We start from the raw sequence: 57,494 nt of genomic DNA, 5'->3' as shown, positions 1-57,494 counted from the left end.
ATATGACGATCGCGATGAGCAGGTTCGCCGTCTCGTAGTCGAGTATGCTGTTGCCGACGGCGGCCGTGAACAGGACAAATGCGAATTCACCGCCCTGCGGCAAGGTCACAGCAATGCGGAGCGCGTCCGAATTCGGCGAGCCGGTGGCGCGCGCCAGTGCCCAGAGAAAGATGCCCTTGATGGTCATCACCGCGACGACACCGACCGCGACGAGCGGCCACTTGTCCGCCACAAGATGGATGTCAAGCGACATGCCCACGGCCACGAAGAACAGACCCATCAGCAGGGAGCGGAAGGGCTCGATATCCGCTTCCAGCGTGTGCCGGAAACTCGATTCGGCCATGAGCACCCCGGCCAGAAACGCACCAAGCGCCATGGACAGCCCGGCGAAATGCATGATGCCGGCGCTGCCGAGCGCGACCAGAAGCGCGGCGGTGAGCATGACCTCCCGCGCCCGGCTCGCGGCAAGAAGCAGAAAAATGGGCGAGACAAGGTATCGGCCGGCAATGATCACGGCGGCGACCGCCCCCAGAACGATGGAAATTTCCCTTGCGATTTCACTGTAGGTGGAAGGCCCCTCGCCCGGCGCGAGGATGGCGACCATCGCCAGCAAAGGCACGATGGAGATATCCTGCAAGAGCAGGATACCGAAGGCGCGCTGGCCGTAGGGCGACGACAATTGGCCACGCTCCTGCAAGATCTGCAAGGCGAACGCGGTGGAAGACAGTGCAAGACCGAAACCGGCTACAAGCGCGGTGGAATGTGCCAGGCCGAGAAGCCGGGTGAAGGCGAAAAGCGTGATCCCCGTCATGAGGACCTGGGCCGTTCCGAGACCGAAGATGTCCCGTTTCATGCTCCAGAGTTTTTTTGCTTCAAGTTCCAGGCCGATGACGAAGAGGAGCAGAACAACGCCAAGCTCCGCCACATCAAGCACTTCCTCCCCGGAGCCCAACAACTTCAGGCCATGGGGGCCTATGACCGCTCCGGCGGCCAGATACCCGACCACGGACCCCAGGCCCAGCCGTTTGGCGATCGGAACGGCAACCACGGTTGCCGCCAGAAAAACGATCGACTCAGCAAAAAACGGGGGCGCTTCTTCCGCGGCCATTCTCTCTCCTCTGCAAACCGTCCGGATTGCCTCTCGCCGAACATCTCACTGAAAGAGTGGCTCAATTCGCGGCAGCAAACAATACAACCTTTTGCATTTACATCCATCCGCTCGACGGCCGTGTTTGAAGAACGCCGGTCAGCCTGTCGGGCTGCTCCGGCGTTTCCCGCAAGTAGAGCGATGCAATGGAGGGACAAAGGGCATCGGAGGGTGCGGCCGCCACCCGAGTACCCACCGTATCCGGCATTCGAGCGAAAAAGCGCGTGGCATGCGCCGCTCCGGTTCAGATCAGGTCGAGCCCACTCAAAAAAGCTTCCAGAGCGTCAGGCGACCGATAGACATGACCGGTCAGCCCGGCTTCAACCGCCCCGGCCACGTTTTTGGCGCTGTCGTCGACAAACGCACTTTCCTCGGGCGCGAAGCCGTACTTCGTGCAGACAAGCCTGAAGATCAGCGGATCCGGTTTGCGGGTCTTGAATTCCGCGGAAACATGGGCCTTTTCGCCAAAGACCTCGACCACCTCCGGCGCGCAGTCCGGGAGGGCGGCCTTCAGCATCATGCCGTTGTTGGTCAGCATGGCGACTGCGGCGTGGTTCTTGAGTCTCCGGACCGTGTCGAAGACCCGGGGTCTGGAGCGCATCGACTTCCGGCGGACATCCGCCCAGGTTTCGAAATCGATCGGATGACCGAGCAACCGGCCAAATTGGGCGAGATAGCCTTCGGCCGTATCCGGAGTACCCGCTTCCGCCTCATTTTCATGAGGTCCGCCGAAAACGGCTTCGTGGATTTCAGCGGCGGAGCGCCCCGTCAGGTCTTCGAGTAGGTGAAGACGGGTGCTCCGGTCGAAATCGTAGAGCACCCCGTCCATGTCGAAGATGGCGAACCTGATGTGCGGCATGAGGCCCCGTTGCGAAGTCAGCCTTGTCTCACGATCACACGGCCGTACCGCCAATCGTCATGGCGTTGATGCGCATGGAGGGCTGGCCGACGCCGACCGGAACGCCCTGCCCCTGTTTACCACAGGTGCCCATGCCCGGGTCGAGCTTCATGTCGTTGCCGATCATGGTGACGCGGGTCAGCGCGTCCGGCCCGTTGCCGATCAGCATGGCGCCCTTGACCGGCGCGCCGACCTTGCCGTTTTCGACCCGGTAGGCCTCCGTGCAGGAAAACACGAACTTGCCGGAAGTGATATCGACCTGGCCACCGCCGAAGGACACGGCATATATGCCGTCCTTCACGGACCTCAGGATTTCTTCCGGGTCCTTGTCGCCCGCCATCATGACGGTGTTGGTCATGCGCGGCATCGGAATATGGGCATAGGACTGACGGCGGCCGTTGCCCGTCGGTTCCATGCCCATCAGACGCGCGTTCTGCCGATCCTGCATGTAGCCTTTCAGGATGCCGTCCTCGATCAGGACGGTCCGGCTCGCAGGCGTACCTTCGTCGTCGACGGTCAACGAACCGCGGCGGTCCGGGATGGTGCCGTCGTCGACAATCGTCACGCCGGGCGACGCGACCCGCTCGCCCATCAGTCCGGCGAAGGCGGAGGTCTTCTTGCGGTTGAAATCGCCTTCCAGTCCGTGGCCGACCGCCTCGTGCAGGAGAATGCCGGGCCAGCCGGGACCGAGAACCACGTCGAAAGAGCCCGCCGGGGCGGGAACCGCCTCCAGATTGACCAGCGCCTGGCGCAGTGCCTCGTCGACCCCGCCCTGCCAGTTTTCCGGCGTGATGAAACGCTCGAAACCTTCCCGGCCTCCGCAGCCGAAGGAGCCGCTTTCCTGACGCTCGTCATTGCCGGCGACCACGGAAATGCTCATCCGTACCATCGGCCGGATATCGCGCACCAGATGTCCGTCCGCGCGCAGAATCTCGACCACCTGCCAGGACCCGGCCAGCGAGGCGGAAACCTGACGCACGCGGGGGTCCTTTGCCCGCGCGTAGGCATCGATTTCCTGAAGCAGCTTGACCTTGTCCTCGAAACTCGGGCCGCCTAGCGGGTTCGCGTCCGTATAGAGATGACGGTTGGTGCGTGCGGGAGCCGCCGCATAGCTGCCGGAATAGCCCTTCTTGACCGCGCTCACCGCTTCCGCCGCGCGTTTCAGCGCGCCTTCCGAAATGTCGCCCGCGTGGGCATAGCCTGCCGCCTCGCCGGCGACCGCGCGCAGACCGAAGCCTTGCGCCGTGTCGTAATTCGCGCCTTTCAGGCGGCCGTTGTCGAAGACAAGCCCCTCGGTCTGCCGGTATTCGACAAACAATTCGCCATCGTCGGCGCCGGACAAGGCATCCTGGGTGATCCGCTTGGCGGCCTCCAGTCCGAGACCGGACGATTCGATAAGGTCAGTGGTGGAATGGGTCATCTCGAAGTCCTGATTGTGCCCGTGCGGGTTGTCCGCTTCAGGGTCTGTGACTGCGCCAGGTCCGTTGCGGCGATTGTCCGATTATCCCCAACATAGGCCTTTTGAGCCACAAATCACCCCAAAACGTCGACATTCCACTTGCGATATTTTTAACTTGAGTTAGAAACTCATATTTATATTGCGACGCGAAAACCTCCTCCGGCCCGGGCGTATGTTCGGGTTCAGAGGCCTGGCCTCAGGGACCAACAAGATCCTCCCGTTCCGGAGGACACGCGGAGCACGAAATGCCCTCAACAAAAGATCATAACCCGAACTTTTCTAGCGGCTTGCCAGGTTTTCATTCCCTGGCCGCCGCCCGGGGCGAAGGGTTGCATCCCCTGCTTGCGGCGGCATTGGCCAAGACCGGTTCTGTCGCGGGTCCTCCGCTGCCGAGCGAACAGAGCGACGACAACTTCGTGAGGCTCGATTTCGGACGGGGAAGGCCTCCCGTCAAGGACGACACCGTGCAATCGGGATGAAAACGGTTCTCGTTGCGATGCATCTGGTTGCCTGCCAGCCGGACCTCCTCATCTGCCGGGACATGTCCGTCGACTCCAAACGCTGGGCGGACGTTGAAATGTGCCGCCGGGACCGGAACAGCGAAATGGAACGGGTGAAGCGGGGCCTGCCGGACTGGGCAGTCGTGATGGCACGCTGCCGCTACCTCATCGGCCGCGACGCCCGGTCGACGCCCGTATTCTGAGGAACGGATCCCCGGGCGTTGGCAAAGCTGTGACTTGCCCAAGCTTACCGATCTGCCGTAAAAGACAGGAACAAAGATTTCTCTTTCCCGATCCGGCGACAATGAACCGATACGAAAACCCGCGCATCCCGAACGAAGCCCGTGTCCGTTACCTCGATGGAGACTATCAGGTCGAAGCACCAGGAACCTTCGTGCGCTGCGCCGTGACAGGCGCCGCCATTCCGTTGGACGAACTGAAATACTGGTCCGTCGAACGTCAGGAAGCCTATGCCGATGCCAATGCATCCATGAAGCGCCACCTGGAAACATCCGGTCAGTAAAGCCGGAGCGGTTTCAGCCTGAGAATTTGCGCAGGCGCAGTTTTTCGCGGATCAGCCCCATAAGGCGGTCCTCGTCATCGATCTCCATGCGGATATCCAAGACCGATGTGCTGGAGGCGATCCAGTGAAACAGCTCGCCGTTCGAGGTCACCAGCCGTGTCATGTCCTTTGAGGTCGTGACCAGGTGCAGACCGTCTTCTTCCGCCTCGGTCAACAGCGCGCGAACTTCGGCTTCCGAGTAGGGATGATGATCCGCGAACGCGCGGGTGCGTCTCACGTCGTATCCAAGCCCCTCCAACGAGGCAAAAAACTTTTGCGGACGCCCGATCCCCGCGAAGGCGAAGAGCTTGCGTCCCTCGAGGTCCTCGTTCGGCTGCGGACGGGCGTGCGCGTGCAGGATCGGCAGCGCCCTGCGGCTGGCCAGATGGACCGCGCCATCCGCCGCCTTGCCGTCTCCAACCAGGACAAGGCAATCCGCTTTGAGGATCTGTGTTCGGACCGGAGCTCTCAATGGTCCGGCGGGAACGCACAGGCCGTTGCCGAAACCGGCCGCGCAATCCACGAGGGCGAGGCTCAAGTCCTTGGCAAGGGCCGGATTCTGAAAGCCGTCATCCATCAACAGAACGTCTATCGGCTGCTTTTCCGCAAGATCCGCGCCCGAAGGCCGGTTCGCGGAGACGACGGTCGGCCCGAACTGGGCCAGCATCAGCGCCTCGTCGCCGACATCGGCAGCGCCATGCACATCCGGGTCGACCAGCAGCGGCCCTTTTTCCCGGCCGCCGTAGCCGCGCAGCAGAAACCCGGGCTTGTGCCCTTCTTCCTCCAGCCTGTGCGCGAGTTCGATCGCGAACGGCGTCTTGCCGGTTCCGCCAACCACGAAATTGCCGATACAGATGACCGGCAGGGTGCTTCTGGCTTTCGGCCGGGACAGCATGCGCCGTCCGGAGATCGAGCCGTAGAGCCAGGCGAAGGGCGCAAGTACAACCGCTGCCGGCGTCAGCCCCGGCTTCCACCAGAAATCAGGCGCTTTGCTCATGCACCGTCTCCGCCACCGGTTCGCGCTCCGTGTCCTTCAGATAAGGTTGCAGCAGATCGAGCGTTTTCTCCAGTGCGCCGCGGCCGGCATCGACAAGGTCCCTGGCCGCCGCTGCCTGCGTTTGGGCCTTTTCGGGATGCTTCAGCAGGTCGAGAACACGTTCGGCAAGGTCGGCGGGCTCCGACACTCTGACCGCCGCACCATTGTTCCAGAAGTCCTTGTAGACCGCCCTGGCGTTGGCCACCTTCGGACCGGTGACGAGCGCCGACCCTGTCAACGCCGCCTCGACCGGATTGTGGCCGCCGACGTCGGTGAAGGAGCCGCCAAGGAAGGCGACCGGCGCCAGACGGTAGAAAAGTCCCATCTCTCCGAGTGTGTCGCCAAGGTAGATCTGGGTTTCGGGTCCGATCTCCTCCCTCAGGCTGCGGCAGGAAACGGTCATCCCCTCCGCGGTCGCCAGCGCCATAATGTCGTCCGCCCGGCTGGGGTGGCGCGGCGCGAGAAATAGCACGAGGTCGGGGAGTTCCTTTCGAAGCTGCCTGAAAGCCGAAAGCACGATTTCGTCTTCGCCCGGGTGGGTCAGCGCCGCCAGCCAAACCGGCCGGTCTCCGATCGCGGCCTTGAGCGACGTCAGGTCCGTCGTGTTTACGGGCGGTTCGGCGGCATCGAACTTAAGGTTGCCCGGCATCGCCACGTTTCGGCAGCCCAGCGCCTCAAACCGGCGGGCGTCCGCGGCACTTTGGGCCAGCACCATGTCCAGGCACCGGAAGACATAGGCCGCCACACTCGGCAGCCGCGACCAGTTGGCCCTGGACTTGTCGGACAAGCGTCCGTTGACCAGGAGAAACGGCGCCGGGCGCCCGCGCATTTCGTCAAATAGGCACGGCCAGATCTCCGACTCGACCACCATCGCCAGATCCGGCGACCAGTGGTCGAGAAATCGGGCGACCGGGCCGGGCGCATCGTAGGGAATAAACTGATGGATCGCCCCGTCGGGCAACCGGCGTTCCGCGAGTTCCGCGGAGGTGACGGTGACCGTGGTCAGCAACACGGTGGCGCCGGTGCCGGTGAGCGCCTCGATCAGAGGCAGAACCGATGTGGTCTCGCCGACGCTCGCGGCATGGATCCAGACCAGACGGCCCGGGGGACGAGGCATGCCCGGCCTGCCGAACCGTTCGCCCTTGCGCTGCCGCACCTCCTTGCCGGACCGGCAGCGCAGATGAAACAGCAGGTGGAAAAGTGGTGTCAGCCCCGCGGCAAGGGCCTTGTAAAGCCTTATTGAAACGGGGTGCCGCTCAGCCATCCGACCTGCCGACCAGTTCGTAGGCCCGCTTCGTCGCCGCGTTCAAACCGTCCTCGACCTTGAGCCGATAGCTTTCCAGCGCGTCGTCTTCCGTTTCGGCCGGGACCCAGATGAGATCGCTGATGGCGATGCTTCCCCTGCCGAACGGCAGATTGACACTGGCCCTGTCCCACGTATCGAGCTCAATGCTACGGCTGGTGGCCACGGCGACGGGAAGGATGGGCCTGCCTGAATGTTTCGCCAGTTGCACGATGCCTTCTCCCGACTTGCGCGACGGCCCTTTAGGCACGTCCGCCGTCATGGCGATGCTGTAGCCGTCCTTGAGCGCCCTGAGCGCCTCGATAAAGCCGCGCATTCCGCCGCGTTTGCGGATCTGCCGGGCGTTCTTGCCACCCGAGGCCCGGATCAGGCCGAGGCCGAACTTGGAGGCTGCGACCGCATTGACTTCGCCGTCCGCGGACCGGGAAATCATGACCTTCGCCGGCCAGTGCCGCGGCTTGGCGAACGGCACCATGAAGTGCTGTCCGTGCCACATGGCGACGATAACCGGCAGGTCCTTTTCCGTGTCGTCATGAGCGTCCACCGGTTCGATGACGAAACGGTTGGTATGATAGACCAGCTTCAGATACGCGGCCATCAGGGAGCCCACAGCCGACAGAACCCGGGGGTGGCGTCCGAGGCGTTTGATCATTTTTCTTGTCGCCTGAGAAATTCCACCTGCTCAGTCGGACGTTTCCGGATCGAGCAGACGGTGCATGTGAACGATGAAGTAGCGCATGTGAGCGTTATCGACGGTGGCCTGCGCCTTGGCTTTCCAGACTTTGTAGGCTTCGGCGTAGTTGGGATAGATGCCGACTATATCCAGCTCGTCGAGATCGCGGAACGTCAGTCCTTCCGGCGATTCCAGTTCTCCGCCGAACACCAGATGCAGGAGCTGTTTCGGGGCTTCGGTCTCAGTCATTGAACACCTCGCTCATAGTAATGCGGCATGCCTCGGCTATCCGATCAGCTTTCCGAGTGTGGCGCGCGCCGGTCCTATCAGTACGCTTGACGCGGCAACCAGGGACGGATGGCCGGTCTTGGCGCGATTGTAGATCGGAGAACGGCCGGCCAGATCGGTCAGCTCGCCGCCCGCTTCCTGCACCAAAAGATCGGCCGCCGCAAGATCCCAATCGCTCGGACCGCCTCTGGCGGCCGCAACATCGACCCGGCCGGCGGCGACCATCGCCACACGGTAGGCCAGGGAGCGTAGTAATCCGCCGCCCCGAAATCCTGCATCCGCCACTTTCTTGTTGCCGGCAACCGATTGCGGTCCGGACAAGATCGCGCCCTCGACCCGCCGCTTGTTCGATACGGTGATCTGTCCGCCGTTCAACCAGGCTCCCCCGCCCGCGCGGGCGAGAAACATCTCCTCCCTGACGGGACAGAAAACAGCGCCGGCGACCGGCCGCCCCTTTTCCACCACCGCAAGGGAGACCGTCCATTCCTCGCCGCCGGCAAGGAAGGCGCGCGTGCCGTCGATCGGATCGACGATAAACACCCGATCGCAGGTCAAACGGCTTCGGTCGTCCGCCGTTTCCTCCGACAGCCAGCCATAGTCCGGACGCTCTCTTCGAAGCCTGTCCGCAAGATACCGGTCTACGGCCATGTCCGCTTCCGACACGGGCGATTTGTTGCCCTTGTACCAGGTTTCGGGATCGCGGCCGAAATAGCTCAGGGCGACGTCTCCCGCCTGCCGCGCCGCCGTCTCCAGCAGGCGCAGGTCCTGGTCCCGGTCCGTCACAAGCAGTGCCTCGTCAGCTTCCGGCAAGCGCCATTCCTTCAATCAGGATCGACGGGACGGCGGCGGAATAGCGGTTGTCGAGATCGCTGCCCGGCACCAGCCTCCGGAACATGTCGTTCAGGTTTCCGGCGATGGTGATCTCGCTGACAGGTTCGACGATTGCGCCATTCTCGAACCAGAAACCGGCCGCGCCTCTCGAGTAATCTCCGGTGATGCCGTTGACACCATGGCCGATGAGATCGGTCACGAGGAGGCCGCTTCCCGCCTCGGCCATAAGTTCTTCCAGGGATTTTTCACCGGGCATCAGCGTGATGTTGGTCGCCCCGGGAGAGGTGCCGCTGCCGCTGCGGTGAGCCCGTCCGTTCGGCGTCAGCCCCAGTTCCCGCGCCGAAGCGCCGTCCAGGAACCAGTGCCGCAGTACGCCGTCGTCGATCATGTTGAGCACCTCGGCCTTCGTGCCTTCGCCGTCGAAGGGCCGCGTCGCCGCGCCACGGCGCTTGAAGGGATCGTCAACCACCTGGATGCCCGGCGCGAAGATCCGCTCCCCCATCCTGTCCTTCAGAAAACTCGTCTTGCGGGCCACAGAAGCACCGTTGATCGCGCCGCTCAGGTGCCCGAGAATGCTGCGGGCCGCACGGGACTCATAAATGACGTTGGCGGTCCGTGTGGAGAGCTTCTGCGGATGCAAACGCCGAACCGCCCGCTCGCCGGCGCGGCGGCCGATTTCCGCCGGAGCCTCGAGATCCTCAAAAAACGTCCGGCTGTCGAAGTCGTAGTCCCGTTCCATACCGGTGCCCTCCCCGGCGACCGCCGTCATGGACATGCCGAAGCGGGAGGAGACATAGGACCCTTGAAATCCATGGCTGGTGGCCAGAACGACGCCGCCCAGCCGCCAGGACGCGCCGGCACCGCCGGATTTGCTCACACCTTCCACGGCAAGCCCGGCAGCTTCCGCTTCCAGGGCGCGCTCCGCGAGATTGTCCGCGGTCATCTCCGTCGGGTCCAGAAGTTCAAGCTTCGGGAACTCCTTCACGAGACGGTCCGGGTCCGCAAGGCCTGCAAACGGATCCTCCGGCGCCACCCTGGCCATGGCCACGGCGCGTTCGGCCAGAGTTGACGGATCGTCGAGCTGGTTGGCCGAAACCGCCGCCGTGCGTTTGCCGACGAAAACCCTCAAGGTCACATCGTCGCCTTCGGCGCGTTCGGTTTCCTCGACCTTGCCCTCCCTGACCTCCACCGAAAGCGACACGCCGGTCACCGCGACGGCGTCGCAAGCATCCGCCCCGGCTTTCTTCGCGGCTTCGACGAGGCGCGCAGCGCGCGATTGAAGTTCGCTTTGATCGATCAGTTCAGACATAATTTCCACCTTCAGGTCCGGCTGTTGTTTACGCTCCGGAGGGGTGCACTGCAACCATTGCCGACAAATGTAGGGTCTGGCCGGCCGATCTTCACTGGAAAACGAAGGAGGGCTCCGCGGCGGTTTGCCGGCAGACCACCGACGCCCTCGCCCGCGATGCTTTCATATCAGCCACTTACCACCGGACGCCACACTCCTGAATCAAACCTTACCGCTTTACTTACAATCCGGTAACTGTCTTTGAAATCAGACTTTTTTAACCGTGTATCTTAAGCGGTTCACGACTCTTGCCTGCTACCTTTCAAGTCATCGAGAGACCAAAAGGTCCGGCGGAGAGTCATTGTGAGACGTCAAACAGAAACACAGGAACTGCCAGCAACCGGGACCGGCATACAGACCATGCCGCATCCCGGTTGCCTGCCGGCACGCCTCGAGCAGCGGCTCGAATCCCGGCCCGGCACGCCCTCGCTGCCCGCCGAGATTTTTCTCGACCGGGACAAGGCCATCATCAAGCGCCGGATCGCCGGCGTGCCGGTGACGGTTGTCGTTCCGACCAAGGCCTTCGACGGGGTCATGGTGCGCATCGTCCCGGGCGACGCGCCGGGTGAAATCGTCGCGGCCCTGATCCTGAAACATCCCGACAGCGCACTCTCCATCACGCTCGCGGAGACCGAGCATTCCGACGATCTGGCGCTGTTGTGGAGCCAATGGGCACAAACCTTCAACCTGCCGATGCTGGTCTGCGACCTCGGTGGCAAGGTCAAGCCGATCGAAGCCTATAGCGCCGTGGCCGCCGCAAAGCCCGCTCCGCGCCGGAAACTGCGCCTCCTGACCGGGCGGCGCCCGCGCTTTCTGAACAGACGGCGCACCGGCGAACGGCGGGAGACCCACGCCAGCTACGCTCACGAGCGCGAGATCATCGCCCGGAGCTGAGGCGACACGCCCCTTCAGTCCATCGGCTTCAATTGGCTCCGTAAACCGGGGCCTTTTTGCGTCAGAGCCATCCGATCAGGGCGTCCGCCAGGAACCCGGCGAAGAGAATCCAGCCATATGTGGTATTCGAGCGGAACAGCTTGAGGCACTGGTCGGCATCGTCGATATCCAGGACCACGATCTGCCATCCCAGATGCACGACACCCGCCAGAATGCCGACAAAGGCGGCCGGTCCGGCATCCGCAAGCATCGCCGCCAGAGCGAACAATACGGTCGCGAAGCTGTAGAGCGCCATCAGCGCCGGCTTGGTGCGGTCGCCGAAGAGACGGGCCGTCGATTTGACGCCGACAAGCGCGTCGTCCTCCTTGTCCTGATGGGCATAGATGGTGTCGTAGCCGATCGTCCAGCATATCCCGCCGAGATAAAGCAGAACCGGTGCCCAGGCGAGAGAGCCGAACTCCGCCGCCCAGCCCATGAGCGCGCCCCAGGAGAACGCGAAGCCCAGAAACAACTGCGGCCAGTCGGTGACCCGCTTCATAAAGGGGTAGACCGCAACCGTCAGCAGGGAGGCGATGCCAAGCCCGATGGAAAAGGTGTTGAACTGCAGGAGCACCAACAGTCCGATCAAAGCCTGGAGCAAAAGAAAAACCTTGGCCTGGAACTTGGTCACCTGGCCGGCGGGAATGGGGCGCGAACGGGTGCGCTCGACCTTGCTGTCGATGTCGACGTCGACCAGATCGTTGTAGGTACAGCCCGCGCCGCGCATGGCGATCGCGCCGACAAAAAACAGGAAAAGGTGCCAGGGGTCGGGCCAGCCATGGCCGGCGGCAATCGCGGCCAGCGAGGCGGACCACCAGCACGGCCAAAGCAGGAGCCACCAGCCGATCGGCCGCTCCCAGCGGGCAAGGCGTGCGTAGGGGCGCAGGCCAGCCGGCAGGCGCGTGTCGACCCAGTGCCGCTTGACCGCGTCGGAAACCGGACCGGTATCCCTCGTGGAAAACACCATTTGAGCACTTACCCCGTCTATTCGATTGTTCCGACTGTCGTGAAAGGGCCTGGAGCAGCTGGCATTTCCGCCGACAAACCAGATTCGGATTTGCCGAGAACCTTATCGCCAGGCGTCATACCACCGCAAGCTGCCAGGGTTCAAATGACGTGTGGCGGACGGGCGCGGCAAAGAGTGAACAGATCGGACCGGCCTCTGCCGATTGAAGCGCCTGCCCCCACGTGCTAGACCGCGCGGCAACAAGGCGGGAGCGGCGGTTCGGCGTCTCCCGGCCTGACTTGAGAAACGAGCTCAAAGAGACCCTTAACTCATGAACCTTCTCCTTATCGGATCCGGTGGCCGCGAACATGCGCTGGCCTGGGCGCTGGTGAAATCCCCCAAGCTCACCAAACTCTATGCCGCGCCGGGCAATGCGGGGATCGCGCAGATCTCGGAGCTGACGGATCTGGACGTTTCCGACCATGCCGCGGTGATTGGATTCTGCCGGGACAAAGATATCGGACTTGTCATTGTCGGTCCGGAGGCTCCCCTGGTCGCGGGCCTGGTCGACGATCTGGAGGCCGCCGGCATCAAGGCCTTCGGACCGAGCAAGGCCGCCGCGCAACTCGAAGGCTCCAAGGCGTTCACCAAGGGCGTTTGCGACGAGGCCGATATTCCCACGGCCGGTTACGGCCGCTTCGCCGACAGGGACGCGGCGCTGACCTACGTACGCGAAAAAGGCGCTCCGATCGTGGTCAAGGCCGACGGGCTCGCCGCCGGCAAGGGGGTCGTCGTGGCGATGACCCAGACGGAAGCCGAAGACGCGGTCACAGCCTGTTTCGAGGGCTCCTTTGGCGCGGCCGGTGCGGAAGTCGTGATCGAGGAGTTTCTGGAGGGCGAGGAAGCCAGCTTCTTCGTACTGTCCGACGGGGTCAATGCCCTGCCCCTGGCCACCGCCCAGGACCACAAACGGGCCTTCGACGGCGATCAGGGACCGAATACGGGTGGCATGGGCGCCTATTCCCCGGCTCCGGTGATGACCGATGCCCTGGTATCCGAGGTGATGAGCCGGATCATCGAACCGACAATCGCGACGCTTGCGGCACGAGGCACACCTTTCAAGGGCGTTCTCTATGCCGGCCTGATGATCACGGCGGACGGGCCGAAACTGATCGAATACAACACGCGGTTCGGCGATCCGGAATGCCAGGTCCTGATGATGCGTCTGAACGGCGACCTTCTGGATCTCCTCCTGGCGAGCGTGGACGGTACTCTCGACAAGATGTCCGCCGACTGGAAAGACGAGGTGGCGCTGACCGTCGTCATGGCTGCCAGGGGCTATCCCGAAAGCTACGAAAAGGGTACGGAGATCAAGGGACTGGAACAGCTAAGCTCCGGCAGTCTCGAAGTTTTCCACGCCGGCACGAAGCGCGACGGTGCGCGCCTTGTCGCCAATGGCGGACGCGTTCTCAACGTGACGGCGCTTGGGCGGACGGTGCGCGAGGCGCAACAAAACGCCTACGATGCCGTCGCAAGGATCGACTGGCCCGAAGGCTTCTGCCGAAGCGACATCGGCTGGCGGGCCATCGCGCGCGAATCCGGCGATTAAAGTCTGGGCGAAAATCCGAGCGTTCGGCTCGTGTTCAACCGGCAGGCACAACGACACGCTTGGCAACCGCGGGTGAAGACAGTTACGATTCCGTGACCTGGTGATGTGGGGGGCCGATTTGGAAAACGAATTGCCGGATTTGTTTCCGGGCTACGAGAGCGTCACGATTGAAGCCGCCGGAACCGGTTTTTATTGCCGGATCGGTGGCTCCGGACCGCCGCTCCTACTCCTCCACGGTTACCCGCAGTCCCATGTGATCTGGCACAAGATCGCCCCGCTGCTCGACAAGCATTTCACACTCGTCCTTCCGGATCTCCCCGGCTATGGACAGTCTTCCGTTCCCCCTATGACACAGGACCACTGGCCGTACTCGAAGCGATGCATCGCCAGCAGTTTGGTCGAGATGATGCGGGGTTTCGGCCACGAGCGCTTTTTCCTCGCCGGTCATGACCGGGGCGGGAGGGTCGCCTACCGCATGGCGCTCGACACTCCCGATGCGCTCGAACGGCTCGCCGTCCTCGATATCCTTCCCACAAGTGAATACTGGGACAGGATGGACAGGACCTTCGGCCTCAAGATCTACCATTGGACCTTTCTGGCCCAACCGGCGCCTTTTCCGGAAGAACTCATCTCTTCCAGCCCAATCCACTTCCTGGAACACACGCTGGCGAGTTGGACAGCGGAAAAGAATCTGACCTGTTTTTCGGAAGCAGCGATGATCCACAACCGGGCATGGTTCCGCGATCCCGACCGGATCGCAGCGACCTGCGAGGACTACCGGGCGGGTGCGACCATCGACTATCTGCACGACAAGGCGGACCAAGAGGCGGGGAACATCATTCAAAAACCGCTCCTTGCGCTTTGGGGCGGCCTGGGTATCGCAACCAGCGTCGACGACCCCCTATCCGTTTGGCGGCCCTGGTGTCCGCAAGCGATTGGCGCAGTCCTCGACTGCGGCCATTTTCTACCGGAAGAATCGCCTCACGAAACGGCCGAACATTTGTTGAATTTCTTGCTCTCGTAAAAATTGAATAGAAACCCGGACCTGACCTCTTGTTGCCCCAGAGAAATAATTGAATTCTTTTCATTAAGATTTCAAATTCGGCAGCTTTTACCTTTATTCTATTAACAACTCTTAACAACCCCATTCAATACAATTTAACGAATAATCGTTACTGTTGGAGATGGCAGTAACCGCCTGCAGGCTTGCCGCTGCGCCGTAAGCGTTGTCGCCAAAGTGGCTGTTTTGCAGGACGAAAAAGCAGATAGGGCTGCTGGGGGTATTCGTGCGGAATGCAAACGCGGAAATTCTAAGTGACAGGCAGCGGCCCGGTGACGATGCTTTTCGCTCGGGGAGACCCGTGAGCTTCCTCGACAGGCTCATCGCGCCCGACATGGACGAAAAATCCCGATTTGAAAAACCGCTAAGGAAGATCTTCCTCACCCTGCTGGGCCTTACCGTGCTTGCCGCCGGGGTACAAAACATCCTCTTCGGCTATCGGGACTTGAATGCGCCGGGAGATCTTTTTGCTCAAACCGCAGAGCGGTTGATGGCGCAACAGCAAGCTCTCGCGTCGGAATTGCTTGATCGCGCGGCAGACGGCATTCAGGCCGACAAGGTCCTGCGACACGCCATCCTTCAAAGAAGCACCGCACAAGTGGCGGAGTTTTCAAACAGGATGCTCGCAGAGCAGTCCGGCGATATCGATATCGCGGAGTTTGCGGTCTATGCGCAGGATCGCGCGCTTTTGTACAAAACGGCCGGACCCGGCGCTTCCGACCCAGCCTTGCCCGTCAAGATCCCGTCTCGCGACCCCGGTGGCACGGAGGACAGGCTGACCGTCAGCCTAAACCGCCCCCTGTTCAGTCACGGGCACGCTTTCGGACATCTTGAGCTGACCCTGGACGTTGCCCCCGCCCTCACCATTGCCAGTTCGGCAGCCGGCGGAGAACTCCTCAAGGTTTCAAAAGACCGTGTTTCCCGCCTCCAAATCGCGACGACCGCCGGACACGCAGGCGCTGGCGGCCTTGAAATTTCGGGCTTCGAAAATGAAGTCCGGGATAGCGCACGTGGCCAGCCTCGGGGATCAGACGGTTTCATCTGGCAGAACGGTCGCATCATCCTGGCACGCACGTTGCCGGCCAAGATGCTTGCAGGCAATTCCCCCCATAGACTTGTCCTGGCAATGGACGTTACGGAGGACGTCTGGACCTTTCTGAAAAGAACCTTCTGGTCAGTGGCGATCGGCACCGGACTGGTTCTGGCCGCCTGGGCCGCCGTTTCCCGGTTGATGTCGAGGATGCAGACCTCCGTCAAGCTGACTGAATCCCGTCTTGAAGACGAAGTGCGTGAAAATTCCGAAAAACTCAAGCACAGCGCGCTGCAATTGCTCGAAGCGCAGCGCGTCGCAGGCGTCGGAAGCTGGGAATTGGATCTCAACACCAATGAAATACATGCTTCGGAAGAATTTTTCCGGATCATGGGTATCGCGGCCGACACGCCTCCGAAGGAGATACGCGAAATCATCTTCCGATCGGTTCTACCTGACGACGCCGTCAGAATCCGAGGCTTGTTCGACCAGGCGATCGCGGATTGTGGGGAGTTTGAGTTCGAACACCCACTTTTCCTGAAAGACGGAACAACCCGGTATTTACATACGCGCGGATACGTGCTGACCGGACCGGACGGAAAGGCCGCGACGTTCTTCGGCGTCGCGCACGATATTACGGAGCGCTGGCAGGCCGAACGGCGAAACAAGCTGCTCGCGAGCATTCTGGAGACCTCACTCAACGAAATCTGCATCCTGGACGCCGACAGCCTGGAGATCGAGTACGCCAACAAGCGCACACATACCAATCTTGGGTATGCGCCCGAAGAGCTCAAGCACCGGCCGATCTGGGAAATCAATCCGGTATATGACAAGGAAACTGTTCGTCAAAAGATCGCCCCCTTGCTGTCCGGCCAGGAAGCGAACCTTTCCGCCGAAATCCAACATGTCCGCAAAGACGGAAGCAAATATCCCGTCGACTTGCGGGTGCAACTGATGTCGGATCATCAACGGAAACTGATCGTTGCCATTGCGAACGACATTTCGGAGCGCGTGCAGAGAGAACAGGAGACGCGCGATGCAAAAATCCGCGCGGAACGGCTGGCCTACTTCGACCCGCTCACGAAACTGTCCAACCGCAGAGCCTGCCAGCATGACGCCGCCGAGCGTTTCGCCGGGACCGAAAAGCCCTCTTTCCTTTTCCACGTGGATCTGGACGCATTCAAGCGGGTGAACGATACGCTCGGCCACCTTGCCGGTGATTATTGTCTGGAAGAAACCGGCCGCAGGCTCCGCGAGATCTCCAGAGGACTCGGCACACCCTACCGTTGGGGCGGGGACGAATTCGTCATCATCGCCGACAGCAGCACCGCCGACCCGAACGTCCTGTGCGAACGCGCCCGGCGGGTGATGCGCATGCCCATGGAGTTTAACGGCAACCAGTTCTGGCCGACGGTCAGCATGGGCATCGCCCTTTGTCCGGAGAACGGTGCGGATTTCGACACACTGCTGGTTCACGCCGACCTGGCGCTCTATCACTCCAAGGAGCATGGCAAGGACCGCTTCACCTTTTTCTCACCCAACATGAAGAGGGACAGCGAGAAGGAAGCCCAGATCGAGCTTGAACTCCACCGCGCCATCCAAAACGACGAGTTCTTCCTGGTGTTCCAGCCTCAGGTCAACCTGAGATCTCATACGGTCACCGGAGTCGAGGCGCTTGTGCGCTGGCAGCATCCCGAGCGCGGCGAATTGCCTCCGTCAGAGTTTCTGCCCTTCATCGAAAGGACCCGGCTTGCGCCTATTCTGGGTGAATTGGTCATCGACAAGTCGCTGGCGGCCGCGCGAGCCTGGCTCGACGCCGGACTGGAGTTCGGGCGCATCGGGATCAATATCTCCCAGTCTCACCTGGCCGCGGGCTCGCTGGTCGAGCACTTCAAGACCGCCATGAGAAAATACAACATCGAACCGGAACGGGTGACCGCGGAAGTGGTGGAGTCCGTCTTCCTCGATGACAACCGGTCCGGCTGCCTGACCGCCCTGAAGGAGCTGTTCGCTCTCGGCATCCACATCGAACTGGATGATTTCGGCACCGGTTACGCATCCCTCACCCATGTGGCGGATCTGCCGATCAAGGGCCTGAAGATAGATCGCTCCTTCACGCTGCAGATGCTGCATGACGACCGGAAGGCGACCGTCATCAACCAGCTCATCGGCCTGGCGCGTTCCTTGAACGTCAGGGTGGTGTGCGAAGGGGTCGAGACGGAAGCCCAATACGACTGCTTGAAATTGATGGGCGATTTCTCCATCCAGGGCTATCTGATCGCCAGACCGATGCCTTTCGACCGCATGACGGACTGGATGTCTGAATCTGCGGGCGACCTGTACTTCGTGATCTGACCTTCCCGGCCGCTCCAGGGGCCCGGACCGGAGACCGGGACGGAGGAACCTGAAATTCTGCCCCTCCGGGCATTCGGGGCGTGGCCAGGCGCGGCATTTCAAATCTTGCGCTTGGCAAAGCCTTTCGGACATCCCATCTCATTCGAAACAGAGTTTCAGGACGTTTTTCATGCCTTCCTCTTCGACTTCGCCCCGGATCGGTCTTGCGCTTGGCAGCGGCGGCGCCCGCGGACTGTCCCAGATCCCCGTTCTGGAGGCCCTCGACGAACTGGGCATCAAACCGGTCAAAATCGCCGGATCGTCAATCGGCGCAATCTTCGGCGCGGCCTATGCCAGCGGACTTAGCGGACGCGAGATCCGCAAGCTCACCCTCGACCTGTTCGCGGACCGCAACAGCGTTCTTTCAAGGCTTTGGCAGCTTCGACCGAAACGGTTCCGCGACGTGTTTCGCTCCGGACCCGTGCAATTCGATCCGGAAAGGGTGCTGGAAGTCTTCATTTCCGAACATCTGCCGCACCGGTTCGAGGACCTGAATATCCCCCTGCGCCTGGTCGCCACGGATTTTTACGCCTGCGAGGAAGCGGATTTCGAGAGCGGCCCGCTCCTTCCCGCAATTGCCGCCTCCATCGCGATTCCCGCGATATTCCGGCCTATGCAGGTAGATGGCCGCCACCTGATCGACGGCGGCGTATCCAATCCGCTGCCGTTCGATGGCCTGCGCTCAAGCTGCGACATTGTAATCGCAGTCGACGTTGTCGGGGCGCCGGTGCGGCGCGGGGAACGGGAGGACATCAGCATGCTCGACAGTCTTTTCGGTTCCAGCCAGATCCTCATGCAGAGCATCACCCGGCACAAACTCGCGACGGATCAGCCCGATATCCTGATTCGGCCACCGCACGACTCAATCCGTGTTCTTGACTTCCTCAAAGCCGACCGCATCCTTGAAAATGCCGAGCCCCTGAAGGAAATAACAAGGAATCATCTTACAGGTATCCTTGAGGACGTAATGCAATCTACTTAATCAATACAGGCAGTAATTATCCACATCGCCAAGTTTTATTTCGCTCGGAAACCTTTTTAACCATTCCTTAAGACAGCAGGCAAATAATTTCCCGATAACGCCAATGCAACATATCGAAGGCAGGCGGTCGTCACGATGAACCGGAACAAACCGGACCGGGCGAAACTTGCCAAGGAGCGCGTCGATGCGGCCATCGGGTTCAGCGGATTTGGACAATTGTCCGGTTTCGGATGACATTTTGAAAAAATTGCTCGACGCGACATTCAACGCCGTCGCCGAAGTGGGCGAACAGATGCCGGAAAACGACCGAGCGGCCCTGGCTGTCTATTGCTATCGGCGCGGTCATTTCCGGGAGCTGGGCCTGTCCCTGGCAGCCATGTGCAGCCGGACGTCTCTGGTCTCCGAAGCCGGTCACGCGGGGGAAGTCATCTACGCGCAAGCCAAGAACACGAGCATGAAAAGGGACTTCGCGTCCGACAGCAGATCCAGAGGAGGCAAGGCTCCCGTCAGCCTGCATGTCGTTTAGGCACCAGTTCAAGCAGACCATTCCGGGGCAGGTTAACCTCCCACCCGCCCCCACCTCAGGCAACCGCGCGCGTTCCTTCCAACGCAAGCCGGTTGCCTTTTCTTTTTGCAGCGCCTCAAAAACCATCGGACGGTCATGAAAGTCGCCGCATTCTTCGTCTTGCCGCGTTGGCTCAACCCTCTACACTTATGGTCATGTGTGTTTATCGGGATAGCAAACCATGACCGCAAACGCCGCCGAATGCATCAGATCCATTTTCTACCGACTGCTCGGCGCTCCGGCCGCGCGAGCCCTGCCGGGGCTGTTTCTGCTGGCTTGCTTCTCCCAGCCGGCCTTCGCCGTTTGCCAACTGGTCGCGGAGGCCCCCTATAAGTCGCCCGGTCCGGGAGAAGTCCGCGTGTGGCGTGCCGCCCTGCAGGCGGGCGAGGTTCAGATCCGCTATATCGGCCATTCCACCTTCGAGATCGAAACACCTTCCGGCGTGCGGATCGCAACCGACTACAACGACAGCATCCGACCGTTTCTGCCGCCGACCGTCGCCACCATGAACGGCGCGCACAGCACCCACTACTCGCTCAATCCCGGTCCGGGCATAGAGCACCTGCTCTACGGCTGGAATCCCGAGGGCGGTCCGATGGACCACGACCTGACCGTCGACGATGTCCGCATAAGGAACATCCAGACAAACATCCGCGGATGGGATGGCGAAACCCGCCGCCTGGGAAATTCCATTTTCATCTTCGAAGTGGCGGACCTTTGCATTGCGCATCTCGGCCACTTGCATCACCGGCTGACCCAGGAAGACCTGACGCGGCTCGGGCAGATCGACATTGTCCTGGCGGCAATCGACAATTCCTCGACCCTGCGCCTGGACAGCCTCATGGATGTCCTGAAGAGCATCGGTCCGGCCATGGTCATACCGATGCATTTTCATTTCGCAGGCGCTTTGCAAGCCTTTGTCGCCCGCAGCACGGAAGAGGGCTACGAAATCGTCCGTGCGGAAACGCCGAAGCTGATTGCAAGCCGCTCGAACCTGCCGGCCAAACCGACGGTTTACATCATGATGCCGGGCGGGGCGTAACACCGGCGACACTTGATGGATACCCGTTCAGATGGGTTTCCGTTCATTGCGGATCGCATCAGGTCCCGGGACAGTATCTTAGAAAAACAACCTGACTGTCGCCGGCCTGCCGGCGGTCGAGTTCTTCAAACCCGTCGGGGACCGTGACCTCCGCGGACGCGCGTTCCTCCAGAACGCAAATGGCACCCGGCTTCAACCAGCCGCCGGCCGCAGCCGAGGCAAGCGCTTTTTCTCCGAGCTCCCTGCCATAGGGCGGATCGGCGAAGGCAAGAGCGAACGGCTCTATGGTTCCCGCCGCGCCAAGACGGGTCGCGTCGCGCCGGAAAATCTTGGCGACGCCGTTCAGCCCGAGCGATTCCATATTGCGGCGGATGACACCGCGCACCTCCGTTCCCTCCTCGATGAAGGTGCAGTGGCGCGCGCCTCGGCTCAACGCCTCGAACCCGAGGGCGCCGGTGCCGGCGAAAAGGTCCAGTACCCGGACCCCGTCCAGATCGACATCGAGCCCATGCGCCAGGATATTGAAGATCGTCTCCCGCAACCGGTCACTCGTCGGCCGGGTTGCCTGCGATTTCGGTGCACTCAAAGCCGCTCCCTTGAAGCGGCCCGCAACGATCCTCAAGACCGGCCTCCGTCACGCGGACGGCCACGGCCCTTCGGTGGTCCCCGGCGATCGCCGTTATCGGAATCGGACCTGCGTTGCTGCTGCTTGTCCTCCACAAGGCCTTCTTCCCCCCAGATCCGCCTTTGCGGCGGAGCGGGACGTTCTTCGCCATAGTTCTTGCGGGGGCCGGGGTCCTTCGTCATCCGGAAACGCGAGCGCGGCGAAACCTTCTCCTGACGGGGCCCGGCGTTCTTGCGCTTGCCCTGTTTCTGCTCCGCGCGGTCCGCCTTGGCGGCCTTGCGCCGGTCGGTCTCGCTCTTGCCCTCGCGCGCCGACAGCCATTTTCCCTGGCCGCCCTGTTCCCTTTGACCCTGAGACCGGTCGCCCCGGGATCGGTCACCCCGGGAACGCTCACCTTGATGCCTGTCGCCCGGTTTCGCCGGAGCCCGTCCGCCTCCGGCCGGTTTCCGGGAGGTCTCGTCTTTCGGCTGGTGAAGAATGGGTGCGTCGAAATCCGCCCCGGCCTCTTCCGCCAGCTTTTCGCCGAGCTGGTCGCGGAGGACCCGACCGCGGATTTCACGCACCTCCCCTTCGGCGAGGTCCATCAGCTGGAACGGTCCGTAAGAGACGCGGATCAGCCGGTTCACCGACAGGCCCAGATGTTCCAGGACCCGCTTGACCTCCCGGTTCTTGCCTTCCCTCAGAGAAACCGTCAGCCAGACATTGTCGCCCTGTTCCTTGTCGAGCGTCGCCTCGATCGCACCATAGAGCACGCCGTCGAGCGCGATCCCGTCCTGGAGCCCGTCAAGATCGGCCTGGGTGACCTTGCCGTAGGCCCGCACCCGGTAACGCCGCAGCCAACCGGTGGCCGGCAATTCCAGAACCCGTGCGAGCCCGCCATCGTTGGTGAGGAGCAAAAGGCCCTCGGTGTTGATGTCGAGACGGCCGACGGTCAGGACCCTGGGCAGGTCCCGCGGCAGCTTCTGGAACACCGTCGGACGGCCTTCGGGATCCTTGTTGGTGGTCACGAGGCCGCGCGGCTTGTGATAGAGCCAGAGCCGCGTGCGTTCCCGGGTCGGCAGCGGATTACCGTCCACAAGAACCTTGTCGTCCGGCGTCACCGTCACTGCGGGCGTGGTCAGGGGCTTGCCGTTGAGTTCGACCCGACCCGCCTCGATCCAGGTTTCCGCCTCCCGGCGCGAGCACAATCCGGCGCGGGCCATCACCTTGGCGATGCGCTCGCCCCGGCTGGCCGTCTCGTCGGAGATCCGGTCGCTCTCAGGCTCGGACCGCGTTTTCCGGCCGCTCTTGGGAGCGGACTTTCGCGGGTCGGAGTTGCGTTTGTCGCGGCGCGGGCCGTTCGCGGTGCCCGGTCGCTTGGGGGTGAATTTTCTTGTCGTCATGCGCGCGTTCTACCAGAGCTTCGGCTCTTCGGGAATCGCTTGTTTCGATCCTTGCGTCCGGGCGCGGGTTCACCGGGTAGATTTGCCAGTACCGGGCGGATCGTGCAAAACGCTTCAACACGCTCCGCCATCGTTTCAGGGTGACACCGCATGACCGTTTCTTCCGGCCCGGAAAGCCAAACGACTTTCATGGACCTTGCACTGAAGGAAGCTGAATTGGCGGCCCACAGAGGGGAAGTGCCCGTGGGCGCCGTTCTTGTGCGGGACGGCGAGATCCTCGCCTCGGACGGCAATCGGACCCTGGAGCTGAACGACCCGACCGCACACGCGGAAGTGCTTGTCATCCGCGCCGCCGGCACGCTTCTCCAGTCCCAGCGCCTCGCCGATTGCGACCTCTACGTCACCCTTGAACCCTGTCCCATGTGCGCGGCGGCGATTTCCTTTGCCCGGATCCGCAGGCTCTATTACGGAGCCGGCGACGAAAAAGGCGGCGCCGTCGATCATGGCACCCGCTTTTTCCGGCAACCGACCTGCCATCATGCGCCCGAGGTCTATTCCGGCTTCGGAGAAACGCGCGCCGCCGCATTACTGAAATCCTTTTTCCAAAGCAGGCGCTAAACCCGTGTTGCAAGGCAGCAACACGTTTTGCACAACTGTCTGCGCACATCACTTTGTTAAGAACAGCTTTCTAGAAGGAGGAACACGCACCGTCCATGTCTCCGCCTGGGCGAAGTCCACATTCGGAGTATCAAATGACTCGTCTTGCTGTTCTCGGGGCAATCGCCGGATTGGCGGCAGCTGTCTCACCGGCTCTTTCCGCCGACCTGCCTGTTGCGCCGGAGCCGGTCGATTACGTTCGCATCTGCGATGCCTACGGTGCGCGGCTCTACTACATTCCGGGCTCCGAAACCTGTCTTCGCGCCGGCGGCCGCGTCCGCGCAGACTACCGCATCCGCAATTTCGGGGAAGACCAGAACGCCTGGGGCGACCGGAACACCGATGGCTATCAGTTCAGGGCCCGCGGCTATCTCTATCTCGATGCGCGCACCGCAACGCAATACGGAACCCTGCGCACGTTCATCGAAATGTACATGACGTCACAGTCCGGCGCCGACACTTCCACGCTTGAAAAGGCCTTTATCCAGTGGGGCGGCCTGCTGGCGGGCCGGGACCAGTCGAACTTCGACTTCTTCACCGGCTACGCCTTCGGCGCACAGACCGCGGGTTACTCAGACCAGAAGATCAACCAGGTTGCCTACACCGCCGCCTTCGGCGACGGGTTCTACGCCACCCTGGCGGTCGAAGACCGGTCGGAACGCGATGCCGGGATCGGCAGCACCCTGTTCCCGTCTATCGGCTACGGCGCCACCCGCATTCCGGACTTTGTCGCGGCTCTCGGCGTCAGCCAGGGCTGGGGACAGGCGCAGGTGATGGGTGCTACCCATCAGATCTATACAAACTCGACCGCCAACAGCCTCTCCAACGGCTCCGAGGATGAGTTCGGCTGGGCGATCGGCGCCGGTGTCGAAGTCAATTTCGGCGGCCTGGCGCAGGGCGGCAGCGTCGCCCTTCAGGGCGTCTACACCGACGGTGCCAGCCTTTACGCCAACAATGATTTCGACGGCCGGATCACCGACGCGGTGTTCATCAATGGCGGCGTCAACACCACCAAAACCTGGGGTATTCTCGGTGGGGTCAACCTTGGCCTCACGCCGACCATCCAGGCCAATGTCGAGGGCGGATACTTCAAGGTCGATGGCGGCGCCAGCGCCTATGACTTCACCCAGATCGACGCGTCCGCCAACGTCGTCTGGGAGCCGATCTCCGGTCTCGAAATCGGTCCGGAACTCCAGTACCGCGACCTGGACTACAGCGCCGCGTCCGGCCTGAGCGACACGTATGAGCTCTACGGAACCTTCCGCATCCAGCGCACGTTCTAGAGCGCATCTGAGCTGAAAGCAGAGACCCCGGGCCGGCGGCCCGGGGTTTTCCTTTGGTCGCTGCTTCCGTCCGGACAGCTTCCCGACATCGCTGAGCTTCAGTTCAACCCAGGTCGGCCGGCCGTGATTGCACTGGCCGGAAAGCAACGCTGCCCTCCTGTCGCCCAGGAACGCGTCCTTTTGTTGCAAGATGGCAACACCGGCTTCCAAAGCGCATTCCCGCGACAGTTTGTGAGGGGCCGCGTTCTGGAAATTGTCACATGGCCCCTCCATTTTCGCGTGTGGGGGTAGTCCACTTCTTGGAGTATCAAATGACTCGTCTTGCTGTTCTCGGGGCAATCGCCGGATTGGCGGCAGCTGTCTCACCGGCTCTTTCCGCCGACCTGCCGGTTGCGCCGGAACCGGTCGATTACGTTCGCATCTGCGATGCCTACGGTGCGCGGTTCTATTACATTCCGGGCTCCGAAACCTGTCTCCGCGTCGGCGGCCGCGTCCGTGCGGACTACCGCATCCGCAATTTCGGGGAAGACCAGAACGCCTGGGGCGACCGGAACACCGATGGCTATCAGTTCAGGGCCCGCGGCTATCTCTATCTCGATGCGCGCACCGCGACGGAATACGGAACGCTGCGCACGTTCATCGAAATGTACGCAACCTCCCAATCCGGCGCCGACACCTTCACGCTTGAAAAAGGCTACGTCCAGTGGGGCGGCCTGCTGGCGGGCCGGGACCAGTCGAATTTCGACTTCTTCACCGGTTACGCTTTCGGCGCGCAGACCGCGAGTTATTCCGACCAGAAGATCAACCAGGTTGCCTACACCGCCGCCTTCGGCGACGGGTTCTACGCCACCCTGGCGGTCGAAGACCGGTCGGAACGCGAAGCCGCGATCGGCAGCACCACCGTCACCGGTACGGGCTATGGCGGCACCCGCATGCCTGACATCGTTGCCGCTCTCGGCGTCAGCCAGGGTTGGGGACAGGCGCAGGTTATGGGTGCCCTTCATCAGGTCTATCCGAACGCGGTCGTCAACGGGCTGTCCAACGGCTCCGAGGATGAGCTCGGCTGGGCGATCGGCGCCGGTGTCGAAGTCAATTTCGGTGGTCTGGCGCAGGGCGGCAGCGTCGCCCTTCAGGGCGTCTATACCGACGGTGCCAGCCTTTACGCCAACAATGATTTCGACGGTCGGATCACCGACGCGGTGTTCAGCAACGGCGATGTCGACACAACCAAGACCTGGGGCATTCTCGGCGGGGTCAACCTTGGTCTCACTCCGACCATTCAGGCCAACGTCGAGGGTGGATACTTCAAGGTCGATGGCGGAACCAGCGCCTATGACTTCACCCAGATCGACGCGACTGCCAACGTTGTCTGGGAGCCGGTCTCCGGTCTCGAAATCGGTCCGGAACTCCAGTACCGCGATCTGGACTACAGCGCGGCGTCCGGCCTGAGTGACACGTATGAGCTCTACGGAACCTTCCGCATCCAGCGCACGTTCTAGAGCGCGTCGCGTTTAACCGGAAATAACTTGCATCGCTCTAAGCGCGTCTGAGCTGAAAGCAGAGACCCCGGGCCGGCGGCCCGGGGTTTTCCTTTGGTCGCTACTTCCGTCCGAACAGCTTCTCGATGTCGCTGAGCTTAAGTTCAACCCAGGTCGGCCGACCATGATTGCACTGGCCTGAAAGCGGCGTTGCCTCCATGTCGCGCAAGAGCGCGTCCATCTCCTCCGGCCGCATGCGCCGTCCGGCCCGGACCGAGCCGTGACAGGCCATGGTCGCGGCGACATGGTCGAGCCGTTCCTTCAAGCCCTCGGCCGTATCCCATTCGGCAAGCTCGTCGGCCAGATTGCGCACCAGCCCCTGGATATCGAGATCCCCCAGAATGGCGGGCGTTTCCCGGACCGCGACGGCACCGGGCCCAAACCCTTCCAACGCCAGACCGGCCTTTTCCAGATCGTCCGCGCGTTCGCACAGCCGGGCGGCGTCTTCTTCCGTCAGTTCGACAATTTCAGGGATCAGAAGGATCTGCCGGGCGACGTCCTTCTGCGCCAAAGCCTCCTTCAGCCGCTCATAGACGAGACGTTCATGGGCCGCGTGCTGATCGACGATCACCACCCCGTCTTCCGTCTGGGCAATGATATAGGTCTCGTGGACCTGCGCTCGGGCCGCCCCGAGCGGCAGGTGGCTCTTCTCCTCCACCTCCGGGAGATCGTGCGCCCTTGCATCCGCCGACGGCACCGCGAGCCCGGACAAACCGTTTCCGGCCTGGAAAGGTGGCTGGGGTTGCTCGGCAAAGCCCGCTTCCGGCCTTCCCGCGGCATCCAGGGGACGGAACACCGCTTCGTTCCATCGGCTTTCGGCCGGCGCCCCGGCGTAGGCCGCACCACCTCCGTACCCCCCGCCGCGTGACGCCGCTTCCCCCAGAGGCGATGACCGGTAACCTTGGTGACCGGTGGCATGCGTCTGGGTCCGGATCGCATCAAGGGCCACCGCCGCGTTGGACGTGGAGGACCGGTGGCCGGACTGGACCAGCGCATGCTTGATTGCACCGACGAGCAGTCCGCGCACAAGCTGGGCATCGCGAAAGCGAACGTCCGCCTTGGCCGGATGAACGTTCACGTCAACCTGGGCGGGATCGAGATCGATGAACAGCACCACCACCGGATGGCGGTCGCGGGCGAGTACATCCGCATAGGCACCGCGCAGGCCGGACAGAAGCAGCTTGTCCTTGACCGGTCGGCCGTTCACGAAAAAGAACTGATGCTGGGCGTTGCCGCGATGATGGGTCGGCAGGCCGGCGAAGCCTGTCAGCCGGACCCCTTCCCGCGCCGCGTCGATCTCCATGGCGTTGTCGACGAAGTCCTGTCCGAGGATCTGCGCGATCCGCGCAAGCTGCGGTTCGCCGCCCCGGGCCGCGGGCCAGCTCTGCGGCTGCCGGTCCGCCCCGGACAGCGAAAAGCCGATACCGGGATAGGCGAGCGCGATGCGCTTGACGATTTCCGTGATCGCGGCACTTTCCGCCCGGTCGGACTTCAGAAACTTCAGCCGGGCCGGGGTCGCGAAGAACAGGTCCCGCACTTCCACCTGCGTTCCGCGCTTGCGGGCCGCGGGGCTGAGCGGCTGTTCCCTGCCCCCCTCCACGGAAATCGCCCAGGCATGGTCCTCACCGGCATGGCGCGTCTGGATGAGCAGCCGCGCGACCGAACCGATGGATGGAAGGGCTTCGCCGCGAAAGCCGAGCGTGCGGATATCGAACAGGTCGTCGTCGGATATTTTCGAAGTGCAGTGCCGGCGCACGGCCAGTTTGAGATCCTCCTGGCCCATGCCCTCGCCGTCGTCGGAGACCCGCATCAGCGTCTTGCCGCCGGCCGCCGTGACGATTTCGACCTGGGAAGCGCCGGCATCGACGGCGTTTTCCACCAGCTCCTTGATCACGCTGGCAGGCCGTTCGATCACCTCGCCGGCCGCGATCTGGTTGATCACCTGCTCGCCAAGTTGCCTGACCTTCATCCAACGTCCTCTATCAGGTTTCGCCCCGCCGCATGTTCCTATATGGTCCGCGCCGAGTTCCGGGTTTCTCTTCGAGAGACTCACAGTCCTACCGAGATTCGAGTATCCGCCATGACCGTATCCGCACCGCTTCTTATAGACGGACTTCGTGTTCTTGCCCCCTCTTATCAAGGCATTCTCTGCGATGTCTGGGGGGTTTTGCACAACGGGGTCGCGGCATTCGAGGAGGCTCACCATGCGTTGAGGACATTCCGCGAGGAAACCGGCGGCAAGGTCGTCCTGATCACCAACGCGCCTCGCCCGGCGCCGCAGGTCGCGGAAATGCTGACGAGCCTCGGGGTCCCAGGCGAAGCTTACGACGGCATCGTCACCTCGGGCGACGTGACCCGTGAAAGCCTCGTTGCGCAAGGGAGCAAGAAACTCCTGCACATCGGGCCAAACCGCGACCAGCCGCTCTACTGGAACCTTGAAGCGACATTTACGTCCGACGACGATGAAAGCGCGGAGGCAATCAGCTGCACGGGTCTGGTGGACGACGAGACCGAGACACCGGACGATTATCGGGACCGTCTGCAGAAACTCGCGGACCGCAAGGTTCCGATGATCTGCGCCAACCCCGATATCGTGGTGGAACGCGGCGACCGGCTGATCTGGTGCGCCGGGGCGCTTGCCCGGCTTTACGAGGACCTCGGCGGTGAAGTCACCATCCTGGGCAAACCCCACGCTCCGATCTACCGGGCCGCCCTGAAGATGCTCGAAACACTTTCCGGCAACGCTGTTGCCAAGGAAGACGTGCTGGCAATCGGCGACGGGCTGCCGACCGACATCCGCGGCGCCGTCTCCCAGGACATCGACGTGCTGTTCATCACCGCCGGCATTCATGCCTCCGATTTCGGCCCGAGCGACGCCCCGGAGGAGCCCCTGATCCGTCGTCGGCTGGTGGAAGAAGGGCTGCGGGCCCGTGCCGCACTGCCGCGGCTTTGGTGGTAAACAGCCAGATACGCCACCCGACACGGTTTCCCCCTCCCGGCTCGATCTACGACGACACGATCGTCCTACACACTTCAGACAGCGTCGACGCGGACAATCTGAGGTGGGTCGAAAACGACGACGACTGGACGCTCAGGGTGCTCCATATGGAAACACGACGGCACGCGAACGAGGTCCTTGGATCTCCAGGTCCACGCTTCGAGGTGTGACGGACGACATAAAACGCTACAAGATTCAACACCCACATAGACGCTTCGGCGGGTAGGATGCCTGCCGGCGTTCTGGCAGTTGAGGAGTTGTCTTGTGTCGCTGTTGCGCAAAGCCCTTTTGATCCCACCGGTGCTGGCCGGAATCGCGGTTCTGTATTACGCGATCGGCGAGCGGAAAGCGCCCGAGCGCTCGAAAATCGCGGAAGCGGCGACGGTTGTGCGCGTCGTCACCGTGAACCCGCAGGCTTTCGTCCCGCGCGTTATCGGCTACGGCACGGTCGAGCCGGCGCGCACGCTCAACGCCATCGCTCAGGTTTCCGGTCGGGTGAGCTACATCAATCCGGATTTCAAGCGCGGCGACTTCGTTTCCAGGGGCGATACGCTGATAAGACTGCTGCCCGAGGACTACGAGTTGGCAATCGCCGAGGCGCAGACCGACATCGCCAGCGCGGACGTCGACCTGGAGGAACTCGAGATTACCCTCCAGGCCCAGAAAAAGACCCTGGAGATCGCGAAATCGGTGCTCGACCTGGAGAAACGCGATCTGGAGCGACAGAAAACGCTTCTTGACCGGAACGTCTCGACCAACCAGTCGGTCGAAACCCAGGAAGCGGCCGTCCTGCAACAACAGACGCAGGTGCAGGACCTCGAAAACGAGATCGCGCTTTATCCGGTCAAGCGAAAGGCATTGGCGCAGGCCAGGCGCAAGAGCGAAGTTCAGCTTGAAACGGCCACACTGAACCTGGCCCGGACCGAGATCCGGGCCCCTTTCGACGCGCGTGTCGCCGCCGTCGATGTGGAGATCGACGAATTCGTCGCCGCGGGCCAGTCGTTCGGAAAACTGGACGGCATCGACGCCGCCGACATCAATGTCCAGATCAGTCCCGCCCAGATGGCCGGTTTCGCGGACCTTGCCTTCGCGGACCGGAGCGGAGGCGAAAAGAGCCTGTCCAGCGCACGCCGCTCTTTGGAAAGTTTGTCGGCAACGGTCCGGGTCGGCCTCGGCGGAAAAACGGCGACGCGTGAAGCCAGGGTCAAAAGGGTCAGCGATACGGTCGACCCGGACACGCGCTCCGTCGGACTGATCGTCACCGTCGACGAGCCTTACACCGACGTTGAACCGGGTATCCGGCCGCCGCTGGTCAAGGGCATGTTCGCCGAAGTCCTTTTGTCCGCGCCCGCCGTGCCGGACCGAACCGTGCTGCCGCGCAATGCCATCGTCAACGGCCGGATCATGACCGTTACGCAGGACAGCCGTCTCGTTCTGTCGGATGTGGAGATCGTCTACCAGTTCGAGGATCTGGTCGTATTGCGCGATCCGCTCCCGGCAGGGACAAGGGTCGTTGTCAGCGATGTGTCCCCGGTGATCGAGGGCATGCTGCTCACACCGGTTGAAGACGAAAAGATGGATAAAAGCCTGTCCGCCATGTCCGGTCCGGAGGGAGGCGCGCTGCAATGATCCGGTACTTCGCCCGGCACGAGACAGCGGCCAATCTCCTGATGGCCGGACTGATCCTCCTGGGGCTGCTCAACCTTCCAAATCTCCTGCTGGAGACCTTTCCGCAAATCCCGATCAAGGAAATCAAGATCACGCTCGCTTATCCCGGCGCCACATCTTCCGATGTGGAACGGACCGTTTGCCGCCGTGTCGAGGATGCGCTCGACGGGGTTGAGGACATCGACGAGCTGCGCTGCGACGCGCGCGAGAGCGTGGCGATCGCCACGGTCAGGATCGTCGAAGGCGGCGATATCGACCAACTGATGCTCGATGTCGACCGGGAGATCAACGCGATTTCAGACTTTCCCGACAGCGTCGAGGATCCGTCCATCGAAAAGTCCGGCCGGCTCACCAGGGCGGTATCCGTGGTCATCACCGGGATCGAGGACAAGCCTCAGCTCAAGAACTACGCGGAAGAAGTCAAGAGCCGGATGTTGCGCTTCGGCGGCATACCGCAGGTAACGATTTCCGGGTTCTCGGACCGTCAGTTCCGGATCGAGGTCCAGGACGCGGCGGCACGGCAGATCGGCCTGACGCTCTCCGAAATCGCCGACACCCTGTCGCGCCAGAACATAAACATTCCATCGGGAGAAATCACCGCGGAAGGCGGTTCCATTCTCCTGCGCTTCGCCGACGAGCGTCTCGCGGCCGACGCCTATTCCTCCGTGGTTGTCGCCTCTTCGCCCCAGGGCGGTCAGATCACACTCAGCGACATCGCGACCGTGACCGACCTCTTCGAGGACGAGGAGGTCGAGACCCGGCTCAACGGCAAACTGGCGGCGGTGCTCGATGTTTCCAAGACCCGCAGTGACGATCTGATCGAGGTTGTCGGTCGTGTGGCAGCCTTCGTCACGGAAGAACAGGCCCGTGCCGCCCCCAGCGTGACCCTGACCGTCATCAACGACGGTTCTATCATCCTGAGGGACCGCCTCCAGATGCTGGTGAAGAACTCGCTGCAGGGGTTGGCCCTGGTCGTCGCCGCCATGTGGATCTTTTTCGGCGGGCGCCAGGCGTTCTGGATCGGCATGGGACTGCCCGTTTCCTTCCTGGGCGCCCTTGCGATCATGTCCCTGATCGGCCTGTCCATAAACATGCTCTCCATGGTCGCCCTGCTCATCGTGATCGGCATCATGATGGACGACGCGATCGTCATCTCTGAAAACATCGCCACCAAGCGGCAGCAGGGACTCAAACCGCTGGAAGCGGCCGTTCAAGGCACCCTGCAGGTGGCTCCGGGCGTTGTTTCCTCCTTCCTGACGACCGCCGCGATCTTCGGCGCGCTGGCCTTCATCAAGGGCGATCTCGGCGACGTCCTGCGGGTCATTCCGGTGGTGATGCTGCTGGTTCTGGCGATCTCGCTGATCGAGGCCTTCCTCATCCTGCCGAACCACCTGTCTCACGGCGGCGCGGCCGACAAGCCCAATCCGGTCACCCGCAGGGCCGAAGACGGCCTTTCCTGGGTGCGTGAGCATGTCATCGGCCCCTGCGCCAGCTGGTCCGTCCGAAACCGGTACTTCACGGTCGGGATCTGCGTGATGCTGTTCCTGTTCACCCTGTCGCTGCTCGTCAGCGGCCTGGTGAAGTTTCAGGCTTTCCCGAATGCCGAGGGCGACCAGATCGAGGCGCGCATCGAGCTGCCGGCAAGCGCCGGCCTGAATGACACCAGGGCCGTCGTCGCCAAGACCATCGCCGCGCTTGAACGTGTGGATCAAGACCTGTCGGCGCGCAGTCCCGGCGGGGTTTCGCTGTTGAAGGACGTTCTGGTCCGCTTCAACGAAAACAGCGACGCGGGCACCAGCGGTGCGCATCTGGCGACCGTCAATGTCGACCTGCTCGAAGGCACCGTCCGCGGCTCCGGCAACCAGGAAATCCTGACGGCCTGGCGCGCGGAGCTGCCTCCGACGCTCGATGTCCGGCAGATCGTGATCACGGAGTCGAGCCTCGGCCCGGCCGGCAGAGCCATCGAGCTGCGCCTCTCCCACCGCGATCCGGACGTGCTCGACCGGGCCTCCGAAGACCTGCAGACCTGGCTGAAAGCCTATCGGGGCGTCTATAACGTTTCCGACGATCTGGCTCTCGGCAAGCCGGAGCTGTCCCTGTCCCTGAAGGATGGCGCGGGTGCCGTCGGGCTCGACGCCAAGGCTATCGCGGACCAGCTCAGGGGCGCCTACAACGGGATCACGGCAGACGAGGTCCAGGTCGGATCGGAAAATTTCGAGGTGGATGTCAGGCTTGCCGGTGCCGACCGCAACAGTCTGGGCGATCTGGAGCTCTTCACCATAGAAACCCCGTCCGGTCACCGGGTGCCGCTCGGCAGCGTCGCCAATATCGTGTCCGACCGGAGCTTCACACGGATCAACCGTGTCGACCGCCTGCCAACGGTAACCGTGACCGGCGACGTTCAGCTCGGCGTCGCCAACGCCAACGAAGTCGTCACGGACACCGAGAGCCGTTTTCTGCCGGACCTGGCCGAAACCTATCCCGGCCTGCAGACGTCGACGGAAGGCCAGAACGCCAAAGGCGCGGAGACCCAGGCCTCGATGATGGTCTCCCTGGGGACCGGACTGATCTTCGTGTTCATCCTGCTCAGCTTCCAGTTCCGCAGCTTTACCGAGCCGGTCGTCGTCATGGTCCTGATCCCCTTCGCGCTCATCGGCGCGGTCTGGGGCCACTATCTGATGGGACTGGACTTTACCCTGCCGAGCACGCTCGGCTTCATTTCTCTGGCCGGGGTGGTCGTCAACGATTCCATCCTGCTGGTTCAGTTCATCAAGAACGAACACGCACCGGACATGGAAAACGTCGCGGACATCGCGCCGCTCGGGGCGAAGGCCAGATTCCGGGCAATTCTGCTGACATCCGTCACGACGGTTTCCGGGATGCTGCCGCTGCTCTTCGAAACAAGCACCCAGGCCCAGGTCCTGATCCCGCTGGTGACCTCGATTTCGTTCGGCCTGTTCGGAACCACCTTGATGATCGTCTTCGTCGTGCCTGCGTTTTACACTGTGCTCGACGATTTCGGCCTGACATCGCTGGCGGCGGAGCGCCGGTCCCACCGCAAGGCCGCCGCCGCGCCTGCCGAGTAGGGCCGCACCCGTCCGGAAAAGCAAAAGGGCCGCCTGCAAAGACGGCCCTTTTCAGAGTTTACGGCAGGTATCGCCTGTCAGTCGAACAGCTTGTCGATATCCGCTTGGCCGCCATTCAGCATGGCGTCGATGTCGTTTTGGGACACGCCCTCGCCCTTGTGCTGCGGTCCGTGAAGGATCAGTTCGCGCTTGCGGCGGTCGTTGTCCGTCTCCTCGATCGCCGCGTCCAGGTCCTCCGGAATGCGCAGGCGCTCGATGAAGGAGGCCACGCGTTCGTCGATGAAGCGAAGGGTTTCGACGACCTTGGAGATCCGTTGGCCGGTGATATCCTGGAAGGTGCAGGCTTCGAAGATGGAGATCATCTTGTTGCTGACCAGCTCCTGATAGGCTTCCGTGTCGCTCGTGTCGGCGCCCATGATTTCCTCGGCCGCCTCCATGATCGTGTTTGTGGCGTCCTCGGTCGCTTCCACGATCGCGTCCAGCTCGCGCCCGGCGTCCGGGATCTTGCTGCCGGTCATGTCGTTGGCCCGCAAATTGGAGATTTCCTCCTTCATGCGGGTGATTTCCTTCGCGATCGCAGTCAGTTCTTCCGTTACGGCAGGCTGCACAGTCGACAAGAAATCATACATCGAGCCGGACATAACTTCCGCCAAGTGCATGACATCGTTGAGCGAGACTTCGCCCTGCCGATTTTTGTTTTCCTGAAGAAAGTCGATTACTCGTGCGACGTTGTCTTTGTTCATGGTGGTCATCGGCTCCCGCCTTTTCATTGTGCACAGCCTCCCAAATGCGGATCCGAAGGCCAGATTTCTCTTAAACAATTCGGATACAGCGAATCCCGCCCGACATGCTTAAACAAGCAAAATCGCGCGTTCTCACCCTATCCGCTTGGTGCTGGCGGAGAGACGCCTGGTCTGGCTCCGCCGGGAACATTCCGCTTTCTATTGAGCGTGTTACGGATGTTCCAGCACTCGGGCCGCAGTCGATCCAGGGACGCCCGATCCAATCCGACCGGAGGTCCTTCGATCGAGTGCCGAAAATCAATCGGAGAATACTGCTTCGATCTTGCCTTTCAGCGTCTGAGCGTTGAAGGGCTTCACGATGTAGTTGTTCACACCGGCTTTCTTGGCGGCAATGACGTTTTCCGTCTTGGATTCCGCCGTCACCATGATGAACGGTGTCTTGCTGAGGCTGCCGTCGGCGCGAACCTGCTTGAGCAGTTCGTAACCGGTCATCGGCTCCATGTTCCAGTCGGAAATCACCAGGCCGTAGCGGCGCTGTTTCATTTTTTCCAAGGCTTCGGTGCCGTCCGCGGCATCGTCGATGTCTTCGAAACCAAGTTGCTTCAAAAGGTTCCGGATAATCCGAATCATCGTCTTGTAGTCATCGACCACGAGGACCGGCATCTGAAGATCAAGGGCCATTGTCTACTCCATACTGTCAATTGGCGCGGCCCCTGGCCGTGGGCCGTTGGAATCGCGATATGACTTCGAAGGAGAGCGACACAACTTGTGTCCTCACCTCCCCACACTCCAAGCAATCTACCTGCCGCACCTGAAAAGACCGTTAATTTCAGAAGCTTTTTTCTTCGCCCAAAGCACTATTGCCAGAAAACCTTGCGCCGCCTAGCGTCCGCGAACCTGAAAACTCCTAGTGGCGGGCCACATAAATGCTGGAACTTCAAAAACTCTGTTTCGAAGATCTGAAAACCGGAATGAGCGAAGAACTCGTCAAACATGTCAGTTCTTCGGATGTAATCGGGTTCGCCGAAGTGTCCGGGGACCGGAACCCAATCCACCTTTCCGAGCACTTTGCCGCCAGAACCCCGTTCAAGACCCGAATCGCCCACGGTCTTTACACGGCAAGCCTCATCTCCGCAGTGCTCGGCACGCGCCTGCCCGGTCCAGGCGCCATCTACCTGTCCCAGACGCTGAACTTCAAGGCGCCGGTTAAGATCGGGGACGACGTCAAGGTGACCGTCACGGTGGAGGAGCTCATGGAACGTGGCAACCGCGCCCGTCTCTCCTGTGTCTGTAGCGTGGACGATACGGTCGTTCTGGAAGGCGAAGCGCTCGTAAAGGTGCCCAGCCGCGAGGAAGACCGCTCCGGTCTCTGATATCAAGCGAGCTTGACCTTTCGCGAGCTTGACGGCAGGTTCCACGCCAGCGTCGGCGGAGCTTCCTGTTCAGGCAGGTTTCTCCGGACCGCTCCTGGGATATTTCCAAACCTGCTCCAAAGTTGCGCAAAGGTTGCCGCATGAGTTCGCCCGCCTCCTCCCGATTTTTGTTCGCCGACAGTCTGGATGCCTTTCCGCAAGATCTGAAAGGCGGGGTTGTCGCCATCGGCAATTTCGACGGAGTCCACCGGGGGCACCGCGCGGTTCTCGACGCGGCGCTCGGCATGGGACATGGCACCCACCATCCGGTTTTTGCGATGAGCTTCGAGCCGCACCCACGCACCGTGTTCAATCCCTCGGCACCCGTTTTCCGGCTGACACCGCCGGCGCTGAAGGTCGAGATGCTGCGTGTGTGCGGTCTCGACGGCGCGCTGATCCTGCCGTTCACCAAAGAATTCGCCAGTATCGAGGCCAAGGCTTTCGTTCAGGACATTCTGATCGACACGCTCGGCATCCGCCATGCCGTGACCGGTTACGACTTCCACTTCGGCAAGGCCCGGCAGGGAACCCCCGACTTCCTGCGCATGGCGGGCGCCAACCACGGCTTCGGGGTGACCATCGTCCACCGGGAGGAAGACGAGGGCGCGGAAGCCGTTTCCTCGACCCGCATCCGCGACTGCCTTGCCCGTGGGGACATGCCCCAAGCCAACGGGCTTCTCGGATACCGCTGGTTTTTCGAGGCCGAAGTCCGTCACGGCGACAAGCGCGGCCGGGACCTCGGGTACCCCACGGCCAATCTGAGCCTGAGCGAGGACTGCCCGCTTCTTGAGGGGATTTATGCGGTCAAGGTGAAGACGGGCGGCGGCTGGCATGACGGCGTGGCAAGCTACGGCCGGCGGCCGACCTTCGACAATGGTGCAAAACTGTTCGAAGTCCACCTGTTCGATTTCAGCGGCGACCTTTACGACGAAACGCTGCGGGTGCACCTGATCTCCTACCTGCGCGGCGAGCAAAAGTTCGATTCCGCCGAAGATCTGATTGCGCAGATGGACCGGGACGGCCAGGAAGCGCGCGCCGCTCTCGGGTCTCTCCGGCCCCTGTCGGAAATCGACCTGAAGCTTCTGGATTTCGCGTCATGAGCCAGTCCGCTCTTCCCGAGACGGCCGACCAGAATCCACTCGTGGCAATCCTCCTGATGTCCTCGGCGATGATGCTGGTTCCGATGATGGACATCATCGCCAGATATCTGTCGGCCGGGCTGCCACCGCTTGAAATCACGTTCGGCCGCTTTTTCTTCCAGTTCGCGATCGCGTTCGCGATCATTCTGGCGACTGGAAAATTCGGGGCGTTCAGAGGCAAGCAGCCGGTGGTGAACTACCTCAGAGGTGTTTTGCTCGCGGCAGCCTCGCTCTGCTTCTTCACCGCCGTCAAATACATGTCGGTCGCAACCGCGATTTCGATCTTCTTCGTCGAACCCATGATCCTCACGGTGTTGGCCGCGCTGCTTTTGAAGGAACAGGTCGGTCCCCGCCGGATCGGCGCGATCCTGGTCGGTCTGCTGGGCGCGATCATTATCTTGAGACCGAACATTGCGGAATTCGGCCTCGTAAGCCTTCTGCCGATTTGCACAGCCTTCCTGTTTGCCTTCTACCTTCTGATCAACCGGCTCCGCCCGATCACAGACGGACTCCTGACCATTCAGTTCAGCGCCGGCCTGTCCGGTACGCTGTTTCTCGGTTGCGCGCTGGCGTTGGGCGCATTCACCGGCACGCAGGGAATGGAATTTCTGCCGCCGACAAGTGGTCAAACAGGCCTTTTGATGCTGATCGGGCTCATTTCCTTCGCCGCTCACGGTCTGGTGGTCGCGGCGTTTCAACGCGGCAACGCCACTCTGCTGGCACCGCTGCAATATCTGGAAATCGTCGGTGCGACGCTGTTCGGCTATCTGGTTTTCACCGAGTTTCCCGACGGCCCGACGTGGTTCGGCATCGCGCTGATCGTCTTCAGCGGGCTCTATATCGCCCATCGCGAACGTGTGAACAGGAAAGCGGCCTCATCCTAGGACACTGCCTTGCGGTGCAGCCGATACCGCAACAGGTTCCGCTGCGACAAGCCGCCTTATGCCCAGGCCGAAGACGATCAAGGGCAGAAGAGGCGCCACCGGCACGTGCAGCCACAGAGCAAGCGGACTGGTCGAGGCCGACAGTCCGATGACCAGGAACAGAAGCACTTTTTCATAAGGTAAAAATCCGTCCTTGAGCCCGGCGCGGATCAGGAAGGCGCAAGGCACCACCAGAAGCGTCAGGTCGTAGGCCATCGCGAAGGGTGTCACGAGCAGCGTTCCGCCAAGGAGCACGGAGGCGCGTACCGCCATGGTCTCCGCCCGCCGCCAGGCCGTCCAGACACCCCAGAGCGCACCGAGCCCCACAACCGATTGCAGCGCGATGGCCGTGCCATGACCCACACCGAAAAGCCTGGCGCTGCCATAGACGGAAATCATCTTCTCCCATTCGACGCTGCCGGTTTCCATCACGGCGGTGGCGACCGGCGCCTGCTGCCAGAAGGCAAGCCAGACGCCTCCCCCCAGAACCGCCGCGCTGAGGCCCGCGAAAACCAGTGTCGTGACGGATGCGCTGACGAATGCGCGCCAGTTGAGACAAGCGATCAGCGCGACCGGCGCCAGGATGCCGAGCTGGGGCTTGATTGTCAGGAGACCGAGCGCGATGCCGGCGAGGATCGGTTTTTGCCGCTCCAGCCCGACGAGAAAGAAGCCGTATAGGGCGGCCGTCAGCGCCGCGTTCTGGCCGTGAAAGGCGTTGTTGGCGCAGGCCGGAACAAGAATGAGACACGCGGCCAGCAGCCATTTTCCGGTGATCAGCCGGCAGGCCACCAGCAAAAGGCCCGTGGTTGCCGCGACAAAGGCGGCAAAGGCGGCTTTGTAAGGCAGCCAGGCGAAGGCACTTTGAAGCAGCTGGAAGGTCGGCGGATAGAAGAAGCCGAAAAAGGTATCGGAGTCGCTCAGCTGTTCCTGAAGGGCGGCGAAGGCCAACGTGTCATAGACCCGTTCGGGACTCCCCTCCCAAACCTGTGTTCCCGCCAGCCAGAAGCTCAGGTAGTCCATCATCAATGTGCCGTTGGGCGATGTGAAACCGTTGGGAAGAAACAGCATCCAGACCAATCCCAGCACGGCCCCCACGGCTACGCACAGGCAGGCGAACCCGATCCGGTCCCAGGTCAGCCAGTTGCCGGAGCGCACGCCCTTCTGCCACCAACCGCCGTTGCCATCCGCTCCGGCCGCCATTGCGCTCTCGAGTTTTGCGTCTATCGCCATGCCAGCCGGACCGTCCTGCCTGTGTCGCCATCTCCATCGGCAATACATGCAGGACAGACGTCTATATTCGGTTACCGGGTCGTTATCGAGCGCCTCCCCGCCGGGACCCTTGCCCGCGGCTACAAAAAGACAAAGCGGTGCCGATTGACCGGAACGGCTTTATTCGCGCGCGAAGTGCTGCTATGTCCCTTGCCATGCAAGACAGGACTTTCATAAGTATCGGCCCGTCGATGGCCAAAGTGTCGCGAATTAGTTGCCCGGCCTTCGGCTGACGCGAACCGCGCGGCGCCAGGGACCGGGATCCACCGTTTGACGTTGCCGCCTGGCAAAAGGCCGGCACACACCCAGCAACATGACCGCGGGCATGCGCCCGAACGACCGGATCGATTTGACGATGACCGAGACAGACAAACGCGACTACTCAGAAACGCTCAACCTGCCGCAGACCGAATTTCCCATGCGCGCCGGCCTCCCCAAGAAGGAACCGGAGATCCTCGCACGCTGGGAAAAGCTGGAGATCTACAAGAAGCTTCGTGAGCAGGGCAAGGAACGCGACAAGTTCGTGCTTCACGACGGCCCGCCCTACGCCAACGGCAATATCCATATCGGCCACGCGCTGAACAAGACCCTGAAGGATATCGTCACCCGTTCCATGCAGATGATGGGCTACGAGAGCAACTACGTGCCCGGCTGGGACTGCCACGGCCTGCCGATCGAATGGAAGATCGAGGAGCAATACCGCGCCAAGGGCAAGAACAAGGACGAAGTGCCGATCGTGGAATTCCGCCAGGAATGCCGTGAATTCGCCGAGCACTGGATCGGCGTGCAGCGCGAGGAGTTCAAGCGCCTCGGCATCGAGGGCGACTGGGACAATCCCTACCTGACCATGCGCTTCGAAAGCGAGGCGATCATCGCCAGCGAGCTGATGAAATTCGCTATGTCCGGCCAGCTTTACCGGGGCTCCAAGCCGGTCATGTGGTCGGTCGTCGAGAAAACCGCGCTGGCGGAAGCGGAGATCGAATACCAGGACTACAAGTCTGACATGATCTGGGTGAAGTTTCCGGTCACCTCCGCCGGGGGCAGCGACGACACCGCCGTCGAACAATTGCTCGACGCTTCCGTCGTGATCTGGACGACCACGCCCTGGACCATCCCGGGCAACCGGGCGATCAGCTATTCCTCGCGCATCGGCTACAGTCTTTTCGGGGTAACGCAGGACGACCTGCCAGAAGAAAACTGGGTTCAGAAGGGCGACCTCCTGCTCCTGGCGGACGCGCTTGCCGAAGAGGTGTTCAAGAACGCCCGCATCAGCGACTTCACGCGTGTGCGCGAGGTGAGCGCGGATGAACTGGCGACACTGACCTGCGCGCATCCGCTCGCCGACCTCGATCTCGGCGGATACGCCTTCGACGTGCCGCTTCTCGACGGCGATCACGTCACCGACGATGCGGGCACCGGCTTCGTGCACACCGCGCCCGGTCACGGCACGGACGACTTCGAGATCTGGATGGAAAAACGCGCCGAGCTCGAAACCCGCGGCATCGACACGGCCATCCCCTTCACCGTCGCCGACGACGGGTTCTACACCAGGGACGCCCCCGGCTTCGAAGGCTGCGAGGTCATCACCCACAAGGGCGAGAAGGGCAAGGCGAACAAGGCGGTCATCGAGAAGCTGAAGGAGAGCGGCAACCTGATCGGTCTCGGCCGGCTCACCCACTCCTATCCGCATTCCTGGCGGTCGAAGAAGCCGGTGATCTTCCGCAACACGCCGCAGTGGTTCGTCTATATGGACAAGCAACTGGGCGGCGAAACCGATACCCTGCGCACGCGGGCGCTCAACGCCATCGACGAGACCCGTTTCGTGCCGGGCAGCGGCCAGAACCGGCTGCGCTCGATGATCGAAAACCGTCCGGACTGGGTGCTGTCGCGCCAGCGCGCCTGGGGCGTACCGATCACGGTCTTCATCCACAAGGACAACAACCAGATCCTGAAGGATGAAGCGGTCAACAAGCGTATTTTCGACGCCTTCGCCGCCGAAGGCGCCGATGCCTGGTACGTGGACGGGGCGAAGGAACGCTTCCTCGGCAACGACTACGCCGCCGACGACTGGGACATGGTAACGGACATTCTCGATGTCTGGTTCGACAGTGGCTCCACCCATGCCTTCGTGCTGGAGCAGCGCGACGATCTTGCGCCGAAGCGCAAGGGAGACGGCGGCAAGGACTATGTGCTTTACCTGGAAGGTTCCGACCAGCACCGCGGCTGGTTCCATTCCTCGCTCCTGGAAAGCTGCGGCACACGGGGTCACGCGCCCTACGACGCGGTTCTGACCCACGGCTTCACCATGGCCGAAGACGGACGCAAGATGTCCAAATCGCTCGGCAACCAGGTGTTCCCGCAGGACGTCATCAAGCAGTACGGCGCGGACATCCTGCGTCTTTGGGTGGCCTCGACCGACTACTGGGAAGACCAGCGGCTCGGCCAGGAGATCATCAAGACCAACGTCGACAGCTACCGCAAGCTGCGCAACACGCTGCGCTGGATGCTCGGGTCCCTTGCCCACGCCACCGGCGAGGATGTCGCGCTTGAAGACATGCCGGAGCTGGAGCGGCTGATGCTGCACAGGCTGACGGAACTGGATGCCATGGTCCGGGAGGCCTATTGGGAGTTCGACTACAAGCGGATCTTCCACCAGCTGTTCACCTTCATGACGGTGGAACTGTCGGCGTTTTATTTCGACATCCGCAAGGACGCGCTCTACTGCGACGCGGCCTCGTCGCAGCGCCGCAAGGCGTCGCTCTACGTCATCGACAAGCTGTTCAACTGCCTTGTCACCTGGCTGGCGCCGATGCTGCCCTTTACCATGGACGAGACCTGGACATCCCGCTACGGCGAGGACACCTCGGTTCATCTGGAGCAGTTCCCGCAAGTTCCGGGCACGTGGAAAGACGAGGCCCTGGCCGCCAAGTGGGCCAAGATCAGAACCGTGCGGCGGGTGATCACGGGAGCTCTCGAAGTGGAGCGCCGGGAAAAGCGGATCGGATCGTCCCTGGAGGCCCATCCGGTCGTCCATGTCACGGATCCGGAGCTGATGGCCGCGCTTGAAGGCAAGGACATGGCCGACATAGCCATCACCAGCCAGCTCACGCTCACCTCGGACCCGGCACCGGACGGCGCCTTCACGCTCGACGACACCAAGGGCGTCGCGGTCGTTCCGGGACTTGCCGAAGGCACGAAATGCGCGCGCTCCTGGAAGATCCTGCCCGAGGTCGGTTCCGATCCGGACTATCCGGACGTGACCCTGCGCGATGCGGGTGCCCTGCGCGAATGGGACGCAGCTCACGCGTCAGCGTGAGCCGGGTGCGGACCGATGAGCGAACCGGACCGGACCGACGTGGAACGATCGAACCGGCCCCTCTTGTGGGGCCGCTTCAGCCTGCTGGTTTTCCTGATCGCGTTCGCCGGCGTCCTGCTCGATCAGGCATCGAAACTCTGGCTTGTCTACGGCTATGACCTTGGAGCCGCCGGGCGGGTCCAGCTCCTGCCCGTGCTCGATCTCGTGCTGGTCTGGAACCGGGGGATTTCCTACGGTCTGTTTCAGCAGGAGAGCGATCTCGGCCGCTGGCTCCTGGCCGGTTTCACCATCCTGGTGACCGTCGGGCTTTGGATCTGGTCCGCAAGATCCACGGGCAGACTATCGGCCGTCGCGCTCGCGCTCGTTATCGGTGGCGCGATCGGCAACGGGATCGACCGGCTGGCCTATGGCGCCGTTGTCGACTTCGTTCATTTTCACGTGGGGACATTCTCCTGGTATGTCTTTAACCTGGCGGATGTGTGGATCGTTGCGGGGGTCGCCGGTCTCCTGTATGACAGTTTTAAAAATGGTCCTAATTCAGCCGCAAAATAGCGGTTTAAGGCTGAATTGACCGGTTGTGGGCGGAGATCCGCCTGTTTTCGAAGTAAAATTTAAGGACTCTGCTGTGCTGCGGACGAAGAACGGGCTGGTAAAAAATCTTGCGATGCTGGCGGCTCTCCTGGGGCTCGCCGCGTGTCAGGCCGCCGACGGAACCACCCAGGCGCCGGATACCGCGCTTGTGAGCACGATCATGAAAGGTCTGGGCGCCGTCGACCCGGACGAAAAACCGATCGACTACAAGCCCCGCGCGCCACTGGCCATGCCTTCGAAGACGGAAAGCCTTCCAGAGCCTGAAACCAATGTCGCAGGCGTCAATTCTCCGGACTGGCCGAAACAGCAAGAGAGCGAAGAGCTCAGAGAGCTCAAGGCCCTTTATGCCGGTTCGGCCGACAAGCGCCTGACGCCCGAGCAAATGCGCGGTTTCAAGATTACCGGCGTGACCGGAACAGCCCCGCTCAATACGGAAGAGCAGCGGCGCGAAGCCGAGATCGCGGACGGTGCGCCCCTCACCCGCGAGGAACAGAAGGCGGAGTGGGAACGCCTTCAGAAGTTGAAAGCCCAGCAGGCCGGACTGGCCAACAACGGCCTGGCACAACGCCGTTACCTGACCGAGCCGCCCACGGAGTACAGTACCCCGTCGCCGGATGCGCCCCTGCCGGAAGTGGTAACGAAGAAAGTCGAGCGGACAGGCAGGAAGAAGGATCCCTTCGACGACGACCAGAGGCTCGATCCCCGTTGCCTGAAGGGTCAGGCCGAATATTGCGACTGATAGCGGCCTCCGCGGTCGATGACAAAATTGTAACGAGACCTCCGGTCACTTCTTCCTATATGGAAGGTCAGTGTCCGGAGGTCTTTTGCGTTTAAAGACAAAAACTGGAGTTGCACGTGATCCCGACGAAGTTGCCAACCTCGCGCGTCATCCCTCACCGCATCGGAAAAGCGATCGGCGCCGTGGCATTCACCGCCTTTCTCCTCGTTCCCGCCGCCGAAGCGAGTTCGGACCGGACCAATTCGGGAACGGGAGTGTCTGAGGACATCATCATCGCGCCGAACCTGGAGACGTTCCACCTGGACAACGGTCTTCAGGTGGTCGTGATACCGGATCACCGGGCCCCGGTCGTTACCCACATGATCTGGTACAAGGTGGGCGCCGCCGACGAGCCGGAAGGACAGTCCGGTGTCGCACATTTTCTCGAACACCTGATGTTCAAGGGGACGCGGTCGCACCCGGACGGTGCCTTTTCCAAGATGATCGCGGAGCGCGGCGGTCAGGAAAACGCCTTCACCAGCACGGATTATACCGCCTACTACCAGCGTGTGGCCAAAGAACACCTGCCTCTGATGATGGCGCTTGAAGCCGACCGGATGGAAAACCTGGTGCTTTCAAAAGAAGTGGTCGATCCCGAGCGCGACGTCGTGCTGGAAGAGCGACGTTCACGGGTTGACAGCGAACCGGGGTCACGGCTGCGGGAGGCCATGAATGCGATCACTTTCGTCAATCATCCCTATGGATCTCCGATTATCGGCTGGCAGAGCGAGATCGAAGCGCTGAACGAGGATTCCGCGCTCGCCTTCTATGACCGGTTCTACACACCCAACAACGCCATTCTCGTGGTTGCCGGAGACGTCGGCGTCGATGAAGTCCGAAGCCTTGCTGCCGAGACCTACGGAAAGGTCGCCCGGCGCGCCGAACCGGGCGAACGCATCCGGCCCGCCGAGCCGCCGCTTTCGGGCGAACGGCGCATCGCGGTTTCCGACCCGAGGGTCCGGCAGGAATCCATCACACAAAACTGGATCGTTCCAAGTCAGACAACGGGACCGGGCAAAACTCCCGAGGCGCTGGACGTTCTGGCCAACATTCTCGGTGGCGGACCGACAAGCCGGCTGCACAAGTCGCTTGTTCTGGACAAGGAAGCCGCTTTGAGCGCCGGGGCCTATTATCAGGACGGCGCCCTGGACGACGGCCGGTTCGGGCTTTACGCCTCCCCCCGTCCCGGCCACACGCTTGAGGAAATGGAAACCCTTGTCGAAGCGGAGCTTCAAAAGCTTCTGGACGACGGTGTGAGCGAAGAGGAAGTAGAACGCGCGAAACACAGCATGATCTCTGGTGCGATCTATGCGCAGGACAGCCAGTCCACGCTCGCCCGTCTATTCGGCAGTTCGCTCGCCAGCGGGCAGACGGTCGAGGACATCCAGACCTGGCCCTCACAGGTCATGGCCGTGACCCGCGAAGATGTTCTCGATGCCGCCCGCACCTACCTGAGCGGACCTCCTGTTGTCGGCGAACTGCGGATGGAGCCCACCGCGGCGCCCGAGACCGCCCCCGAGACCGCCCTGACGGATGACGCAAATCACGAGGACAGGTCCTGATCCGATGGCAAAGACACTCCCCGCAAACGCAGCATTTCGCGCCCTCCTCATCGCAACCTTCGCCCTGGTTGGCCTGACGCGCCTTGCCCAGGCCGTCGAAATCCAGAAAGTGGTCAGTCCTAAAGGCATCGAGGCCTGGCTGGTGGAAGACCACACCGTGCCGATCGTCGCCATGAACTTCTCGTTCGAAGGCGGCTCCACCCAGGACCCGCAAGGGAAAGAAGGCCTCACCCGTCTGCTGGCCGCAACCATGGACGAAGGAGCCGGACACCTGACCTCTGAGGCGTTTCAGGCGCGGCTCGAAGAGCTGGCCGTGAGCATCAGTTTCAGCACGGGCAAGGACCGTCTCTTCGGCAGCATGCGCACCCTGACCCCGACCTTGACCGAGGCAGGCGACCTTCTGGCGCTGGCTGTCAACGATCCGCGTTTCGACCCGACCCCTGTCGAGCGCATGAAGACCCAGCTTGCCACGCAGATCAGACGCAACGAGACCAGTCCCGATGCCCTCGCCGGACGATCCCTCGCCAACGCCATGTTCGGCGAGCATCCCTATTCACGCCCGACGCTCGGCACAGAGGAAACCCTTGGCGGCCTGACCGCAGCGGACCTCGACGCGCAGCACACCAGAATGCTGGCCAGGGAGGGGCTCACGATCGGCGTGGTCGGCGCTATCGACGCCAAAACGCTTGAGCCGCTTCTCGACAAGGTGTTCGCGGCCCTTCCCGAGGCAGGCGATCTTCAGCCGGTGGCGGATTTCGTTCCGGCAACCGGAGAAAAAGTGCATCGAGACCTTGAGATACCGCAGACCACCATATTCGTCGGTCTGCCGGGCATCACCCGCGACGACCCCGATTACCAGGCCGCCTACGTGATGAACCACATTCTGGGCGGAGGCACGTTCACCTCCTGGATGTACGAAGAGGTGCGGGAAAAGCGCGGCCTTTCCTACGGCGCCGGGACGTCGCTTTCCCCCTATGAACACACCGGCTTGCTGGTCGGTTCCGCCGCGACGAGAGCGGATCGGGCCGCCGAGACTGTTTCCGTCATGCTGGCGCAGATTCAACGCATGGCCTCGGAAGGGCCAGGCGAGGACGAACTCAAACTGGCCAAGCAGTATATCACCGGGTCCTATCCGCTGCGCTTCGACAGTTCCGGCAAGATCGCCCGGCAGCTCGTCGCCCTGCAGAACGCCGATCTCGGGATCGACTATTTCGACCGCAGAAACAGCGAAATCGAGGCGGTGACGCTCGAGGATGTCAAGCGGGTGGCCAGGCGGTTGCTGGCGGACAAGGAACCGACCGTCATCACCGTAGGGCCGGCGCAAGGCTGACGGCCCGGCGGTCGGGCAACAACGGCGGTTGGCCCGCTTAAAGGAACGGATCACCGGACCAGGTCCGATGATGTTCTGTGAAGGCGAAACCGCCACGGCGCAGACGCGCAAAGGTGCAAGGAAACGGGAAACCCTTGCTTCTACTGCCCCGCACTTCTACTGCGCAGCGGACTGTCTGGGGCCCGGCGCCGGGGCTCCCTGGAGGACCTCCGCGCGCACGGGACGCGGCGGCGAGAACAGATTGCCCTGGGCGAGTTTCACATCGTAATCGAGCAGTTCAAGGACCTGGGATTCGGTCTCCACGTGATCTGTGATCAGTTCCATGCCATAGCGGTGGAGCAGATCGCCGAAGTCCGAGGGATGAATGTGTCCGTGATTGGCCTCGCGGCGCCCGATCAGGAAATCCGCATTCAGCTTGCCGAACTTGAAGCCGCGGCCCGCCAGTGAATTGAAATCCATCTTCATGTCGGAAATCTGATCGATGGAGAACCGGAACCCGATGTCGTAGAGAGCGCTCAGGCTTTCCAGCTCCATCGCGCCCATCTGGGCGACATCGTCCTGGGAAAACTCGAAGACCAGCACGTCGGCGAATTCCCGGTTGGCCTTCACGAATTCCAGGAAGCCCGGGAGGAAGGTGTCGTCCACCAGCGACAGCGACGAAATGTTGCAAAACAGCCGGGCGTTGCGGTTCCTGGAGGTCAGGCGCCGGATGACCTGCACGGACCTGAACAAGAGCAGATTGTCGATGCGGGCGATCTGACCGGAGCGTACCGCTTCGGGAACGAACCTTCTGGCCTCGACGGCATTGCCGCTTGCGTCGCGCAACCGCGTGAACGCTTCATAATATTTCACCTGGCGCTGGGGCAGGGTCACAATCGGCTGCAGATGCAACTCGACCCGGTTCGCGTTGAGCGCCGACGTGATCAGCTCCCGCATGGCCATGTTGGGGCGAGCCTGCTCCCGGGGCGCGGGCGGGCGCTCCTGAAGCGGCTCCGCGAATGCCTGAGCCGGTGCCGGCTCTTGCGGAGGCCGGTCCGGACGTCCCGGCGTCTCTTGCTGAAAGCCCCGGTCTTCTGGGCGCGGCGCGTGCACGCCGTACTTGCGGTCCCAGTCGGACACGCCGCCATGCGACTGGGCCGGCTCAACGGAAGGAAAGCCTGACGCCTGATCCTGGGCGGTCTCGTAACCGCCTCGTCCGAAGGCCCCGTCCTCTGCCCCCTGGCGCTCGTCTGAAGTCCAATCGGATTGAGCGTAGGGCGCGTTGGCGGAAGAATGGGGGGCTGGAACGGACTGAGGCGCCGGGACGGGCTGGGGCTCGGGAAAATACGGCTGAACCAACGGCTGCTGGGCCGGTTGCGGCTGCGGATAGCGCGGCAGGCTCTGCCGTTGCGGTGGTGGTGCCACGGCCTGCTGATCCTCCACCCTGGTTTCGAGATCGGACATGGCTTCGGCCATCTGCTTGACCAGGGTGCCAAGAACCTCGACTTCGGCAAAAAGCGGATCGATTTCCGCGCGCGTTCGCCGCGGCAGGGAATGCTCCATGCCGGTCAGGCGTCCCTCCAGATTGCCGACATCGTCGTCGAGATCGGCCATCCGCTCTTCCAGACGGTCAACCGCTTCGTTGACCGCGCCGCGGTCCCGGGCACGCCCGATCAGCAGATGGATCAGGATCATGGTGCACATGAGTGCCAGGGAAAGGGAAACCGCCTCGCCGAACGGGCGCCCAAACTGGAAAACCAGCACGGTCGCCGACGACAACGCGATCACGGCCATGCAGACTGCAACAAATATGGTCCCTGTTCGGCCCATGGCTTCTAGAACATTCCGACACGAATCAAAATTACCGGCCAATCATGCCTTAAGAAACAGCGGCCTCCGAATCCTCAAGCCACTTTCCAACATGGTTTCCGCGACTTGTCCCCGACTATGCGCCGAATTGACCTGAATCTGATCCTGTTTTCATCGCAATCGTATTGACGAAGAAAAGCATCCACTCCCCTTACGTTATTCCGGCCATTCGAATTGGCGCGGTCCTTCGCCTTGCATTCGGGCTGTAGTGCACTATTACTTGGGTGGGGAACTTTGTCGTGGCGCATTACAGGAACCAGTTACCAAGGGGGGAACTGGCATGCGATCTGCCGGGCAAACGTCCAGGCGTCCCGCGCGGCCGACGGCGAAGGGTGCCGACAAGGGCCGCAGCGTCACCGATGGGCCTCTTTCCGATCAAACGCCATCCAGCGACACCTATCCGCCTGGAGAAGCTCCAGCCGGAGATGTCCAGATTTCCGCTGACGATGTGCAGGTGGCGCTTCTGGACGCACTGAAGAGCCCGGAGTTCCAGCCTGCGCCGCAATTGCGCGCTTTTCTCAAGTTCGTGGTCAAGGCGGCGCTCGACAACGAACGGGACAAGATCAAGGGCTACACCATCGCCGTGGAGGCTCTGGGCCGCACGGAGAACTTCAACCCGGTTACCGACCCGATCGTGCGCGTGGAAGCGGCACGTCTGCGCCAGCGTCTCTCCAAATACTACGAGGGGACCGGAGCGGGCGCTCCTGTTCGCATCGTCATCCCGAAAGGCAGCTATGCGCCGGAATTCGAACCCGCGGGAAGCGGCACGTCTTTCGAAACCGCCCGGATGCCGAGGCAACCGCCGCAAACGGACATGGCCCAGCCCTCGCCCCCATCCGCTAAGGCGCAGCCTGTCGCGACCGACGGTTCACCTCCTCCCGTCGCGCGCGAAACGCTCACGCTTTCCCTTACCGATATCGAAACCGCGACGCCCGCGGACGAGAAAACCCTCCGGACCGTCGCGGACACGATATTGGCTGGAACCCGGTTTTCGGAAGATACCTCCGCGCCTCCCCTGAAGCGTGGCCCGGGGCCGCAGGGGCTTTCCCTTCCCGCCGCGCTCGCCCTGGCAACCGCCTTGAGCGCCGCCGGATTTCTCATCGGCTATATCGCAGGATCGTCATAATTGCCTAGCTCGACGCCTTAGGCATGGGTAAATCTGCAAAATGCCTCTCATGACAACGCTTTGTTTACCCTGTTCGGAGAATTATCGAATTGACGAATCTTTCGATATTCGACTGACCCGGATCGAGCGATGGGAGTTGCCCAGCAATGGGGAGTAACGGGGGCAAAGACTTGCCTGTAATTGTACGCGTATTGGATGCATCGGCTTCAGAGGCCGCCCGCACGTCGGCCGTTTGCGCCAAACTGAATACCAACTGTACGGACCCAATTCTTTACACAGACTCAACCTCCTGCCTGCAAGACCTCGCCGACAAGTCGACCGATATCCTCATTATCGACCTGGAAACCATAGGTGGCGATCAGGCTCTGGAATCCTACGCCGTGCGTTGCCCCAAGGCCGTGATCATCGCGGTCTCGGCCATGGGCTCCGTTTCGCGCGCAGTCAGCGCCATGCGGGCCGGGGCGCACGACTTCCTTACCAAGCCATTTTCCCTGGACGCGCTTGCCTCCAAAATCGGGTTTCAGCTCAAGCAGCGCCGGCCTTCGCCTCCGCCCCAAAGCGTGCCGGCCGAGCAGCGGGGCATCCCGTCAGCTCCCGACAGGACGGACGCGAACATCCGGCCGACCGCCTCGGAGGAACCGAAGGGCATGCGCCGCATGATCGGCAGTTCGACGCAGATGCGTGATATCCACGCCCAGATCGCGCGCATGGCCCCTTCCCAGGCTCCGGTCTTCATCACCGGCGAGTCCGGAACCGGCAAGGAACTCTGCGCCAATGCTGTTCACGACCTCTCCGACCGCGAAGCCAATCCCTTCGTCACGCTGAATTGCGCCGCGATCCCCCGGGATCTCATCGAAAGCGAGATTTTCGGCTATATGCGCGGCGCCTTCACCGGGGCGGCCGAGAGCCGGGCCGGGGCCGCTGAACAGGCCGATGGCGGGACCTTGTTCCTGGACGAAATCGGCGAAATGGATCTCCTTTTGCAAAGCAAGCTGCTCAGGTTCCTGCAGACAGGCACCTTCCAGCGGCTCGGCGACACCAAAACGCGGAAGGTGGACGCGCGCATCATCTGCGCCACCAATCGCAATCCGCTTTCGGAGATCACCGCCGGCCGGTTCCGCGAGGACCTTTATTACCGGCTGCACGTGCTGCCGATCCATCTGCCGCCGCTGCGCGAACGGCGGGACGACATCCTGCCGCTTGCCGAAACGTTCCTGAGCCGCTTCGCGCAAGAGGAACGCCGTGCCTTCAAGGGCTTCGACGCGGATGCGGAAGCCCGCATCGTCGCCTATGCCTGGCCCGGCAACGTGCGCCAACTCGAGAACACGATCCGGCAGATCGTCGTCATGAACGAAGGCGCCGCCGTGACTTACGACATGCTTCCCCTGGTCATCCGCGACCAGAGTGCACGTCCGGGTGCCGTCATCGATCTCTCCCGCGAGCGCGGCCGGACCCAGGCGCAAAGCCGTCCCTTCGGCACGATCGAACCGCTCTGGGCCCAAGAGCGCCGGATCATCGAGGACGCTCTCGATGCCTTCGACGGCAATATCGCGATGGCCGCGGCGGCTCTCGAGATCAGCCCTTCCACCATTTACCGCAAGCGCCAGTCCTGGGAAGCCCGCAGTCTTTGAGAGGCATCCCACCCCGCTGCCGAACGCCGCGCGACATCAAGCCCCCGGACGATAAGCCCTAACACGAGACACGGTTTTCCGTTTTCATGGGTAAAGAACCGGACGCAAAGGGCGCCTGCGTTTACCGCATTGCACACATTGTCTTGTCTCAAGGCAAAAGTCGGTCTATATCGGCAAAATCGCTAAGAATAGACAAGATTAAAGGGCGGGCGGGGTAAACTTATGTCAATATTTCGCGGACGGCATGCATCGCGGCGGATCGTTTCTGCTATCCTTATTGGTATCGGGACCATGGCGGTACCATTGTCCGCTCCCGCGCAGACCGTGGCAGAGACCGGGCTCTCTGAGGAATTCTCGAAGGCGCTCGCTGCTTACGACCGGGCCTGGGAGACCGCCGGCCTTGGTTTTGCAACCGCAACGCTCACCGAGAAGGCAAGCAGCGGCTACGGCGAATACGTTCCCCGCGAGACCGCAGCCTATACGGACGGCGAGACCCTGTCGATCTACGCCGAACCGGTCGGATACGGGTTTGCCGAAAACGACGGTCTTTATTCCTACAAATTGACGGCCAGTTACAAGTTGCTCAATCTTTCCGGCCAGGTTCTCGCCGAACAGGACAATTTCGCGGAGTTCACCGGCAGCGGACGGTCCAAGATGCGGGAGCTGTCGGCGGCGCTCACATTCGAGTTCAGCGGCCTTCATGCCGGCGACTACAGGCTCGAAACCAGCTTCACCGACGAAATTACCGGAAAATCGGCCGGGTTCACCTTGCCTTTCACGGTTTCCAACCCAAATTGAGGTCCGGCTAAACGCCGTATTAACGCTCCGTCCCTGCAAGCTTGTCGGGGCGCAGAAAATCTCCTTCATGGGCATTGACAACCGAAGCGCAGCTACATAAATCGAAGGCGCTGTTAGCACTCGCCATGAGGGAGTGCTAATATGTAGCGGGAAGGCAGGCCTCCCGTTTCAGTCAACCCAATAATCATGTCTCGCGCGCTGCCAAATGCGTGGGGCGCGCTCATGAGAGGAAACAGTCTGATGGCATTTCGTCCACTGCACGACCGTGTCGTAGTTCGCCGCGTAGACTCTGAAGAGAAGACCGCCGGCGGCATCATCATTCCGGATACCGCGAAAGAAAAGCCGCAGGAAGGCGAGATCATCGCCGTCGGCACCGGCGCTCGCAAGGACTCCGGCGAGATCGTTCCGCTCGACGTCAAGGCAGGCGACCGCGTCCTGTTCGGCAAATGGTCCGGCACCGAAGTCAAGATCGATGGCGAAGACCTCCTGATCATGAAGGAATCCGACATCATGGGCGTGATCGCTTAAATCACAGCGAACCGCTTCTGATCTCAATCAAATTCCAGAAAAAGTGAGACGACCCTATGTCTGCTAAAGAAGTAAAATTCTCCTCCGACGCCCGTGAGCGCATGCTCCGCGGTGTCGACACCCTCGCAAACGCCGTCAAGGTAACCCTCGGCCCGAAAGGCCGTAACGTCGTTCTCGACAAAGCCTTCGGCGCACCGCGCATCACCAAGGACGGTGTCTCCGTTGCCAAGGAAATCGAACTGGAAGACAAGTTCGAGAACATGGGCGCCCAGATGGTGCGCGAAGTCGCTTCCAAGACCAACGACATCGCCGGTGACGGTACCACCACCGCGACCGTTCTGGCCCAGGCCATCGTCAAGGAAGGCGCCAAGGCCGTTGCCGCCGGCATGAACCCGATGGACCTGAAACGCGGCGTTGACCTCGCTGCCGCCGAAGCCGTCAAGGCTCTCGAAGCTGCTTCCAAGACCATCACCACCTCCGAGGAAGTCGCTCAGGTCGGCACCATTTCCGCAAACGGCGACACCCAGGTCGGTAAAGACATCGCAGAAGCGATGCAGAAAGTCGGCAACGAAGGCGTCATCACCGTCGAGGAAGCCAAGTCTCTCGAAACCGAGCTGGAAGTCGTCGAAGGCATGCAGTTCGACCGCGGCTACCTGTCTCCCTACTTCGTGACCAACGCTGAAAAGATGCTGGCCGATCTGGAAAAGCCGTACATCCTGCTGCACGAGAAGAAACTCTCCAACCTGCAGGCCATGCTGCCGATCCTGGAAGCTGTCGTTCAGTCTTCCCGTCCGCTGATCATCATTGCTGAAGACGTCGAAGGCGAAGCGCTTGCGACCCTCGTCGTCAACAAGCTGCGTGGCGGCCTCAAAATCGCTGCCGTCAAGGCTCCGGGCTTCGGCGACCGCCGCAAGGCCATGCTGGAAGACATCGCGATCCTGACCGGCGGCACCGTGATCTCCGAAGATCTCGGCATCAAGCTGGAAAACGTGACCCTCGACATGCTCGGCACCGCCGAGAAGGTCACCATCACCAAGGAAAACACCACCATCGTCGATGGTGCGGGTTCCAAGGACGACATCCAGGGCCGCGTTTCCCAGATCAAGGCTCAGATCGAGGAAACCACTTCCGATTACGACCGTGAGAAGCTCCAGGAGCGTCTTGCCAAGCTCGCAGGCGGCGTTGCCGTGATCCGTGTCGGCGGTGCGACCGAAATCGAAGTGAAAGAAAAGAAAGACCGCGTCGACGACGCTCTGAACGCAACCCGCGCTGCCGTTGAAGAAGGCATCGTCCCGGGTGGCGGCACGGCTCTGCTGCGTGCGAAAAAGGCTGTCGAAGGTCTTGCTTCCGACAACGCCGACATCGCAGCCGGCATCAAGATCGTCCTGCGTGCCCTGGAAGCTCCGATCCGCCAGATCGCCGAAAACGCCGGCGTTGAAGGCTCCATCGTGGTCGGCAAGATCCAGGAAAACGCTGACGACACCTTCGGCTTCAATGCGCAGACCGAAGAATTCGTCAACATGATCGAAGCCGGTATCATCGACCCGACTAAGGTCGTGCGCACCGCTCTGCAGGACGCGGCTTCCGTCGCAGGCCTGCTGATCACCACCGAAGCCATGGTTGCCGAGCTGCCAAAGAAAGAAGCAGCACCGGCGATGCCGGGCGGCGGCATGGGCGATATGGGCGGCATGGGCTTCTAAGAAGTCCGACCCAAAAGTCTTACGGAAAGGGCGGTCTTCGGGCCGCCCTTTTTGCGTCACGCGCCACCCATCATTTTCGGATTGCACCGCTTTGCGGCGCGGGGAGCGGCATGGGCTTCCAAGACGTCCAACCTCAAAAGTCTTGCGGAAAGGGCGGCTTTCGGGCCACCCTTTTTGCGTCTTGCGCACTTCCTTGTTTACAGACGGCGTTATCGCGGCTGAAAATAGTCGAGCGGGATCTTGAGGTAAGACCGGCCGTTGTCTTCTCTTTCGGGAAGTCGGCCGCCGCGGATGTTGATCTGGAGCGCGGCAAGCATGAGTTTTGGCAAGGGGAGCGTGCTGTCGCGTGCGTCACGCACCGCGCAATAGCTTTCTTCAGACGGCGCGTCCCGGAAGTGGATGTTGCCTGCCTTGTGTTCGGCGACCGTTGCCTGACACGCCTCCTCCCGGCCATTCGGCGCATAGTCGTGCCCGACGAAGACGCGGGTCTCGTCCGGAAGGCTCAGGATCTTCTGAATGCTTTCGTAAAGCTCCTTCGAACTGCCACCGGGAAAGTCCGCCCGGCTCGAACCGCTGTCCGGCATCATCAAGGTGTCGTGCACGAACGCCGCGTCTCCCGCCACGTAGGTGATCGAGGCGAGCGTATGGCCGGGTGAGAACATCACGCGCACCGGAACATTGCCGACAGTGAACTGCTCGCCGTCCTCAAAGAGCCGGTCCCACTGCTGGCCTTCGGTGGAAAAAACGGCAGGCAGGTTATAGATATGCTTCCAGATTTTCTGCACATCGACCACTCTGGCTCCAATGGCCGTGGGAGCCCCTAGGTGCGCTTTCAGGTACTGCGCAGCAGAGAAATGATCGGCATGCGGATGGGTGTCGAGAATCCAGACGATTTCCAGTCCCGCACCCCGGATATAATCCAGGATACGGTCGGCGTTTTCAGTGAACGTGGCACCGGACAGCGGATCGAAATCGAGCACGGGGTCGACGATCGCGCCTTTCCCCGTGTCGGGGTCGTGAAAGACATACTGCCAGCTTCCGGTGGTCTTGTCCCAGAAGCTCTTGACGATAGGATTGGGCATTGGATTCCTCGTTATCTTTCTGAAGGATGGAGGCTCATTCAGCGTTTGCAGGCCTTCATCATCCAGAGTTCCTTTTCATGCCATTCCAGCCGGTCGGTGAGCAGCCCGGCGGACACCTCGTCTCCGGCCTCTCCCGCCGCGGCAATCCCGTCGCGCAAAGTGGCAGCCAGTGCCTCGTGGGCGTCGATCAGCTTCGCGGTCATGTCATCCGCCGACTGGGCCGGGGCTGCCTCTTCTCCCGCGAGTGCCATCAGATCGGCGACGGAGCCGGGGGCATGGGCACCAAGGATACGGATACGTTCGGCGATCTCGTCCAGAGCGTTCCAGAGGTTCCGGTATTGCTCCTCGAAAACGTTATGGAGCTGGCGGAAGTTCGGACCCTCGACATTCCAGTGATATCCGTGGGTCTGCACATAGAGACGAAAAGTCTCGCCAAGAGCCTTTTTCAATGTGTCGATATTGGTTTGTGCCGCGCTGGTCATCTGTTTGTTCCTTCGGTCTATTGTTTCAACAACCCGAATATAGGAACTTGCTTGTTATTGTTGAAATTGATTATAAAAGTATCTGTAATCGAGAATTTCAATAAATGATCACACTCCGCCAGCTACATTTTCTCGTCGCCGTCGCCGACACGCTGAATTTCTCTCGTGCAGCCGAGGTTTGTAACGTCACGCAACCGACGCTCAGTGCGGGCATAAAGGAACTCGAAGACCGGCTCGGTGTCCAGCTCGTCGAGCGCACGCGACGAAGCGTTATGCTGACGGCGCTTGGCGAAGACGTCGTCAACCGGGGCCGCGCGCTGCTTCTGGAAGCCGAAGCGATCGAGGTTCTGGCGGCGGCGCACCGCAATCCGGGCGAAGGAAACCTGCGCCTCGGCGCCATCCCGACGGTTGGCCCATACCTCATCCCGTCGGCATTGCCGCTGATCCGTCAGCATTTTCCACGCCTGAAACTGTTCCTGCGGGAGGAGATCACCGAAAGTCTTATTGAAGGGCTGACCCAGGGCCGGCTCGATCTGATCCTGATCGCGCTCCCCTTCGAGACCGGCTCACTCGAAATCACCAAGCTGTTTCAAGACGGCTACCAGCTGGCCACCCCGCCTCGGGAAACACCTCCCGTCGTTGCAGGGCCGGACGGACTGGCGACCGGTGACCGTCTTATGCTGCTGGAAAGGGGACATTGCCTGCAGCGTCATGCCCTGCAGGCCTACCCGCACCGTCACCTGGAACAGGATGAGAGCTTTTCGGCGACAAGTCTCACCACTCTGGTCTCCATGGTTTCGGAAGGGTTGGGAATCACGCTGTTGCCCAATCTGGCCATAGACGCCGGCCTTGCCTCCAGGGGAGAAGTCAGGCTGACACCCCTTCCAGACGCCTGCCCGAGGCAGATTGCCCTGGCCTGGCGGCCAAAGTCCGCAAGACGGGATGTTTTTTTAAAACTGGCGGAGCTTCTGAAGAAGAAGCGGCATGGCGAGAAGGCCTGCACTCCCTGAGAACATTTCCGGGCTGAAGATTATATTTTGCCCCTGCCCCCCGAAGTGACACCCGGGGCAGACACTGACAGCCCTGTCGGTCTTCACGTTCAAACCTTCACCGAACAACGGCTTGACTGAGATCAATGTTCTCCGCTCGCGGTTATGCGCTTATGCGCATAAAGGAGTGCCCTCATGATCCTGACTGTGCTGTCCGCCCTGGCCGAACCGACACGGCTGGAAGCCATACGCATCTTGAATGACGGTGACGAACATTGCGTCTGTGAGCTTATGAAGGTCATCGGCGCGTCCCAGAGCCGCATGTCAAGGCATATGCAGGTGCTCAAGCAGGCCGGTCTGGTGGTCGACCGGCGCGATGCGCAATGGGTCCGCTACCGGCTGAG

Annotated in this window: 50 protein-coding genes (2 of these 50 running past the window's edge); 31 read left to right on the top strand and 19 right to left on the bottom strand. The window is 61.8% G+C overall.

All coding sequences use genetic code 11. From position 1 onward, the window contains the following. The 3 genes from JF539_RS02110 to tldD all read right to left on the bottom strand — a co-directional run. A protein-coding gene (locus JF539_RS02110; RefSeq protein ID WP_207138707.1) for a monovalent cation:proton antiporter-2 (CPA2) family protein crosses the window boundary here: on the bottom strand, window positions 1-1,108 show its 5' portion. Its footprint begins 683 nt before the window's first position; the window shows 1,108 of its 1,791 coding nt (coding positions 1-1,108); the start codon lies at window positions 1,106-1,108; its stop codon lies beyond the left edge, outside the window. A gap of 283 nt (window positions 1,109-1,391) precedes the next feature. Next, window positions 1,392-2,006, bottom strand: coding sequence for an HAD family hydrolase (locus tag JF539_RS02105; protein ID WP_207138706.1), 615 nt, complete (start codon window positions 2,004-2,006; stop codon window positions 1,392-1,394). A gap of 34 nt (window positions 2,007-2,040) precedes the next feature. Beyond that, the gene (gene tldD, locus JF539_RS02100; RefSeq protein WP_207138705.1) at window positions 2,041-3,465 is read right to left on the bottom strand and encodes a metalloprotease TldD; all 1,425 of its coding nucleotides are present in this window, start codon (window positions 3,463-3,465) and stop codon (window positions 2,041-2,043) included. Between the two features lie 514 nt (window positions 3,466-3,979). Between tldD and JF539_RS02095 the strand changes: the two genes are divergently transcribed. After that, window positions 3,980-4,207, top strand: coding sequence for a hypothetical protein (locus JF539_RS02095; RefSeq protein ID WP_207138704.1), 228 nt, complete (start codon window positions 3,980-3,982; stop codon window positions 4,205-4,207). Window positions 4,208-4,308: 101 nt separating this feature from the next. After that, on the top strand, window positions 4,309-4,527 hold the full coding sequence (locus tag JF539_RS02090; RefSeq protein WP_207138703.1) for a DUF2093 domain-containing protein: 219 nt from the start codon (window positions 4,309-4,311) through the stop codon (window positions 4,525-4,527). Window positions 4,528-4,540: 13 nt separating this feature from the next. On the opposite strand, the gene lpxK is transcribed toward JF539_RS02090, so the two are convergent. From lpxK to JF539_RS02060, 6 genes are read right to left on the bottom strand one after another with little or no spacing between them, the layout of a single operon-like run. Further along, the gene (lpxK, locus tag JF539_RS02085) at window positions 4,541-5,563 is read right to left on the bottom strand and encodes a tetraacyldisaccharide 4'-kinase (protein ID WP_207138702.1); all 1,023 of its coding nucleotides are present in this window, start codon (window positions 5,561-5,563) and stop codon (window positions 4,541-4,543) included. Beyond that, window positions 5,547-6,866 carry a 3-deoxy-D-manno-octulosonic acid transferase gene (locus JF539_RS02080; protein WP_207138701.1) on the bottom strand — a complete coding sequence of 440 codons (1,320 nt, stop codon included), beginning with the start codon at window positions 6,864-6,866 and terminating at the stop codon, window positions 5,547-5,549. The genes lpxK and JF539_RS02080 overlap by 17 nt, the downstream gene beginning before the upstream one ends. Further along, the gene (locus JF539_RS02075; RefSeq protein ID WP_207138700.1) at window positions 6,859-7,557 is read right to left on the bottom strand and encodes a lysophospholipid acyltransferase family protein; all 699 of its coding nucleotides are present in this window, start codon (window positions 7,555-7,557) and stop codon (window positions 6,859-6,861) included. The genes JF539_RS02080 and JF539_RS02075 overlap by 8 nt, the downstream gene beginning before the upstream one ends. A gap of 30 nt (window positions 7,558-7,587) precedes the next feature. Then, the gene (locus tag JF539_RS02070; RefSeq protein ID WP_207138699.1) at window positions 7,588-7,827 is read right to left on the bottom strand and encodes a DUF4170 domain-containing protein; all 240 of its coding nucleotides are present in this window, start codon (window positions 7,825-7,827) and stop codon (window positions 7,588-7,590) included. A gap of 36 nt (window positions 7,828-7,863) precedes the next feature. Then, window positions 7,864-8,676, bottom strand: coding sequence for a 3'(2'),5'-bisphosphate nucleotidase CysQ (locus JF539_RS02065; protein WP_207138698.1), 813 nt, complete (start codon window positions 8,674-8,676; stop codon window positions 7,864-7,866). Further along, window positions 8,663-10,006, bottom strand: a complete 1,344-nt coding sequence (locus JF539_RS02060) for a TldD/PmbA family protein (protein ID WP_207138697.1) — start codon at window positions 10,004-10,006, stop codon at window positions 8,663-8,665. The genes JF539_RS02065 and JF539_RS02060 overlap by 14 nt, the downstream gene beginning before the upstream one ends. Before the next feature lie 342 nt (window positions 10,007-10,348). On the opposite strand from JF539_RS02060, the gene JF539_RS02055 reads away from it, so the two are divergent. Continuing rightward, window positions 10,349-10,939, top strand: a complete 591-nt coding sequence (locus JF539_RS02055; RefSeq protein WP_209016962.1) for a DUF6101 family protein — start codon at window positions 10,349-10,351, stop codon at window positions 10,937-10,939. A gap of 61 nt (window positions 10,940-11,000) precedes the next feature. Here JF539_RS02055 and ubiA read toward each other — a convergent pair whose 3' ends face one another. Further along, window positions 11,001-11,945, bottom strand: coding sequence for a 4-hydroxybenzoate octaprenyltransferase (ubiA, locus tag JF539_RS02050; RefSeq protein WP_207138696.1), 945 nt, complete (start codon window positions 11,943-11,945; stop codon window positions 11,001-11,003). A gap of 310 nt (window positions 11,946-12,255) precedes the next feature. Between ubiA and purD the strand changes: the two genes are divergently transcribed. From purD to JF539_RS02020, 6 genes are all read left to right on the top strand, one after another. Next, window positions 12,256-13,533 (top strand): phosphoribosylamine--glycine ligase, encoded by a 1,278-nt coding sequence (purD, locus tag JF539_RS02045; RefSeq protein WP_207138695.1) that lies wholly within the window; start codon window positions 12,256-12,258, stop codon window positions 13,531-13,533. A 103-nt stretch (window positions 13,534-13,636) separates the two neighbouring features. Continuing rightward, window positions 13,637-14,557, top strand: a complete 921-nt coding sequence (locus tag JF539_RS02040) for an alpha/beta fold hydrolase (protein ID WP_209016961.1) — start codon at window positions 13,637-13,639, stop codon at window positions 14,555-14,557. Window positions 14,558-14,894: 337 nt separating this feature from the next. Further along, window positions 14,895-17,978 (top strand): putative bifunctional diguanylate cyclase/phosphodiesterase, encoded by a 3,084-nt coding sequence (locus JF539_RS02035; RefSeq protein ID WP_209016960.1) that lies wholly within the window; start codon window positions 14,895-14,897, stop codon window positions 17,976-17,978. 169 nt (window positions 17,979-18,147) lie between these two features. Then, on the top strand, window positions 18,148-18,999 hold the full coding sequence (locus tag JF539_RS02030) for a patatin-like phospholipase family protein (RefSeq protein WP_207138693.1): 852 nt from the start codon (window positions 18,148-18,150) through the stop codon (window positions 18,997-18,999). A 238-nt stretch (window positions 19,000-19,237) separates the two neighbouring features. After that, the gene (locus JF539_RS02025; RefSeq protein WP_209016959.1) at window positions 19,238-19,525 is read left to right on the top strand and encodes a hypothetical protein; all 288 of its coding nucleotides are present in this window, start codon (window positions 19,238-19,240) and stop codon (window positions 19,523-19,525) included. Window positions 19,526-19,745: 220 nt separating this feature from the next. Next, window positions 19,746-20,606, top strand: a complete 861-nt coding sequence (locus tag JF539_RS02020; RefSeq protein ID WP_207138692.1) for an MBL fold metallo-hydrolase — start codon at window positions 19,746-19,748, stop codon at window positions 20,604-20,606. Window positions 20,607-20,664: 58 nt separating this feature from the next. Here the strand turns inward: JF539_RS02020 and rsmD are convergent, their stop codons facing one another. Together rsmD and JF539_RS02010 are read right to left on the bottom strand one after the other, a co-directional pair. Then, complete coding sequence (gene rsmD, locus JF539_RS02015) at window positions 20,665-21,228, bottom strand: 16S rRNA (guanine(966)-N(2))-methyltransferase RsmD (protein ID WP_207138691.1); 564 nt, start codon at window positions 21,226-21,228, stop codon at window positions 20,665-20,667. Then, entirely contained in the window at window positions 21,225-22,613 is a 1,389-nt protein-coding gene (locus JF539_RS02010) for a pseudouridine synthase (protein WP_207138690.1), read from the bottom strand. Before JF539_RS02010 ends, rsmD begins: the two co-directional genes overlap by 4 nt. 150 nt (window positions 22,614-22,763) lie before the next feature. Here JF539_RS02010 and JF539_RS02005 point away from each other — a divergent pair, with 150 nt between their 5' ends. The 3 genes from JF539_RS02005 (at window position 22,764) to JF539_RS01995 (ending at window position 26,052) form a co-directional block, all read left to right on the top strand. After that, window positions 22,764-23,231, top strand: a complete 468-nt coding sequence (locus tag JF539_RS02005) for a nucleoside deaminase (RefSeq protein ID WP_236042327.1) — start codon at window positions 22,764-22,766, stop codon at window positions 23,229-23,231. Between the two features lie 134 nt (window positions 23,232-23,365). Next, a complete protein-coding gene (locus JF539_RS02000; protein ID WP_207138689.1) occupies window positions 23,366-24,553 on the top strand; it encodes a porin in 1,188 nt (395 codons plus the stop codon). 311 nt (window positions 24,554-24,864) lie between these two features. Further along, complete coding sequence (locus JF539_RS01995) at window positions 24,865-26,052, top strand: porin (protein ID WP_207138688.1); 1,188 nt, start codon at window positions 24,865-24,867, stop codon at window positions 26,050-26,052. Between the two features lie 100 nt (window positions 26,053-26,152). On the opposite strand, the gene mutL is transcribed toward JF539_RS01995, so the two are convergent. Further along, on the bottom strand, window positions 26,153-28,060 hold the full coding sequence (gene mutL / locus JF539_RS01990) for a DNA mismatch repair endonuclease MutL (RefSeq protein WP_207138687.1): 1,908 nt from the start codon (window positions 28,058-28,060) through the stop codon (window positions 26,153-26,155). Window positions 28,061-28,171: 111 nt separating this feature from the next. Between mutL and JF539_RS01985 the strand changes: the two genes are divergently transcribed. From JF539_RS01985 to JF539_RS01970, 4 genes are all read left to right on the top strand, one after another. Next, window positions 28,172-29,050: a TIGR01459 family HAD-type hydrolase gene (locus JF539_RS01985; RefSeq protein WP_207138686.1), complete on the top strand. Its 879-nt coding sequence runs from the start codon at window positions 28,172-28,174 to the stop codon at window positions 29,048-29,050. Then, entirely contained in the window at window positions 29,044-29,259 is a 216-nt protein-coding gene (locus JF539_RS01980) for a hypothetical protein (protein WP_207138679.1), read from the top strand. Before JF539_RS01985 ends, JF539_RS01980 begins: the two co-directional genes overlap by 7 nt. Window positions 29,260-29,353: 94 nt before the next feature. Beyond that, on the top strand, window positions 29,354-30,718 hold the full coding sequence (locus tag JF539_RS01975; RefSeq protein ID WP_207138677.1) for an efflux RND transporter periplasmic adaptor subunit: 1,365 nt from the start codon (window positions 29,354-29,356) through the stop codon (window positions 30,716-30,718). Next, entirely contained in the window at window positions 30,715-33,843 is a 3,129-nt protein-coding gene (locus JF539_RS01970) for an efflux RND transporter permease subunit (RefSeq protein WP_207138675.1), read from the top strand. Before JF539_RS01975 ends, JF539_RS01970 begins: the two co-directional genes overlap by 4 nt. A 77-nt stretch (window positions 33,844-33,920) precedes the next feature. On the opposite strand, the gene JF539_RS01965 is transcribed toward JF539_RS01970, so the two are convergent. Continuing rightward, the gene (locus tag JF539_RS01965; protein ID WP_209016958.1) at window positions 33,921-34,595 is read right to left on the bottom strand and encodes a chemotaxis protein; all 675 of its coding nucleotides are present in this window, start codon (window positions 34,593-34,595) and stop codon (window positions 33,921-33,923) included. A gap of 288 nt (window positions 34,596-34,883) precedes the next feature. Next, complete coding sequence (locus JF539_RS01960; protein WP_006935666.1) at window positions 34,884-35,267, bottom strand: response regulator; 384 nt, start codon at window positions 35,265-35,267, stop codon at window positions 34,884-34,886. Between the two features lie 245 nt (window positions 35,268-35,512). Here JF539_RS01960 and JF539_RS01955 point away from each other — a divergent pair, with 245 nt between their 5' ends. The 3 genes from JF539_RS01955 (at window position 35,513) to JF539_RS01945 (ending at window position 38,021) form a co-directional block, all read left to right on the top strand. Continuing rightward, window positions 35,513-35,959, top strand: coding sequence for a MaoC family dehydratase (locus tag JF539_RS01955; protein ID WP_207138673.1), 447 nt, complete (start codon window positions 35,513-35,515; stop codon window positions 35,957-35,959). Window positions 35,960-36,099: 140 nt separating this feature from the next. Then, entirely contained in the window at window positions 36,100-37,098 is a 999-nt protein-coding gene (locus JF539_RS01950) for a bifunctional riboflavin kinase/FAD synthetase (RefSeq protein ID WP_207138671.1), read from the top strand. Next, on the top strand, window positions 37,095-38,021 hold the full coding sequence (locus JF539_RS01945; protein ID WP_207138669.1) for a DMT family transporter: 927 nt from the start codon (window positions 37,095-37,097) through the stop codon (window positions 38,019-38,021). The genes JF539_RS01950 and JF539_RS01945 overlap by 4 nt, the downstream gene beginning before the upstream one ends. On the opposite strand, the gene JF539_RS01940 is transcribed toward JF539_RS01945, so the two are convergent. Beyond that, window positions 38,013-39,290 (bottom strand): glycosyltransferase family 87 protein, encoded by a 1,278-nt coding sequence (locus JF539_RS01940; RefSeq protein WP_207138667.1) that lies wholly within the window; start codon window positions 39,288-39,290, stop codon window positions 38,013-38,015. The genes JF539_RS01945 and JF539_RS01940 overlap by 9 nt on opposite strands. A 394-nt stretch (window positions 39,291-39,684) precedes the next feature. Between JF539_RS01940 and ileS the strand changes: the two genes are divergently transcribed. The 5 genes from ileS to JF539_RS01915 all read left to right on the top strand — a co-directional run bounded on the left by ileS (window position 39,685) and on the right by JF539_RS01915 (window position 46,906). After that, window positions 39,685-42,645, top strand: coding sequence for an isoleucine--tRNA ligase (gene ileS / locus JF539_RS01935; RefSeq protein ID WP_207138664.1), 2,961 nt, complete (start codon window positions 39,685-39,687; stop codon window positions 42,643-42,645). Window positions 42,646-42,660: 15 nt separating this feature from the next. Continuing rightward, window positions 42,661-43,197 carry a signal peptidase II gene (gene lspA, locus JF539_RS01930; protein ID WP_207138663.1) on the top strand — a complete coding sequence of 179 codons (537 nt, stop codon included), beginning with the start codon at window positions 42,661-42,663 and terminating at the stop codon, window positions 43,195-43,197. A 73-nt stretch (window positions 43,198-43,270) separates the two neighbouring features. Next, window positions 43,271-43,975: a hypothetical protein gene (locus JF539_RS01925; protein ID WP_207138661.1), complete on the top strand. Its 705-nt coding sequence runs from the start codon at window positions 43,271-43,273 to the stop codon at window positions 43,973-43,975. A gap of 119 nt (window positions 43,976-44,094) precedes the next feature. Then, entirely contained in the window at window positions 44,095-45,576 is a 1,482-nt protein-coding gene (locus JF539_RS01920; protein ID WP_419247673.1) for a M16 family metallopeptidase, read from the top strand. 4 nt (window positions 45,577-45,580) lie between these two features. Then, complete coding sequence (locus tag JF539_RS01915; RefSeq protein ID WP_207138660.1) at window positions 45,581-46,906, top strand: M16 family metallopeptidase; 1,326 nt, start codon at window positions 45,581-45,583, stop codon at window positions 46,904-46,906. A gap of 156 nt (window positions 46,907-47,062) precedes the next feature. On the opposite strand, the gene JF539_RS01910 is transcribed toward JF539_RS01915, so the two are convergent. Beyond that, on the bottom strand, window positions 47,063-48,679 hold the full coding sequence (locus tag JF539_RS01910; protein WP_207138657.1) for an EAL domain-containing protein: 1,617 nt from the start codon (window positions 48,677-48,679) through the stop codon (window positions 47,063-47,065). Between the two features lie 355 nt (window positions 48,680-49,034). Between JF539_RS01910 and JF539_RS01905 the strand changes: the two genes are divergently transcribed. The 5 genes from JF539_RS01905 (at window position 49,035) to groL (ending at window position 54,537) form a co-directional block, all read left to right on the top strand. Next, window positions 49,035-49,880: a hypothetical protein gene (locus JF539_RS01905; RefSeq protein ID WP_207138656.1), complete on the top strand. Its 846-nt coding sequence runs from the start codon at window positions 49,035-49,037 to the stop codon at window positions 49,878-49,880. A 146-nt stretch (window positions 49,881-50,026) separates the two neighbouring features. After that, window positions 50,027-51,511, top strand: coding sequence for a sigma-54-dependent transcriptional regulator (locus JF539_RS01900; RefSeq protein ID WP_207138654.1), 1,485 nt, complete (start codon window positions 50,027-50,029; stop codon window positions 51,509-51,511). 291 nt (window positions 51,512-51,802) lie between these two features. Continuing rightward, on the top strand, window positions 51,803-52,309 hold the full coding sequence (locus JF539_RS01895) for a hypothetical protein (RefSeq protein WP_207138652.1): 507 nt from the start codon (window positions 51,803-51,805) through the stop codon (window positions 52,307-52,309). A gap of 240 nt (window positions 52,310-52,549) precedes the next feature. Next, window positions 52,550-52,837 carry a co-chaperone GroES gene (gene groES, locus JF539_RS01890; RefSeq protein ID WP_207138649.1) on the top strand — a complete coding sequence of 96 codons (288 nt, stop codon included), beginning with the start codon at window positions 52,550-52,552 and terminating at the stop codon, window positions 52,835-52,837. Between the two features lie 56 nt (window positions 52,838-52,893). Next, window positions 52,894-54,537, top strand: a complete 1,644-nt coding sequence (gene groL, locus JF539_RS01885) for a chaperonin GroEL (protein ID WP_207138648.1) — start codon at window positions 52,894-52,896, stop codon at window positions 54,535-54,537. A gap of 209 nt (window positions 54,538-54,746) precedes the next feature. On the opposite strand, the gene JF539_RS01880 is transcribed toward groL, so the two are convergent. Both JF539_RS01880 and JF539_RS01875 read right to left on the bottom strand, forming a co-directional pair. Continuing rightward, window positions 54,747-55,619 carry an MBL fold metallo-hydrolase gene (locus JF539_RS01880; RefSeq protein WP_207138646.1) on the bottom strand — a complete coding sequence of 291 codons (873 nt, stop codon included), beginning with the start codon at window positions 55,617-55,619 and terminating at the stop codon, window positions 54,747-54,749. Between the two features lie 38 nt (window positions 55,620-55,657). Further along, window positions 55,658-56,101, bottom strand: a complete 444-nt coding sequence (locus JF539_RS01875) for a Dps family protein (RefSeq protein WP_207138643.1) — start codon at window positions 56,099-56,101, stop codon at window positions 55,658-55,660. A gap of 104 nt (window positions 56,102-56,205) precedes the next feature. Between JF539_RS01875 and JF539_RS01870 the strand changes: the two genes are divergently transcribed. Both JF539_RS01870 and JF539_RS01865 read left to right on the top strand, forming a co-directional pair. Further along, complete coding sequence (locus JF539_RS01870; RefSeq protein WP_207138641.1) at window positions 56,206-57,111, top strand: hydrogen peroxide-inducible genes activator; 906 nt, start codon at window positions 56,206-56,208, stop codon at window positions 57,109-57,111. A gap of 174 nt (window positions 57,112-57,285) precedes the next feature. Then, window positions 57,286-57,494, top strand: partial view of an ArsR/SmtB family transcription factor gene (locus tag JF539_RS01865; protein ID WP_207138639.1) — the 5' portion only. It continues 82 nt past the right edge of the window; the window shows 209 of its 291 coding nt (coding positions 1-209); it begins with the start codon at window positions 57,286-57,288; the stop codon falls past the right edge of the window.

The organism is Roseibium aggregatum, from assembly GCF_017309185.1.
GTDB classification, from domain to species: domain Bacteria; phylum Pseudomonadota; class Alphaproteobacteria; order Rhizobiales; family Stappiaceae; genus Roseibium; species Roseibium aggregatum_B.
Note: the sequence above shows the minus strand (reverse complement) of the source record. Positions and strands in the feature narration are given on the sequence as shown.

What these genes read in the sequence shown, in the direction of transcription:
- JF539_RS02040 (WP_209016961.1), top strand. Translation starts at nt 13,637, where the DNA reads ATGTGGGGGGCCGATTTGGAAAACGAATTGCCGGATTTGTTTCCGGGC.
- JF539_RS01880 (WP_207138646.1), bottom strand. Translation starts at nt 55,619, where the DNA reads ATGCCCAATCCTATCGTCAAGAGCTTCTGGGACAAGACCACCGGAAGC.
- groL (WP_207138648.1), top strand. Translation starts at nt 52,894, where the DNA reads ATGTCTGCTAAAGAAGTAAAATTCTCCTCCGACGCCCGTGAGCGCATG.
- JF539_RS01895 (WP_207138652.1), top strand. Translation starts at nt 51,803, where the DNA reads ATGGCGGTACCATTGTCCGCTCCCGCGCAGACCGTGGCAGAGACCGGG.
- JF539_RS01985 (WP_207138686.1), top strand. Translation starts at nt 28,172, where the DNA reads ATGACCGTATCCGCACCGCTTCTTATAGACGGACTTCGTGTTCTTGCC.
- JF539_RS02060 (WP_207138697.1), bottom strand. Translation starts at nt 10,006, where the DNA reads ATGTCTGAACTGATCGATCAAAGCGAACTTCAATCGCGCGCTGCGCGC.
- ubiA (WP_207138696.1), bottom strand. Translation starts at nt 11,945, where the DNA reads ATGGTGTTTTCCACGAGGGATACCGGTCCGGTTTCCGACGCGGTCAAG.
- purD (WP_207138695.1), top strand. Translation starts at nt 12,256, where the DNA reads ATGAACCTTCTCCTTATCGGATCCGGTGGCCGCGAACATGCGCTGGCC.
- JF539_RS01945 (WP_207138669.1), top strand. Translation starts at nt 37,095, where the DNA reads ATGAGCCAGTCCGCTCTTCCCGAGACGGCCGACCAGAATCCACTCGTG.
- JF539_RS02095 (WP_207138704.1), top strand. Translation starts at nt 3,980, where the DNA reads ATGAAAACGGTTCTCGTTGCGATGCATCTGGTTGCCTGCCAGCCGGAC.
- JF539_RS01965 (WP_209016958.1), bottom strand. Translation starts at nt 34,595, where the DNA reads ATGACCACCATGAACAAAGACAACGTCGCACGAGTAATCGACTTTCTT.
- JF539_RS01960 (WP_006935666.1), bottom strand. Translation starts at nt 35,267, where the DNA reads ATGGCCCTTGATCTTCAGATGCCGGTCCTCGTGGTCGATGACTACAAG.
- JF539_RS02105 (WP_207138706.1), bottom strand. Translation starts at nt 2,006, where the DNA reads ATGCCGCACATCAGGTTCGCCATCTTCGACATGGACGGGGTGCTCTAC.
- lspA (WP_207138663.1), top strand. Translation starts at nt 42,661, where the DNA reads ATGAGCGAACCGGACCGGACCGACGTGGAACGATCGAACCGGCCCCTC.
- groES (WP_207138649.1), top strand. Translation starts at nt 52,550, where the DNA reads ATGGCATTTCGTCCACTGCACGACCGTGTCGTAGTTCGCCGCGTAGAC.
- JF539_RS01940 (WP_207138667.1), bottom strand. Translation starts at nt 39,290, where the DNA reads ATGGCGATAGACGCAAAACTCGAGAGCGCAATGGCGGCCGGAGCGGAT.
- JF539_RS02020 (WP_207138692.1), top strand. Translation starts at nt 19,746, where the DNA reads ATGACCGCAAACGCCGCCGAATGCATCAGATCCATTTTCTACCGACTG.
- lpxK (WP_207138702.1), bottom strand. Translation starts at nt 5,563, where the DNA reads ATGAGCAAAGCGCCTGATTTCTGGTGGAAGCCGGGGCTGACGCCGGCA.
- JF539_RS02090 (WP_207138703.1), top strand. Translation starts at nt 4,309, where the DNA reads ATGAACCGATACGAAAACCCGCGCATCCCGAACGAAGCCCGTGTCCGT.
- JF539_RS01910 (WP_207138657.1), bottom strand. Translation starts at nt 48,679, where the DNA reads ATGGCCGTGATCGCGTTGTCGTCGGCGACCGTGCTGGTTTTCCAGTTT.
- JF539_RS02080 (WP_207138701.1), bottom strand. Translation starts at nt 6,866, where the DNA reads ATGGCTGAGCGGCACCCCGTTTCAATAAGGCTTTACAAGGCCCTTGCC.
- JF539_RS01970 (WP_207138675.1), top strand. Translation starts at nt 30,715, where the DNA reads ATGATCCGGTACTTCGCCCGGCACGAGACAGCGGCCAATCTCCTGATG.
- JF539_RS01875 (WP_207138643.1), bottom strand. Translation starts at nt 56,101, where the DNA reads ATGACCAGCGCGGCACAAACCAATATCGACACATTGAAAAAGGCTCTT.
- JF539_RS01900 (WP_207138654.1), top strand. Translation starts at nt 50,027, where the DNA reads ATGGGGAGTAACGGGGGCAAAGACTTGCCTGTAATTGTACGCGTATTG.
- JF539_RS01995 (WP_207138688.1), top strand. Translation starts at nt 24,865, where the DNA reads ATGACTCGTCTTGCTGTTCTCGGGGCAATCGCCGGATTGGCGGCAGCT.
- JF539_RS02010 (WP_207138690.1), bottom strand. Translation starts at nt 22,613, where the DNA reads ATGACGACAAGAAAATTCACCCCCAAGCGACCGGGCACCGCGAACGGC.
- JF539_RS02030 (WP_207138693.1), top strand. Translation starts at nt 18,148, where the DNA reads ATGCCTTCCTCTTCGACTTCGCCCCGGATCGGTCTTGCGCTTGGCAGC.
- tldD (WP_207138705.1), bottom strand. Translation starts at nt 3,465, where the DNA reads ATGACCCATTCCACCACTGACCTTATCGAATCGTCCGGTCTCGGACTG.
- ileS (WP_207138664.1), top strand. Translation starts at nt 39,685, where the DNA reads ATGACCGAGACAGACAAACGCGACTACTCAGAAACGCTCAACCTGCCG.
- JF539_RS02000 (WP_207138689.1), top strand. Translation starts at nt 23,366, where the DNA reads ATGACTCGTCTTGCTGTTCTCGGGGCAATCGCCGGATTGGCGGCAGCT.
- JF539_RS01870 (WP_207138641.1), top strand. Translation starts at nt 56,206, where the DNA reads ATGATCACACTCCGCCAGCTACATTTTCTCGTCGCCGTCGCCGACACG.
- JF539_RS02005 (WP_236042327.1), top strand. Translation starts at nt 22,764, where the DNA reads ATGACCGTTTCTTCCGGCCCGGAAAGCCAAACGACTTTCATGGACCTT.
- JF539_RS01955 (WP_207138673.1), top strand. Translation starts at nt 35,513, where the DNA reads ATGCTGGAACTTCAAAAACTCTGTTTCGAAGATCTGAAAACCGGAATG.
- JF539_RS01950 (WP_207138671.1), top strand. Translation starts at nt 36,100, where the DNA reads ATGAGTTCGCCCGCCTCCTCCCGATTTTTGTTCGCCGACAGTCTGGAT.
- JF539_RS02075 (WP_207138700.1), bottom strand. Translation starts at nt 7,557, where the DNA reads ATGATCAAACGCCTCGGACGCCACCCCCGGGTTCTGTCGGCTGTGGGC.
- JF539_RS01905 (WP_207138656.1), top strand. Translation starts at nt 49,035, where the DNA reads ATGCGATCTGCCGGGCAAACGTCCAGGCGTCCCGCGCGGCCGACGGCG.
- JF539_RS01915 (WP_207138660.1), top strand. Translation starts at nt 45,581, where the DNA reads ATGGCAAAGACACTCCCCGCAAACGCAGCATTTCGCGCCCTCCTCATC.
- JF539_RS02070 (WP_207138699.1), bottom strand. Translation starts at nt 7,827, where the DNA reads ATGACTGAGACCGAAGCCCCGAAACAGCTCCTGCATCTGGTGTTCGGC.
- mutL (WP_207138687.1), bottom strand. Translation starts at nt 28,060, where the DNA reads ATGAAGGTCAGGCAACTTGGCGAGCAGGTGATCAACCAGATCGCGGCC.